General features: G+C 68.1%; 44 protein-coding genes and 2 tRNA genes (1 of these 46 running past the window's edge). 19 read left to right on the forward strand and 27 right to left on the reverse strand.

Annotated elements, in window-relative coordinates; all coding sequences use genetic code 11:
* The 9 genes from bamA to rpsB form a co-directional block, all read right to left on the reverse strand.
* Positions 1-1,740, reverse strand: partial view of an outer membrane protein assembly factor BamA gene (bamA, locus tag ABEA07_RS14805; protein WP_345538759.1) — the 5' portion only. Its footprint begins 678 nt before the window's first position; only the first 1,740 of its 2,418 coding nucleotides appear in the window; its start codon is at positions 1,738-1,740; the stop codon falls past the left edge of the window.
* Positions 1,741-1,778: 38 nt separating this feature from the next.
* The gene (gene rseP / locus ABEA07_RS14810) at positions 1,779-3,149 is read right to left on the reverse strand and encodes an RIP metalloprotease RseP (RefSeq protein WP_345538761.1); all 1,371 of its coding nucleotides are present in this window, start codon (positions 3,147-3,149) and stop codon (positions 1,779-1,781) included.
* A 21-nt stretch (positions 3,150-3,170) separates the two neighbouring features.
* On the reverse strand, positions 3,171-4,352 hold the full coding sequence (gene ispC / locus ABEA07_RS14815; protein ID WP_345538762.1) for a 1-deoxy-D-xylulose-5-phosphate reductoisomerase: 1,182 nt from the start codon (positions 4,350-4,352) through the stop codon (positions 3,171-3,173).
* Positions 4,353-4,357: 5 nt separating this feature from the next.
* Complete coding sequence (locus ABEA07_RS14820; protein WP_345538763.1) at positions 4,358-5,203, reverse strand: phosphatidate cytidylyltransferase; 846 nt, start codon at positions 5,201-5,203, stop codon at positions 4,358-4,360.
* A gap of 5 nt (positions 5,204-5,208) precedes the next feature.
* On the reverse strand, positions 5,209-5,946 hold the full coding sequence (uppS, locus tag ABEA07_RS14825) for a polyprenyl diphosphate synthase (RefSeq protein ID WP_345538764.1): 738 nt from the start codon (positions 5,944-5,946) through the stop codon (positions 5,209-5,211).
* Between the two features lies 1 nt (position 5,947).
* Complete coding sequence (frr, locus tag ABEA07_RS14830) at positions 5,948-6,508, reverse strand: ribosome recycling factor (protein ID WP_345538766.1); 561 nt, start codon at positions 6,506-6,508, stop codon at positions 5,948-5,950.
* A gap of 14 nt (positions 6,509-6,522) precedes the next feature.
* Positions 6,523-7,245 carry a UMP kinase gene (pyrH, locus tag ABEA07_RS14835; protein WP_345538767.1) on the reverse strand — a complete coding sequence of 241 codons (723 nt, stop codon included), beginning with the start codon at positions 7,243-7,245 and terminating at the stop codon, positions 6,523-6,525.
* 84 nt (positions 7,246-7,329) lie between these two features.
* Entirely contained in the window at positions 7,330-8,256 is a 927-nt protein-coding gene (gene tsf, locus ABEA07_RS14840) for a translation elongation factor Ts (protein ID WP_345538768.1), read from the reverse strand.
* Positions 8,257-8,368: 112 nt separating this feature from the next.
* Positions 8,369-9,124, reverse strand: coding sequence for a 30S ribosomal protein S2 (gene rpsB, locus ABEA07_RS14845; protein WP_345538769.1), 756 nt, complete (start codon positions 9,122-9,124; stop codon positions 8,369-8,371).
* A gap of 182 nt (positions 9,125-9,306) precedes the next feature.
* Between rpsB and ABEA07_RS14850 the strand changes: the two genes are divergently transcribed.
* From ABEA07_RS14850 to ABEA07_RS14860, 3 genes are all read left to right on the forward strand, one after another.
* Entirely contained in the window at positions 9,307-10,638 is a 1,332-nt protein-coding gene (locus tag ABEA07_RS14850) for an amidase (RefSeq protein WP_345538770.1), read from the forward strand.
* Positions 10,639-10,861: 223 nt separating this feature from the next.
* Complete coding sequence (locus ABEA07_RS14855; RefSeq protein ID WP_345538772.1) at positions 10,862-12,118, forward strand: D-amino acid dehydrogenase; 1,257 nt, start codon at positions 10,862-10,864, stop codon at positions 12,116-12,118.
* A 34-nt stretch (positions 12,119-12,152) separates the two neighbouring features.
* The gene (locus ABEA07_RS14860) at positions 12,153-13,607 is read left to right on the forward strand and encodes an NAD(P)H-hydrate dehydratase (RefSeq protein WP_345538773.1); all 1,455 of its coding nucleotides are present in this window, start codon (positions 12,153-12,155) and stop codon (positions 13,605-13,607) included.
* A gap of 6 nt (positions 13,608-13,613) precedes the next feature.
* Here ABEA07_RS14860 and ABEA07_RS14865 read toward each other — a convergent pair whose 3' ends face one another.
* Positions 13,614-14,375, reverse strand: a complete 762-nt coding sequence (locus ABEA07_RS14865; protein ID WP_345538774.1) for an SDR family oxidoreductase — start codon at positions 14,373-14,375, stop codon at positions 13,614-13,616.
* Positions 14,376-14,394: 19 nt separating this feature from the next.
* Positions 14,395-16,662 (reverse strand): ribonuclease R, encoded by a 2,268-nt coding sequence (rnr, locus tag ABEA07_RS14870; protein ID WP_345538775.1) that lies wholly within the window; start codon positions 16,660-16,662, stop codon positions 14,395-14,397.
* Between the two features lie 76 nt (positions 16,663-16,738).
* On the opposite strand from rnr, the gene ABEA07_RS14875 reads away from it, so the two are divergent.
* A tRNA-Leu gene (locus tag ABEA07_RS14875) sits at positions 16,739-16,823 on the forward strand.
* An 81-nt stretch (positions 16,824-16,904) separates the two neighbouring features.
* Here ABEA07_RS14875 and rimO read toward each other — a convergent pair.
* The 5 genes from rimO to ABEA07_RS14900 form a co-directional block, all read right to left on the reverse strand.
* Positions 16,905-18,314: a 30S ribosomal protein S12 methylthiotransferase RimO gene (gene rimO / locus ABEA07_RS14880; protein ID WP_345538776.1), complete on the reverse strand. Its 1,410-nt coding sequence runs from the start codon at positions 18,312-18,314 to the stop codon at positions 16,905-16,907.
* 18 nt (positions 18,315-18,332) lie between these two features.
* Positions 18,333-18,863, reverse strand: a complete 531-nt coding sequence (gene phaR, locus ABEA07_RS14885; RefSeq protein WP_345538813.1) for a polyhydroxyalkanoate synthesis repressor PhaR — start codon at positions 18,861-18,863, stop codon at positions 18,333-18,335.
* Positions 18,864-18,987: 124 nt separating this feature from the next.
* Complete coding sequence (locus tag ABEA07_RS14890; RefSeq protein WP_345538777.1) at positions 18,988-19,356, reverse strand: hypothetical protein; 369 nt, start codon at positions 19,354-19,356, stop codon at positions 18,988-18,990.
* A 166-nt stretch (positions 19,357-19,522) separates the two neighbouring features.
* Positions 19,523-19,599: transfer RNA gene (locus ABEA07_RS14895), tRNA-Val, on the reverse strand.
* A gap of 47 nt (positions 19,600-19,646) precedes the next feature.
* Positions 19,647-21,884: a RelA/SpoT family protein gene (locus ABEA07_RS14900; protein ID WP_345538778.1), complete on the reverse strand. Its 2,238-nt coding sequence runs from the start codon at positions 21,882-21,884 to the stop codon at positions 19,647-19,649.
* 115 nt (positions 21,885-21,999) lie between these two features.
* Between ABEA07_RS14900 and ABEA07_RS14905 the strand changes: the two genes are divergently transcribed.
* Positions 22,000-22,770 carry a 3-hydroxybutyrate dehydrogenase gene (locus ABEA07_RS14905; protein ID WP_345538779.1) on the forward strand — a complete coding sequence of 257 codons (771 nt, stop codon included), beginning with the start codon at positions 22,000-22,002 and terminating at the stop codon, positions 22,768-22,770.
* 26 nt (positions 22,771-22,796) lie between these two features.
* On the opposite strand, the gene ABEA07_RS14910 is transcribed toward ABEA07_RS14905, so the two are convergent.
* On the reverse strand, positions 22,797-23,468 hold the full coding sequence (locus ABEA07_RS14910) for an SIMPL domain-containing protein (protein WP_345538780.1): 672 nt from the start codon (positions 23,466-23,468) through the stop codon (positions 22,797-22,799).
* 103 nt (positions 23,469-23,571) lie between these two features.
* Entirely contained in the window at positions 23,572-23,937 is a 366-nt protein-coding gene (locus ABEA07_RS14915) for a hypothetical protein (protein ID WP_345538781.1), read from the reverse strand.
* Positions 23,938-24,111: 174 nt separating this feature from the next.
* Between ABEA07_RS14915 and ompR the strand changes: the two genes are divergently transcribed.
* Positions 24,112-24,843, forward strand: a complete 732-nt coding sequence (gene ompR / locus ABEA07_RS14920) for an osmolarity response regulator transcription factor OmpR (protein WP_076997046.1) — start codon at positions 24,112-24,114, stop codon at positions 24,841-24,843.
* A gap of 83 nt (positions 24,844-24,926) precedes the next feature.
* Complete coding sequence (locus ABEA07_RS14925) at positions 24,927-26,339, forward strand: sensor histidine kinase (protein ID WP_345538815.1); 1,413 nt, start codon at positions 24,927-24,929, stop codon at positions 26,337-26,339.
* Positions 26,340-26,348: 9 nt separating this feature from the next.
* Here ABEA07_RS14925 and ispF read toward each other — a convergent pair whose 3' ends face one another.
* Together ispF and ispD are read right to left on the reverse strand one after the other, a co-directional pair.
* Positions 26,349-26,834, reverse strand: a complete 486-nt coding sequence (gene ispF / locus ABEA07_RS14930; protein WP_345538782.1) for a 2-C-methyl-D-erythritol 2,4-cyclodiphosphate synthase — start codon at positions 26,832-26,834, stop codon at positions 26,349-26,351.
* Positions 26,831-27,547 carry a 2-C-methyl-D-erythritol 4-phosphate cytidylyltransferase gene (gene ispD / locus ABEA07_RS14935; RefSeq protein WP_345538783.1) on the reverse strand — a complete coding sequence of 239 codons (717 nt, stop codon included), beginning with the start codon at positions 27,545-27,547 and terminating at the stop codon, positions 26,831-26,833. The genes ispF and ispD overlap by 4 nt, the downstream gene beginning before the upstream one ends.
* Positions 27,548-27,673: 126 nt before the next feature.
* Between ispD and mfd the strand changes: the two genes are divergently transcribed.
* The 8 genes from mfd to ABEA07_RS14975 all read left to right on the forward strand — a co-directional run bounded on the left by mfd (position 27,674) and on the right by ABEA07_RS14975 (position 36,827).
* Entirely contained in the window at positions 27,674-31,150 is a 3,477-nt protein-coding gene (mfd, locus tag ABEA07_RS14940) for a transcription-repair coupling factor (RefSeq protein WP_345538784.1), read from the forward strand.
* Between the two features lie 80 nt (positions 31,151-31,230).
* Entirely contained in the window at positions 31,231-31,536 is a 306-nt protein-coding gene (locus ABEA07_RS14945) for an antitoxin (protein ID WP_345538785.1), read from the forward strand.
* Positions 31,533-31,949 carry a type II toxin-antitoxin system VapC family toxin gene (locus ABEA07_RS14950; RefSeq protein WP_345538786.1) on the forward strand — a complete coding sequence of 139 codons (417 nt, stop codon included), beginning with the start codon at positions 31,533-31,535 and terminating at the stop codon, positions 31,947-31,949. Before ABEA07_RS14945 ends, ABEA07_RS14950 begins: the two co-directional genes overlap by 4 nt.
* 12 nt (positions 31,950-31,961) lie before the next feature.
* Positions 31,962-32,675: a phosphoserine phosphatase SerB gene (serB, locus tag ABEA07_RS14955; RefSeq protein ID WP_345538787.1), complete on the forward strand. Its 714-nt coding sequence runs from the start codon at positions 31,962-31,964 to the stop codon at positions 32,673-32,675.
* Between the two features lie 123 nt (positions 32,676-32,798).
* Positions 32,799-33,770 (forward strand): tripartite tricarboxylate transporter substrate binding protein, encoded by a 972-nt coding sequence (locus ABEA07_RS14960; RefSeq protein ID WP_425584132.1) that lies wholly within the window; start codon positions 32,799-32,801, stop codon positions 33,768-33,770.
* 4 nt (positions 33,771-33,774) lie between these two features.
* Positions 33,775-34,242: a tripartite tricarboxylate transporter TctB family protein gene (locus ABEA07_RS14965; RefSeq protein WP_345538788.1), complete on the forward strand. Its 468-nt coding sequence runs from the start codon at positions 33,775-33,777 to the stop codon at positions 34,240-34,242.
* A gap of 10 nt (positions 34,243-34,252) precedes the next feature.
* On the forward strand, positions 34,253-35,755 hold the full coding sequence (locus ABEA07_RS14970) for a tripartite tricarboxylate transporter permease (protein ID WP_345538789.1): 1,503 nt from the start codon (positions 34,253-34,255) through the stop codon (positions 35,753-35,755).
* Between the two features lie 4 nt (positions 35,756-35,759).
* Complete coding sequence (locus ABEA07_RS14975; RefSeq protein WP_345538791.1) at positions 35,760-36,827, forward strand: Ldh family oxidoreductase; 1,068 nt, start codon at positions 35,760-35,762, stop codon at positions 36,825-36,827.
* A 7-nt stretch (positions 36,828-36,834) separates the two neighbouring features.
* Here ABEA07_RS14975 and ABEA07_RS14980 read toward each other — a convergent pair whose 3' ends face one another.
* Positions 36,835-38,022, reverse strand: coding sequence for an aminotransferase-like domain-containing protein (locus ABEA07_RS14980; RefSeq protein WP_345538793.1), 1,188 nt, complete (start codon positions 38,020-38,022; stop codon positions 36,835-36,837).
* A 74-nt stretch (positions 38,023-38,096) separates the two neighbouring features.
* On the opposite strand from ABEA07_RS14980, the gene nth reads away from it, so the two are divergent.
* Positions 38,097-38,735 carry an endonuclease III gene (gene nth, locus ABEA07_RS14985; protein ID WP_345538794.1) on the forward strand — a complete coding sequence of 213 codons (639 nt, stop codon included), beginning with the start codon at positions 38,097-38,099 and terminating at the stop codon, positions 38,733-38,735.
* Positions 38,736-38,747: 12 nt separating this feature from the next.
* On the opposite strand, the gene pgi is transcribed toward nth, so the two are convergent.
* Genes pgi through ABEA07_RS15015 form a run of 6 tightly spaced genes read right to left on the reverse strand, consistent with a single transcriptional unit; the run spans position 38,748 to position 47,336 of the window.
* Positions 38,748-40,343 carry a glucose-6-phosphate isomerase gene (gene pgi / locus ABEA07_RS14990; protein ID WP_345538795.1) on the reverse strand — a complete coding sequence of 532 codons (1,596 nt, stop codon included), beginning with the start codon at positions 40,341-40,343 and terminating at the stop codon, positions 38,748-38,750.
* A 45-nt stretch (positions 40,344-40,388) separates the two neighbouring features.
* A complete protein-coding gene (gene zwf / locus ABEA07_RS14995; RefSeq protein WP_345538796.1) occupies positions 40,389-41,852 on the reverse strand; it encodes a glucose-6-phosphate dehydrogenase in 1,464 nt (487 codons plus the stop codon).
* A 25-nt stretch (positions 41,853-41,877) separates the two neighbouring features.
* Positions 41,878-42,510 carry a bifunctional 4-hydroxy-2-oxoglutarate aldolase/2-dehydro-3-deoxy-phosphogluconate aldolase gene (eda, locus tag ABEA07_RS15000; protein ID WP_345538797.1) on the reverse strand — a complete coding sequence of 211 codons (633 nt, stop codon included), beginning with the start codon at positions 42,508-42,510 and terminating at the stop codon, positions 41,878-41,880.
* Positions 42,507-44,411 (reverse strand): phosphogluconate dehydratase, encoded by a 1,905-nt coding sequence (gene edd, locus ABEA07_RS15005; RefSeq protein ID WP_345538798.1) that lies wholly within the window; start codon positions 44,409-44,411, stop codon positions 42,507-42,509. The genes eda and edd overlap by 4 nt, the downstream gene beginning before the upstream one ends.
* Before the next feature lie 28 nt (positions 44,412-44,439).
* Positions 44,440-46,077 (reverse strand): NADP-dependent glyceraldehyde-3-phosphate dehydrogenase, encoded by a 1,638-nt coding sequence (locus ABEA07_RS15010; RefSeq protein ID WP_345538799.1) that lies wholly within the window; start codon positions 46,075-46,077, stop codon positions 44,440-44,442.
* A gap of 20 nt (positions 46,078-46,097) precedes the next feature.
* On the reverse strand, positions 46,098-47,336 hold the full coding sequence (locus tag ABEA07_RS15015; protein WP_345538800.1) for an ROK family transcriptional regulator: 1,239 nt from the start codon (positions 47,334-47,336) through the stop codon (positions 46,098-46,100).
* A 261-nt stretch (positions 47,337-47,597) separates the two neighbouring features.
* Here ABEA07_RS15015 and ABEA07_RS15020 point away from each other — a divergent pair, with 261 nt between their 5' ends.
* The 3 genes from ABEA07_RS15020 to ABEA07_RS15030 form a co-directional block, all read left to right on the forward strand.
* Positions 47,598-48,854, forward strand: a complete 1,257-nt coding sequence (locus ABEA07_RS15020) for an ROK family protein (protein WP_345538801.1) — start codon at positions 47,598-47,600, stop codon at positions 48,852-48,854.
* Entirely contained in the window at positions 48,847-50,388 is a 1,542-nt protein-coding gene (locus ABEA07_RS15025; protein ID WP_345538802.1) for a sugar ABC transporter ATP-binding protein, read from the forward strand. The genes ABEA07_RS15020 and ABEA07_RS15025 overlap by 8 nt, the downstream gene beginning before the upstream one ends.
* A gap of 40 nt (positions 50,389-50,428) precedes the next feature.
* The coding region (locus ABEA07_RS15030; RefSeq protein ID WP_425584133.1) for an ABC transporter permease subunit at positions 50,429-50,921 on the forward strand (493 nt) is incomplete at its 3' end.

Here is a 50,921-nt window from a genome sequence, read left to right on the forward strand (position 1 = left end):
GACGCTGTCGTTCTTGCAGTCGCTGACCACGCCCTGCGCAGTGGTGGTGCAACCGAAGTAAGTGCGGTAGGACTGCGGCGTCACGTAGGCGATGTTGTTGCCCGGATCGAAGCGGAAGCGCTCCAGGCCAATGCCGAAGTAGACCGTGTCGGTCTCGCTGAACGGCACGCCGAAGCGGATGGTGCCGCCCTCGTTGACCAGGCGGTAGTCACCGTCGACGCTGTAGTAGGGCCGCGTCGTGGTGTGGAAAAGGCTGAAGCTGCGGGAGATGCCGTCCTTCGTGAAGTACGGGTCGGTGGTCGTCAGCGACAAGCTGCGGGCGTACTTGCTGGTGTTGACCTGCACGCCCAGGTAGTTGCCGGAGCCGAACACGTTTTCCTGCGCGATGCCGAAGGTGAAGGACACCTTCTCGGCGCTCGAGAAGCCGGCGCCAAGTTGCAGCGTGCCTGTGGGCTTCTCCGTCACGTTGACGGTCAGGTCGACCTGGTCCGGCGAGCCCGGCACCTCCTGCGTTTCCACGTTCACGTCCGTGAAGAAGCCCAACCGGTCCACGCGGTCGCGCGACAGCTTGATCTTGTCGCCGTCGTACCACGAGGCCTCGTACTGGCGGAACTCGCGACGGATCACCTCGTCGCGCGTCTTGTTGTTGCCGCCGATGGACACCCGCCGCACGTACACGCGCCGCGAGGGCTCCGCCTTGAGGGTAAGCGCCACGCGGTTGTTCACGCGGTCGATCTCCGGCTCCGCCTGCACGCGCGCGAACGCATAACCGAAGGTGCCGAAGTAGTCACTGAAGGCCTTGGTGGTCTCCGTCACCTGCTCGCCGTTGTAAGGCTCGCCCGGGCGGATCGTCACCAGCGACTTGAACTCGTCGTCGCGCCCCAGGTAGTTGCCCTCCAGCTTGACACCCGAGACCACGAACTTCTCGCCCTCGGTGATGTTCACCGTGATGCTCAGGTCCTGCCGGTCCGGCGAGATCGCCACCTGGGTGGAGTCGATGCGGAACTCCAGGTAGCCGCGCGTGATGTAGTACGAGCGCAGCGTCTCCAGGTCGGCGTTGAGCTTCGCGCGCGAGTACTGGTTGCTCTTGGTGTACCAGCTCATCCAGCCGCCGGCGTCCTGGTCGAACAGGTCCAGCAGGGTGCCCTCGCTGAAAGCCTTGTTGCCGACGATGTGCACCTCGCGGATGCGTGCGGCCTCGCCCTCGGTGACGGTGAAGGTCAGGTTGACGCGGTTGCGCTCGATGGGAGTGACGGTGGTCACCACCTGAGCGTTGTAGAGGCTGCGGCTGATGTACTGGCGCTTGAGTTCCTGCTCGGCGCGGTCGGCCAGGGCCTTGTCGTAGGGGCGACCGTCGGCCAGGCCCACCTCACGCAGGGCCTTCTGCAGCGCGGCCTTGTCGAATTCCTTGGTGCCGACGAAGTCGACGTCGGCGATGGTGGGCCGCTCCTCGACGATGACCACCAGCACGTCGCCGCTGACGTCGATTCGCACGTCCTTGAACAGACCCAGATCGAACAACGCCCGGATGGCGGCACTGCCGCGCTCGTCGTTGTAGGTGTCGCCCACGCGCAGGGGCAGCGACGCGAAGATGGTGCCGGGCTCCACGCGCTGCAGGCCTTCGACGCGGATGTCGCGTACCGTGAAGGGCTCGACGGCCCAGGCGATCGTGGCCGAGAGCGCACTGGCGACCACCACGGCTACGCTGCGCAGGCGAAAGCGACTGAGTTTATTGTTCATCTGTGATTTGAGCCGGCGCTGAAAGGGCCGACAGAAAGTTAACCGAAGAGTCGAGTCACATCGTTGAAGAGTGCGATCGACATCATGACCAGCAGTAGCGCCACACCGCCGCGCTGGAGCCGTTCCATCCATGCCTCGGAGACGCTCCTACCGGTCAGGCCCTCCCAAAGATAATACATCAGGTGTCCTCCATCGAGGACCGGCAGCGGCATGAGGTTCAGCACGCCGAGACTGACGCTGATGAGGGCGAGAAACACGAGGTACTGGGTCAGGCCCATGCTGGCGGACTTGCCAGCGTAGTCGGCGATCGTGAGCGGCCCGCTCAGGTTCTTGATGGAGGCCTCTCCGATCAGCATCTTGCCAAGCATGCGCACCGTCAGCACCGAGACTTCCCAGGTGCGCACGACGCCGCGCCACACCCCATCCACCACGCCCTGCCGCACCGTGGTCATCTCGGGCGGTGTGCCCACGTAGGCACCGATGCGCCCGATCTTGTTCGCGCCTTCCTCGCGGACCTCCGGCGTCACTTCGAATCGCAGCGGCTGGCCGGCGCGCTCGATCTGCCAGGTCTGCGTACGCGGCCGGCCGTCATCGACCGAAGCCCGGATGGCATCGCGCAGTTGCTGGCCGTCGACGATGGCGGTGCTGCCCACCGCGCGCACCACATCGCCGCTGCGCAGTCCGGACCGTTCGGCTGCGCCGCCCGCCATCACCTCGCCGATCTCGGGGCGCGTGAGCGGCGTGACGATCCCGATCTTGCGGAACATCTGCGCGTCGGCATCCCTGGCGCCGATCCGGCTGAGGGGCAGCACGACCTCGCGCGCGGGGCGCCCGGGTTCGCCCGCGATCTCGAGCGCCAGGTCACGGCCGTCGAGCGCGCCGCGCGTGATGCGCCAACGCAGGTCCTCGAAGGACTGCACCGGCTCGAGTTCGCCATCGAAACCGGCGCGGGCGACGAGCTCGCCGCCACGCAGGCCCGCCTGCTCGGCCAGCGTGGCCGCGGCCGGACGGGCCAGCCGTGCGACCGGCTCGTCCACGCCGATCCAGTTGACCGCTGTGTAGAGCACGACGGCCAACAGCAGGTTGGCGAGCGGGCCCGCCGCCACGATGGCGGCGCGCGAACGCAAGGGCTGCGTGTTGAACGCGCGGTGCCGTTCTGCCGGTTCCACCGGCCCTTCGCGCTCGTCGAGCATCTTGACGTAACCGCCCAGGGGAAAGGCGGCGATGACGAACTCGGTGTCCTGGCCCGGGTGCTGGCGTTTGGGCTTCCAGCGGTAGAGCGTGTGGCCGAAGCCGATGGAGAAGCGCAGCACCCGCACCCCGCAGGCCACCGCGACGCGGTAGTGGCCGTATTCGTGCACGGCGATCAGCAGGCCCAGCGCGACGATGAAGGCAACGACGGTGAGCATGGATGTCCCCTGTTATGGATGTCAGGCCGCAAAGCGCAGCGCCGCCGCGTTGGCCGCCGCCCGCGCACTGGCGTCCAGCGCCAGCAGATCGGCCAGCGAGGCCGGGTTGGAGGGCAGGACCGCCTCCAAAGTTTCCACATTGACCGCGTGGATGCGGTCGAAGCGCAGGCGATGGTGCAGGAAGGCGTCGACCGCCACCTCGTTGGCCGCGTTCAGCACCGCGGTCGTGCCGGGCGCCGCCCGCAGTGCCTGCCAGGCCAGGTCCAGGCCGGGGAAAAGCCGCGCATCGGGTGCATCGAAGGTCAGCGCCGCCAACTGCCGGAAATCCAGAGAAGCTGCGCCGCTCTCGATGCGCTCGGGCCAGGCCAGCCCGACCGCGATAGGCACCCGCATGTCGGGCGTGCCGAGTTGGGCGATCACGGAGGCGTCGGTGAACTGCACCATCGAGTGCACCACGCTTTGCGGATGGATCACAACTTCGATCTGCTGGGGCGTCACGCCGAACAGGTGCCGGGCCTCGATCACCTCGAGCGCCTTGTTCATCATGGTCGCGGAGTCCACGGAGATCTTGCGCCCCATGACCCAGTTCGGGTGGGCGCAGGCCTGCTCCGGCGTGACCGCGGCCAGGGTCTCCGGCGCGTGGGTGCGGAACGGGCCGCCCGAGGCGGTCAGGATGATCTTGTCGATGCGCCTCGGCCAGGTGGCCACATCTTCCGGCAGTGACTGGAAGATGGCCGAGTGTTCGCTGTCGATGGGCAACAGCGTGGCCCCGCCTTCGCGCACCGTCCGCATGAACAGTTCGCCGCCGACCACCAGCGCTTCCTTGTTGGCGAGCAGGAGGCGCTTGCCGGCGCGCGCGGCAGCCAGACAGGGGCCGAGGCCGGCCGCGCCCACGATGGCCGCCATCACGGCATCGCATTCTTCGTGAGAAGCGATGGCCTCGATGGCGTCGGGACCCTGCAGGACCTCGGTGCGCAGCCCGGTGCCCCGCAGCTTGTCGGCCAGCAACCGGGCATGCGGCGCGCTGGCCATCACCGCGAAGCGCGGCGCAAAGCGCAGGCACTGGGCCAGCAATTCATCGACCTTGGTGGAGGCCGACAGCGCGAAAACCTCGAAGCGCCCGGGGTGCCGAGAAATCACGTCCAGCGTGCTCACGCCGACCGAGCCGGTCGATCCAAGCACGGTGATGCGTTGTGGTTTCATGCCATTCATAAAGAGGCCAGCATCATCGCGATGGGCAGCGTCGGCAAGAGCGCATCGACCCGATCGAGCACGCCACCGTGGCCGGGCAGCAGCGCGCTGCTATCCTTGGCGCCGGCGCTGCGCTTGACCAACGATTCGACCAGGTCGCCGACGACGCTCATCGCGGCCAGGAACAGTACACCGAGCAGCAACAGCCACCAGCCCCGCTCGGCCAACCGGGTGTAGAGGCTGGCAACGGCGGGGCGCGCGGCCGCGTCCGCCCAGACCCAGGCCAGCGCCAGCACGACGACACCGAGCATGCCACCCCAGACGCCCTCCCAGCTTTTGCCGGGACTGATGCTGGGCGCCAGCTTGCCCTGGGTGAATCGAAGGCCGAACGTACGGCCGGCGAAATAGGCGAACACGTCGGCCACCCAGACCAGCACGAGGATCGAGAGCAGGAAGTTGATCCCCACCATGCGCGCCTTCACCACCGCCAGCCAGGCCACCCAGAGCACCAGCATGCCGCACACCAGGCGCAGCCCGCATGGCACCCGCGGCCAACCTGGCACGGCTGCACGAAGCAAAGCCGCACCACCCAGCACCCAGGCGCCGCTGGCGATGATCCAGACCATCAGCAGCGGGCGGTCGAGCAGCCCGAGCCACCAGGACAGCAGGCACAGGACAGCCATTTCCGCCCCGAAGAACAGCGACATGCCCGAGCCGTACCCGTTGAGGCGGCCCCACTCCCACGCCCCGGCAACCACCAGGGCCAGCATCACGCAGGCAAAGGGCAGGTGCGAGGGATAGAAGAGCGCGGGCAGCAGGATCGCCAGCAAGACGACCGCGGTGATGATGCGTTGCTTGAGCATCGCGCTCAGGCCGCCTGCGGATCGCGCCGTTCGCCGCCTGCCAGCTGCGCGGAAGTCTGCCCGAAACGGCGCTCGCGCCGCCGGAAGGCCTCGATGGCCTCGTCCAGCGCGGCCTCATCGAACTCGGGCCAGAGCTTGTCGCTGAAGAAGAGTTCGGCGTACGCGCTCTGCCAGAGCAGGAAGTTCGACAAGCGCTGCTCTCCGCCGGTACGGATGAAGAGATCCGGATCGGGCACGTGCGACAGCGCCATGGCAGCATCCAGGTTGGCCTCGGTCGGAGGCTCGCCTCGCGCGGCCAGTTGCGCCGCGGCGCGGGCAATATCCCAGCGCCCGCCATAGTTGAAGCAGACGTTGAGCACCAGGCGCGTGTTGTGCGCGGTGGCGGCTTCGGCCTGCACCAGGCCGGCGGCGATCTTGTCGGACAGGCCGGCACGTTCACCGACGAAATAGAGCCTCACGCCGTCCTGGATCAGCTTCGGAACCTCGCGGCCGAGGGCGACGACCAACAGGTCCATGAGCCCCGACACTTCTTCGACGGGGCGATTCCAGTTCTCGGAAGAAAAGGCGAACACCGTCAGGACCCCTACCCCACGGTCGGCACACGCCTTGACGCAGCGGCGCAGCGACTCGACGCCCTGCTTGTGCCCTGCCACCCGCGGCAGGAAGCGGCGCGTGGCCCAGCGCCCATTGCCATCCATGACGATGGCGATGTGGTGGGGGACGCCGGTGTTCTGGCTGCTCATCTCAGACAGCCATGATCTCCGCTTCCTTGGCCGCCACCAGCCGATCGATCTCCGCGATGTGGCGGTCGGTCACCTTCTGGATCTCGGCCTCGGCACGCTTCTGCTCGTCTTCGGAAGCCAGCTTGTCCTTGACCAGCTTCTTGATCGCATCGTTGGCGTCACGCCGCAGGTTGCGGGTCGCGATTTTCGCGTTCTCACCCTCGGTCCGCACCAGCTTGGTCATTTCCTTGCGGCGCTCTTCGCTCATCGGCGGCATGGGCACGCGGATCAGGTCGCCCATCGAGGCAGGGTTCAAGCCCAGGTCGCTCTCGCGAATGGCCTTCTCGATCTTCGCGCCCATGCTCTTCTCCCAGGGCTGGACGCTGATGGTGCGCGAATCGATCAGCGCCACGTTCGCCACCTGGGACAAGGGCACCGAGGAGCCGTAGTACTCGACGTGGATCGAGTCGAGCAACGCCGGGTTGGCACGCCCGGTGCGGATCTTCGTCAGGTTGTTCTGGAACGCCGCGATCGACTGATTCATCTTGGCGTCGGTCGTGCTGCGGATGTCGGCAATGGTCATCTTCTCTTTACTCCTCAGGCATGCACCAGCGTGCCTTCGTCCTCGCCCATCACGACGCGCTTGAGCGCACCGTGCTTGAAAATCGAGAACACCTTGATCGGCAGCTTCTGGTCCCGACACAGCGCGAATGCCGTGGCGTCCATGATGCCGAGATTGTGCGCAATGGCCTCGTCGAAGCTCAGGCGCGCATAGCGCGTGGCCGCGAGGTCCTTCTTGGGGTCGGCGGTGTAGACGCCGTCAACCTTGGTCGCCTTGAGCACCAGTTCCGCGCCGATCTCGGCGCCACGCAGCGCAGCGGCGGTGTCGGTGGTGAAGAAGGGGTTACCGGTGCCGGCTGCGAAGATCACGACCTTGCCCTCTTCCAGGTACTGCAGGGCCTTCGGCCGCACGTAGGGCTCCACCACCTGTTCGATGGCAATGGCCGACATCACGCGCGCTGTCAGGCCCTGCTTGTTCATGGCATCCGCGAGGGCCAGCGCGTTCATGACGGTGGCCAGCATGCCCATGTAGTCGGCCGTGGCACGGTCCATGCCCACCGAACCGCCGGCCACGCCGCGGAAAATGTTGCCGCCGCCGATCACGACGGCAACTTCCACGCCCATGTTCACCACCTCGGCCACCTCTTCGACCATGCGAACGATGGTCGCACGGTTGATGCCGAAGGCGTCGTCACCCATCAATGCCTCGCCCGACAGCTTCAACAAGATTCGCTTGTGGGCCGGACGGGGTTCGAGCATGAAGGTTTCCTTTGAACTGAGCGAGGCGAGTGTAAAACGTGCAGCGTGGAAGCGGCGGCGCTCCGGCGCCGCCGTTGCCACCGATCAGGCAGCTGCAGCCTTGGCGGCCGCGACCTGTGCCGCCACTTCGGCGGCGAAGTCGTCGACCTTCTTCTCGATGCCTTCGCCAACCACATAGAGCGTGAAGCTCTTGATCGTGGTGTTGGCGGCCTTGAGCATCTGCTCCACGGTCTGCTTGTCGTTCTTCACGAAGGCCTGGTTGTGCAACGAGACCTCCTTGAGGTACTTCTGCACGCCGCCCTCGATGCGTTTGGCGACGATGTCGGCCGGCTGAGGCTGCTTGCCTGCGGCCTCCGCAGCCTTGCGGTCTTCCTCGGCCTTGCCGGCAGCCACGGCGCGCTCCTTCTCGATGAGCTCGGCAGGCACGTCCGACGAGGCGATCGCCACCGGCTTCATGGCGGCGACGTGCATGGCCACATCCTTGGCAGCGGTGTCGTCACCCTCGAACTCGACCATCACGCCGATGCGGGTGCCATGCAGGTAGGAGGCCAGCTTGCCGTTGCCGGCGAAGCGCTTGAAGCGGCGGAAGCTCATGTTCTCGCCGATCTTGCCGATCAGGCCCTTGCGCACGTCTTCCAGCGTGGGGCCGAAGCTGTCCTGCTCGTAGGGCAGCGCGCCCAGCGCCGCCACGTCGGCCGGATCGCGCTCGGCGACCAGCTTCGCGGCGGCGTTGGCAAACGTCAGGAAGCTGTCGTTCTTCGAAACGAAGTCGGTTTCGCAGTTGATCTCGACCATGGCACCGACGCCGTTCTCGACGTACGCCGCCACCACGCCTTCGGCCGTGATGCGGCTGGAAGCCTTGCCGGCCTTGTTCCCCAGCTTGATGCGCAGCAGCTCCTCGGCTTTTTCCATGTTGCCTTCGGCCTCGGTCAGCGCCTTCTTGCACTCCATCATCGGTGCGTCAGTCTTGGCGCGAAGCTCGGCGACCATGCTAGCGGTGATTGTTGCCATGTCGTTTCTCCGTTCGGTTTAGCAGTTGCGACTCCCCTCGCCGGGGATCGCGAAAATCAAGTTAAAAAAAAGGGGCATCGAAGCCCCTTCTTCAGGCGCTCGCGGGCCTGAATCAGGCGGAAGCACCCTCTTCGACCTCGACGAATTCATCGGCATTGCCTTCCGACACGGCCTTCGCGACATCAGCCACGGCACTGGCACGGCCCTCGAGGATCGCGTCCGCGATGCCACGGGCGTACAGCGTGACGGCCTTGGAGGAGTCGTCGTTGCCGGGGATCACGTAGTCGATGCCCTCGGGCGAATGGTTGGAGTCCACCACGCCGATCAGCGGAATGCCCAGCTTCTTGGCTTCGGCCACGGCGATCTTGTGGAAGCCCACGTCAATCACGAAGATGGCGTCGGGCAGCGCGTTCATGTCCTGGATGCCACCGATGTCCTTCTCGAGCTTTTCGATCTCGCGGTTGAAGGTCAGCTGTTCCTTCTTGCTGAGGTTGTCGAGGCCGGCTTCCTGCTGGGCCTTCATGTCCTTCAGGCGCTTGATGGAGGTCTTGACAGTCTTGAAGTTGGTGAGCATGCCGCCGAGCCAACGGGTTTCGACGTAGGGGACACCGGCGCGGCGCGCCTCGGTCGCCACGATCTCACGGGCCTGGCGCTTCGTGCCCACCATCAGGATGGTGCCGCGGTTCGCGGTGAGCTGCTTGGCGTACTTCATCGCTTCCTGGAACATCGGAAGCGTCTTTTCCAGGTTGATGATGTGGATCTTGTTGCGATGGCCAAAGATGTACGGAGCCATCTTGGGGTTCCAGAAGCGGGTCTGGTGACCGAAATGGACACCGGCTTCCAGCATTTCGCGCATGGTCGTCGACATAGGAAATTCTCCAAAGGTTGGGTCTAAAATCCAGCCCGTTTTGCGTCCCTCGAAGAAGGGCTGCAACACCTCGAAGGGGCTGGTTTGCGGATGTGTTTTGCGCCGGGAAAGCACCCAGAGTGAAACCCGTTGAGTATAGCACGCACCACCCTTGGCCCCCTCTTCCCCAGCCACCTCACACCATGCGCCCTGATTTGCACGCCACCCGCCTCGCCCTGATGGCGGGTGCTTCCGATGCGCGCACCGAGATGGAGCATTCCATCTCCGCTGCAGGTTCTCCAGCCTGCAACCACGTCTTCACCCGGTCCCTCTTCGAGGAGGGACGCCTGGCTGCCGCGGCCGCCCGGCCGGCCCAGCCGCTTGCCGGCCTGGCCTTCTCGGTCAAGGACCTGTTCGACCTGGCCGGCCAGCCGACCCCGGCCGGCTCCGCGGTCCTTTCCCATGCCCCCGCGGCCAAGGCGGATGCGACCGCCGTGGCCCGGCTGCGCGCCGCCGGTGGCGCCCTGATCGGTCGCACCAACATGACCGAATTCGCCTTCTCCGGCGTGGGCGTCAACCCGCACCATGGCACGCCGGCCAATCACGCGGACCCATCGACGCCGCGCATCCCCGGCGGCTCGTCTTCGGGCGCCGCGATCTCGGTGGCCAGCGGGGCTGCCTTCATTGGGCTGGGGTCCGACACCGGCGGCTCCATCCGCATCCCGGCGGCGCTCAACGGCATCGTGGGTTTCAAGAACACGGCGCGGCTGGTGCCGGCGGACGGCGCCCTGCCGCTGTCGACGACGCTGGACACGGTCTGCGCGATGACACGCTCGGTACGCGACGCGATCGTCGCCCACGAGATCCTGGCGGCCCGTCGCGTGACACCGGGGACCGCCCCTCTCGCCGCATACCGCCTGGCCGTGGTCAAGGACCTGTTCCTGGACGACATGGAGCCCGCGGTCGCTGCCGCCTTCGAGCGCACCCTGCGCACCCTGCGGGCCGCCGGTGCCCGGATCGACGAGATCGCCCTGCCCGAGCTGGCCGAGCTGCGCACGCTCAACTCGACTGGCGGCTTCTCCGCCGCCGAGTCCTACGCCTGGCACCGCCTGCTGCTGGAACGCAGCGGCGCCGGCTACGACCCGCGGGTGGCCCAGCGCATCCTCAAGGGCGCAACCATGAAGGCACACGAGTACATCGACCTGGTCCACGCGCGGCGCGACTGGATCGCCCGCATGGAATCGGCCCTCGCTCCCTTCGACGCACTGCTCTCGCCGACGGTGCCGATGGTGGCCCCGCCCATCGCCGAGGTCGCGCCGGGCGAAGAGCGCGACGACGCTTTCTTCCGCATCAACGCCTTGCTGCTGCGCAACCCCTCCGTGGTCAACATGCTCGACGGGTGCGCCATCTCGCTGCCCTGCCACGCAGAAGGTGAACTGCCGGTCGGCTTGATGCTGTGGCATGCGGCCCTACACGACGACGCCATCCTGGCCGTCGCACTGCAGGCGGAGCGCGAGTTGCAAGCGCCACACTAGTCCACCGAAACATTGAGATGGATGGTGAGGGCCGCCCGGGACGGGATGCGATGCAAGGCGCAAAGCGCAGCGGTACCCGTGGATATCGCGAGCATTTGCAACGCCGCAGTGCGCCCGTATCGGCTGGACGGCACCAGCCGATTTCAGTGTTTCACCGGACTCGCCACCCGCCAGTCGACGCCCGTCCCCGCGCGGGCGGCCCTTTTCTCACCCGAACCATCGAATGAAGATCGCGATCGTGGGCGCCGGCATCATCGGTGTCACCACAGCCTGGGAGCTGGCCTCGGACGGGCACGAAGTCATGGTCTTCGAACGCCGCGGCGCCGCCGCCGAGGAGTCCAGCTTCGCCAACGCGGGCGTGGTCGCCCCTGGCTACGTCACCCCCTGGGCAGCGCCCGGCATGCGCGGCAAGGTGCTGCGGTCGCTGCTCTCCACACACGGCTCGGTGAAGCTGCGCTGGCCGTTGTCAGGCCGCGACCTCGGATGGATGATGCTCTGGCAGCGTGCATGCAAGCTCGAAACCTACCTGGCGAACCGGGCACGCATGCAGCGGCTCGCCTTCTACAGCCGCACCCGTCTGCACCAGATCACCGAAGCGCGGGAGCTCAGCTACGAGCGCAGCGACGGCTACCTCGTGCTGTTGCGCACCAAGCGGGACAAGAAAATGGTGCAGCCCGGCCTCGAGGTCCTGCGCCAGGCCGGCACCCGCTTCCGCGAGGTGGACGCCGACGAGGCCCGCCGGATCGAGCCCGCGCTGAGCACCGAGCCCGCGCTGGCCGGCGCCATCCACCTTCCGGACGACGAGGTCGCCAACTGCCGCCAGTTCGCGCTGCTGCTCAAGTGGGAGGCCGAAGCGCTGGGTGCGCAGTTCCACTTCAACTGCGACCTCGCGCCCTTCAACCGTGCGGCGCCGACGGAACTTCGGCTGGCCAGCGGTTCCGATGGACTTCGCTTCGACGCGGTGGTGGTGTGCGCCGGCGTGGCCTCGGCCGAACTTCTCAGGCCCTTGGGCCTGCGCATCCCGCTCGCGCCGGTCTACGGCCACTCGATCAGTGCCCAGATCCGCGAGCCGCTCAACGCACCGCGCAGCGCGGTGATGGACGAACGCTTCAAGGTGGCGATCTCGCGCCTCGGCTTGCGCGTGCGCGTGGCCGGCAGCGCCGAGATCGGCGGCTCCCTGGGCACCATGCACCCGGATGCGCTGCGAACCCTCTACAAGGTGCTGCAGGACTGGTTCCCCGGTGCCGTCACGCTGCAGGCTGGCGTCCAGCAGTGGAAAGGCGCGCGGCCGATGCTGCCGGACGGCCCGCCGATCATCGGCCCGAGCGGCGTGCCCGGCGTGTGGCTCAACCTGGGGCATGGCTCCAGCGGCTGGGCACTGTCTTGCGGCAGTGCGCGGGTGCTGGCGGACCAGATGGCCGGCCACGATCCTGGCATCGACCTCGAGGGCTTGGGGATCGAGCGTTTGCTGCAACACTAGCAGTTCCCCTATTTCACCGGCCTGGAGCGCCCGCATGCAACGCATTACCGCGGCCACTGCCGCCCCGCTATTCGGCACGGACGCATCGCGACGGATCGAACAGGCCGCCGCGGCCACCCTGCCGCCCCACGCGCTGATGCAGCGCGCCGGCCTGGCGGTGGCCCGCCTGGCGATGGCTGTGGCCCCGAACGCCCGCACGATCTGGATCGCCTGCGGGCCCGGCAACAACGGCGGCGACGGCTTGGAGGCAGCCGCTCAGCTCCAAGGCCGCGGCTTTGCGCCGGTCGTTACGCGAATCGGAGACGATACTCGCCTGCCGCCCGATGCACGCGCGTCGCTGCAACGGGCGCGGGATGCCGGCGTGCGTTTCGCCGATGCGCCGCCGGCGCACGCCGATCTGGTGCTCGATGCCCTGCTCGGCCTCGGCGCCGCCCGCGCCCCTGGAGGGCTCATGGCCGATTGGCTGCGGCGCATGCACGCGGGCCCCGCGCCGGTCTTGAGCATCGACCTTCCGTCCGGTTTGAATGCCGACACCGGCGCCCTGTCGCTGAACTTCCTGGCGCCCGCGGCCCACCGCACGCAGGACGCCCGCCGCCTTTGCCTGAGCCTGCTGACACTCAAGCCGGGCCTCTTCACCGGACAAGGGCGCGACGCCGCCGGCGAACTCTGGTTCGATGATCTGGCGGCTTCGCCAGGCGATGTGCCTCTCACCGCTCGCCTGCCCGGCGCACCGGTCCCGATGAACCGGCGCCATGCCACCCACAAGGGCAGCTATGGCGACGTGGCCGTGGTCGGCGGGGCGCCCGGGATGGCCGGAGCCGCGTTGCTGGCGGCCACGGCCGCGCTCCATGGCGGCGCAGGCCGGGTGTACCTGGCGCCTCTCGATGCGGCCCTGCCTGCGCTGGCACCCACGCAGCCCGAGCTGATGTTCCGGCGGCCCGCAGCGCTGCCGTTGGAGGATCTGACAGTGGTCTGCGGTTGCGGCGGCGGCGAGGCCATCCGCGACCTGCTGCCCCAGGTCCTCGGCGGCTCGCGGGCGCTGGTGCTCGACGCCGACGCGCTCAATGCCGTTGCCGCCGACGAGGCCCTCCAACGCCAACTGGCCGGCCGCGCCGGCCGGCCCACGGTGCTGACGCCGCACCCGCTGGAAGCCGCGCGCCTGCTGGGCACCGGCACGGCCGAGGTGCAGGCCGATCGGCTGCGCGCCGCGACCGAACTCGCGCAACGTTTCGGCGCCACCGTCGTGCTCAAGGGCTCGGGCACCATCGTCGCCGCACCGAACCAGACGCCATGGATCAATCCGACCGGCAACGCCCGCCTCGCCACTGCCGGCACAGGCGACGTGCTGGCCGGCATGATCGGCGCGGCGCTCGCGGCCGGACACGAGCCGATGACAGCCGCTTGGCAAGCCGTGTGGACCCATGGCGAGCGCGCCGAGCGCTGGCCGGCGCACCGGCCGCTCACCGCCGGCGCCTTGGCAAGGTGCTGAAGCCGCCTAGCCGCGCCCGACGAAGGGCATCTTCGTCGCCATCACCGTGTGGAACAGAACATTGGCCTCCAGCGGCAGGTTCGCCATGTAGAGCACCGACTGGCCGACGATGGACACGTCCATCACGGCTTCGACCGCGATCTCACCGTTGGCCTGGGGCACGCCCTTGGTCATGCGCGCGGCCAGTTCGGTCAGCGCGTTGCCCACGTCGATCTGGCCGACAGCGATATCGTGCTTGCGGCCGTCGAGCGAGGCTGTCTTGGTCAGCCCCTTCACTGCATGCTTGGTCGCCGTGTAGGCCATCGAATTGGGTCGCGGCGCGCTGGCGGAGATCGATCCGTTGTTGATGATGCGGCCGCCGCGTGGCGTCTGCGCCTGCATCGTGCGGAAGGCCTGCTGGATGCAATAGAACATCCCGTTGAGGTTGATGTCGACGACCCCGCGCCATTGCTCGGGCGTCCATTCCTCGAAGGGCCCGGGCGGGTTGCCGACGCCGGCATTGTTGAACAGCAGATCGACCCGGCCGAAGCGCTCCACCGCCGCTGCGAACAGGGCCCGGACCGATTCAGGATTCGCCACGTCGGTCGGCACGGCGAATGCGCGTGCGCCTGCTCCGGACTCGTCGGCCACCTGCGCCAAGGGCTCCAGCCGGCGACCGGCAAGCACCACGCTCCAGCCGTCGCCCAGCAGGGCCAGCGCGGCGGCGCGGCCGATGCCGGTGCCGGCGCCCGTCACGATCGCGATGCGACTCTTCTTGTCTGTGCTCATTCCTTTTTCTCCTTCATTCTTAGCGACGCGTCTTGCGCCCTTTCATCTTGCTGGCAGCCTTCTTGACGGCGGAGCGGAACGCCTGCATCGCGGACTGGGGCGCGCCCCCCGGCGCGCGCTCCACCGCGGCAACCGCTTCGGGCTTCTTGCGCGCGCTGCGCTTGGTCGACGCCTTGGTCGGCACGCCGGCAGTGGCCACGCCCTTGTCCTTCATGGCGCGCGCGGCCAGCTCCTCGCCTTCGCGAACCAGACGGAAGTCGATCTTCCGGCCGTCGAGGTCGACGCGGCTGACCTGCACCCTCACGCGGGTGCCGATCGCGTAGCGGATGCCGGTGCGCTCGCCGCGCAGTTCCTGCCGCTGCTCGTCGAACTTGAAGTACTCGCCCCCGAGCTCGGTGATGTGCACCAGCCCCTCCACGTACATCGCGTCGAGCGTGACGAAGATGCCGAAGGTGGTCGCGGCCGTGACCACGCCGCCGTATTCCTCGCCCAGGTGCTCGCGCATGTACTTGCACTTGAGCCAGGCCTCCACATCGCGGCTGGCCTCGTCGGCGCGGCGTTCGTTGGCGCTGCAATGCAGGCCGGCCGCCTCCCAGGCCAGCACCTCCTTGCTCGGCGCCACGGTCGCCTTCTGCGGCTTGGCGGTGGGCGACTTCACGCGCGAGGCCAGGCGCTTGGCAAGCTTGGCGTGGGCCTCGCCCGGGGTCGGCAGCATCGGCAACTGGTACTTGGTGCGGCTCAGGATGGCCTTGATGACACGGTGCACCAGCAAGTCCGGGTAACGTCGGATCGGACTGGTGAAATGGGTGTACGCCTCGTAGGCCAGTCCGAAATGCCCGCTGTTGATCGGCGTGTAGATCGCCTGCTGCATCGAGCGCAGCAGCATGGTGTGGATCTGCTGCGCATCGGGCCGCTCCTTGGTCGCCTCGGCGATCGCCTGGAACTCGCCGGGCCGGGGATCGTCCGTGATCGACAAGCCCACGCCCATGGCTTTGAGATAGCCCCGCAGGACCTCTTTCTTTTCGGGGGTCGGCCCTTCGTGAACACGGAAGAGTCCGGGGTGCTTGCCCTCGGCGATGAAGTCCGCGCTGCAGACGTTGGCCGCGAGCATGGCCTCCTCGATCAGGCGGTGCGCCTCGTTGCGCACGCGCGGCACGATTTTCTCGATGCGCCCGGCTTCGTCGCAAATGATCTGGGTCTCGGTGGTCTCGAAGTCCACCGCGCCACGCTTGCCGCGCTGCTGCAGGAGTGCGCGATAGACATCGTGCAGGTTCAGAAGATCCTTCACGCGCTCCTTGCGCTTGGCCGCTTCCGGGCCACGCGTGTTGGCCAGGATCGCCGCCACCTCGGTGTAGGTAAAGCGGGCATGGCTGTACATCACCGCCGGGTAGAACTGGTAGGCGTAGATCTCGCCGTCGGCCGCCACCAGCATGTCGCACACCATGCACAGGCGCTCCACCTCCGGGTTGAGCGAGCACAGGCCGTTCGACAGCTTTTCCGGCAGCATGGGGATCACGCGGCGCGGAAAGTAGACGCTGGTCGCGCGGTCGTAGGCGTCGATGTCGATGGCCGATCCGGTATGCACATAGGCACTCACGTCGGCGATCGCGACCAGCAGTCGCCAGCCCTTGCCGCGGCCGACCTTGGCCGGCTCGCAATAGACGGCATCGTCGAAGTCGCGCGCATCCTCGCCGTCGATGGTGACCAGCGGAACGTCCGTAAGGTCGACGCGGCCCTTCTTGTCGACAGGCCGCACCTTGTCGGGCAAGGCCTTCGCCTCGGCCATGCAAGCTTCGGAAAACTCGTGCGGCACCCCGTACTTGCGCACCGCGATCTCGATCTCCATGCCCGGGTCGTCGATCTCGCCCAGCACCTCCTTCACACGCCCGACAGGCTGGCCGAAAAGCGCGGGCGGCTCTGTCAGTTGCACGACGACCACCTGGCCGACCTTGGCCGTGCCCGTCGCGCCCTTGGGAATCATCACGTCCTGACCGTAGCGCTTGTCCTCCGGCGCGACCAGCCAGATGCCGCCCTCGTGCAACAGGCGGCCGATGATCGGCTGCTCGGGCCGCTCGATGATCTCGACCACGCGGCCCTCGGGACGGCCGCGCCGGTCCAGGCGCACGACGCGCGCCTTGACGCGGTCTTTGTGCAGCACCGCGCGCATTTCGTTAGGGGGCAGATAGATGTCGGCTTCGCCGTCGTCACGCTGAACAAAACCGTGCCCATCGCGATGACCTTGCACCGTGCCTTCAACTTCGTCCAGCAGTCCGCCGGAGTGGCTCATATTTTTGATATATACTCTCTTTCTTTCCTGAAATTCAAAACCTGTTGCGAAGGGTCAGACCCCAAGCAGCAAGTGGGCCCAGATGGCGGAATTGGTAGACGCACTAGTTTCAGGTACTAGCGAGTAACATCGTGGAGGTTCGAGTCCTCTTCTGGGCACCAAGTTTAGACAACCCTTCTCCAGGGTTTTTGATTCAAGCCACCGGTCTCCGGTGGCTTTTTTCTTGCCTGCGACGATCCGCATCAGATGGGTAGCGCGACCAGGTCGTGCCCCTCGGCACCGACGATGCGCGCACGCGTGAACTCCCCGACCTTCAGCGTCTTGCTGATCTTCTCCGGCGGCAGCAGGCGCACCGTGCCGTCGATCTCGGGTGCATCGGCGTACGTCCGCCCGACGCCGCCCTTGCGGCCCAGGCCCGGGGCCGAATCGACCAGCACCTGCATGGTGGCGCCGATGCGCCGCCGCAGCCTGGCGATGGACACCGCTTCGGCCACTTCCATGAAACGTGCACGCCGCGCCTCGCGCTCGGCCTCCGGCAGCATGCCCGGCAATTCGTTCGCCGCCGCACCCTGGACCGGGCTATAGGCGAAGCAGCCGGCCCGATCGATCTCGGCCTCGCGGATGAAGTCCAGCAAGTGCTCGAACTCGGTCTCCGTCTCGCCGGGGAAGCCAGCGATGAAGGTGCTGCGGATCACCAACTCAGGGCAGATCTCGCGCCAGCGCGCGATGCGCTCCAGGTTCTTCTCGCCGCTGGCCGGACGCTTCATGCGCCGCAGCACGTCCGGATGGCTGTGCTGCAGCGGCACGTCGAGGTAAGGCAGCACCTGGCCGCTTGCCATCAGCGGGACCACCTCGTCCACGCTCGGGTAGGGATAAACATAGTGCAGGCGGACCCACGCCCCATAGGGCTCGGCCAGTTCGCCCAATGTGCGCACCAGCTCCAGCATGCGCGTCTTGACCGGCTTGCCGTCCCAGAAGCCGGTGCGGTACTTCACGTCGACACCAAAGGCCGAGGTGTCCTGGCTGATCACCAACAGTTCCTTGACCCCGCCTTCGAAGAGCGCCCTGGCTTCCTTCAGCACGTCGCCCACGGGCCGCGACACCAGGTCGCCGCGCATCGAGGGGATGATGCAGAAGGTGCAGCGGTGATTGCAGCCCTCGCTGATCTTGAGATAGGCGTAGTGCCGCGGGGTCAGCTTGAGCCCGGCGACACCGAAGGCCTGCGGCACCAGGTCGATGAATGGATCGTGCGGCTTGGGCAAGTTGGCGTGGACGGCGTCCATCACCTCCTGCGTGGCATGCGGACCGGTGACGGCCAGGACGCTCGGATGCATCTGCTGCACCAGATTGCCGCCGGCCTCGCCGGTCTTGGCGCCCAGGCAGCCGGTCACGATGACGCGGCCGTTCTCGGCCAGCGCCTCGCCGATGGTGTCCAGACTCTCCTTGACGGCGTCGTCGATGAAGCCGCAGGTGTTGACGATCACCAGGTCGGCGCCTTCGAAAGTCTTCGAGGTCTGGTAGCCCTCCGCGCTCAACTGGGTCAGGATCAATTCGGAATCGGTCAATGCCTTGGGGCAGCCCAGGCTGACAAAGCCCACCTTGGGCGCGGGGCCCGACAGGGTCGTGGGTTCAGGGGAAGCTAATTCGCTCATAGCCCCCTATTGTCCCCGCTAACGGTCGGCCTGCCCGCCCGGGGGGCGCTTGATGCCGAAAGCACCCAGCACCTGCTCGGTGTTCTTCTGCATCTGCTCCTGCATCTGCAGAAAGACATTTTTGGATTGCTCGACGTAGTTGCCCATCAGTCCTTGAAGCACCGGCGACTGCAGGGACATGAAACGCGACCACATCTCGGGCGTGAGGGCCTGCGCCTTCTCGGCCAGTTGCGCCTGCACCTCGGCCATGGCCTGGATGTTCTTTTCCAGGTAAGGGCCCATGTAACTCTGCATCGCGTGGCCATAGAAGCGGATGATGTTCGCCAGCACCGGCTCGGTGAACATCGGCGCGCCGCCGGCCTCCTCTTCGAGGATGATCTGCAGCAGGATGCTGCGCGTCAGGTCGTCTCCGGTCTTGGCGTCGCGCACCACGAATGGCGACTTGTCCATCACCAGTTGCCGGACCTCGGCGAGCGTGATGTAGGCGGAGGTTTCGGTGTCGTAGAGCCTGCGGTTCGGATATTTCTTGATGACCCGCTGCGCCGGCATGTCGCCAGCGGACTTCTTGCTCTGCACTACGGACTCCTTGTGGTTTGGCGCGTGGAAGCGCAAACCATTCTAGGGAGCGGGTTTGCTGCACCGCGCCAAGGTTTACCCTGACCGGGCCGAGCCGTCAATCGAGCGTCGTGGCGTACTCGGCGCCACACACTTTGCAGACCGCCGACTCGGGGCGCTCTTCGGTCATTTCGCGGAAATGCAGCGGGCTCTTGATGCCGTTGAAAACCCAGCAACGCGGGCAATGCTCGTGGCCCGCCACCGGCAGGTAGCCACGCGCCCGCTGCTCTGCACGTTCACGCGTGACAGGAGAGCCCTGCCGCACCGTTCGCGCCACGTCCTCGGCGGCCATGGTGCCGGCGCGACCGTTGGCCCGGTCATTGAGACCATAGACCACGCGCGCGAACTCCAGCGGTGCCTGGCGCAGCAGCGCTGCCAGGCGAAGTTCCTCGAGTGCCGGACCTGTCTCAGTCTCTGGCGTGGCCATTGTTTCTCCCGAATCGCGTGATGTGCCGATGAAGTCAAGGTACCACAACTGCCCACGGATTCGCCAGTCGACGAAGGCGCTAGGCCAAGTGGAGGAAGAGAGGGGGACAGCACCGTCGCGGAGGGCAGCCGCTGGTTCCGGCTGCTTCGCTTCGGGCAAGAAAGATTGGTAGGCGCGATTGGACTCGAACCAACGACCCCCACCATGTCAAGGTGGTGCTCTAACCAGCTGAGCTACGCGCCTGAGTTCGTTCGAGAAGCGAGAGTATAGCAGGCAGCGAGAGGCACTTTTCAGCGCCGCCGTGCCGAACGCACGCCCGGCACCGCCGCCACCACACCCAGCACCTGCGCGAGCCGTGCTGCATTGCCGGTCTCGACGGTGAATGTCATCCAGGCGGTACCCTTGACCGACTGCGTCTGCACGCCGATCACGTTCATCTTCTCGCGAGCGAACACGTCGGAGATGTCGCGCAACAGGCCCTGACGATCCGCCGCCTCGACGGCGACGTCCACCGCGTACACCGGCGCTTCGGCGCCCGCACGCGGCTGTCCCCACTCCACATCGATCACGCGCTCGGCATCGCGGGCCGCCATCATGCGGAAGCTGGTGCAGTTGGCGCGGTGGATGCTGACGCCGTGGCCGCGCGTCACGAAGCCCCGGATCGGGTCGGGCGGCGCCGGCTTGCAACACTTGGCCAGCTGGGTCATCAGCGAGGAGACGCCGACCACCAGCACGCCGCCCTTGCCGGTGCTGGCGCCCGCCCTCGCCTTCTTGATGACCAACCCGTCTTCCGGTGCCTGCACCGGCTCCGGCGGCGGACGCAGCAGCATCTCGATGTTGCGCAGCGAGAACTCGTCCTTGCCCACCACCTCGAAGAGTTGATCGGCCGACTTGAAGCCCAGTTGCGACGCGAGGTCGTCGAGCTTCACTGCGGTCTTGCCCTCGCGCTGCAGCACCTTCTCGACCAGCTCGCGTCCGCGCGCGACGGTCTCGTGCGTGATCTGAGCGTTGAACCAGGCGCGCACCTTGGCGCGCGCCCGGTGGCTGACCAAATAGCCCAGTTCCGCGTTGAGCCAGTCACGCGAGGGGCCGCCTTCCTTGGCAGCGATGATCTCGACCGTCTGCCCGTTCTGCAGCGGCGTGTTCAAGGGCACCATGGCGCCGTCGACGCGCGCACCGCGGCAACGGTGTCCGAGGCTGGTGTGCACCGAGTAGGCGAAGTCGACCGCCGTGGCGCCCTGCGGCAACTCGACGATGGCCGCATCCGGGGTCAGCACGTAGATCCGGTCGTCGAACAGGCCCTGCCCCTGCGAGCCGCCGGACAGGTCGCGTTCCCAGGCCAACAGTTGCCGCAGCACGGCGATCTTGGCATCGTATTCGCCGCTCGCCCACACGCCCGCATAGCCCTTGGTGCCCGCTTCCTTGTAGGCCCAGTGCGCCGCCACGCCGTGCTCGGCATGATCGTGCATCTCCTGCGTGCGGATCTGGATCTCGATCGGCTTGCCCACGCGGCCGTCGACCACCTCGCGCACGACCGTGTGCAGCGACTGGTAGCCGTTCGGCTTGGGCCGCGCGATGTAGTCGTCGAACTCCTCGGTGATCGGCTGGAAGTGCGAATGCACCCAGGCCAGGGCGGCGTAGCAATCCTTCACGTCCGCCACCACGACGCGCAGCGCCAGGATGTCGAAGACCTGCGCGAAGTCCAGCGACTTGCCGCGCATCTTCTTGACGATGCTGTAGATGTTCTTGGGGCGCCCCTGCACGGTGGCCTTGACCCCCTCCGCGGCCAGTTCGCGCTCCAGGCGCGCGCGCAACTTGTTCACGTAGCCCTCGCGCTCGATGCGCTTTTCGTCGAGGAGGCGCGCGATCAGCTTGTAGGTTTCAGGCTCCAGGAAGCGAAAGGACAGGTCCTCGATCTCCCACTTGACCTGCCAGATGCCGAGGCGGTTCGCCAGCGGCGCGAACACCTGCAGCGATTCGCGCGCGACGCCCTCGGGCACCGGCTGCTTGCTCGCCGCGGCATAGCGCAAGGTCTGGAGCCGCGAAGCGAGCCGCAGCATCACGACGCGCAGGTCGCGCGAGAAGGCCAGCAGCATCTTGCGCACGTTCTCGGTTTGCGAGCTGGCACCGTCGGCCAGGTGCGCGCTGGCCGTGGCCGAGCGCGCCTGCTTCTGCACATGCACGAGCTTGGTCGTCTCCACCGCCAGCGCGGCGAAGTTGTCGCCGAAAACCTTGGCGATCACCTCCTGCGGCCGGTTCAGGTGCTGGCAGGAGTAGACCAGGTAGCTGGCCGCCTGCATCGCTTCCGACCCGCCCATCGCAGCCACGATGGCAGCCACCGCATCGGCATGGGCCAGCGTGTTCTCGCCAGTGTCCAGCGTCTCGTCGGCGATCAGCGGCTCCGCAAAGGCACGGGCTCGGGCGAGCATGTTCGCCTGCACGGGCGTGCGCTCGGCGGTCGCGGCGGACAGCGGATAGTCGACCACGGAAGCGCCGGTCATCGAGAGGCCGGGTTGATCGCGCTTCATTCGATCGCTCCCTCCCGGGCGGCGTGACGGACGACGGGCTCGATCATGAAACGGAGCAAAACGCGATGAAGATAATGGGTTCGTTGCATCCTAATTCATCCGGAGATTGATCATCATGCTCAAAGGCAAAACCGCGCTTGTCACGGGGTCCACCAGCGGCATCGGCCTCGGTATCGCGAAGGCACTGGCGCAACAGGGCGCCGACATCCTGCTCAACGGCTTCGGCGACGCCGAGGCGCCGAAGGCCGAGATCGCCGCACTCGGCGTGCGGGTCGAGTACCACGGCGCCGACATGAGCAAACCCTCGGACATCGAGGACATGATGAAGTTCGGCGCATCGAAGTTCGGCCGCATCGACGTCCTCGTCAACAACGCCGGCATCCAGCACGTCGCCATGATCGAGGACTTCCCCGTCGAACGCTGGGACGCGGTGATCGCGATCAACCTCAGCAGCGCCTTCCACACCACCCGCCTGGCGATACCGGCAATGCGCGAAGCCAACTGGGGACGCGTCATCAACATTGCCTCGGCCCATGGGCTCGTGGCCTCGGCGCAGAAGTCGGCCTACGTGGCGGCCAAGCACGGCATCGTCGGGCTCACGAAGGCGGTGGCGCTGGAAACCGCCACCACCGGCGTGACGTGCAATGCGATCTGCCCCGGCTGGGTGCTGACGCCGCTGGTCCAGAAGCAGATCGACGACCGCTCTGCGCGCGAAGGCATATCCGTCGCGCAGGCCCAGAAGGATCTGCTGGGAGAAAAGCAGCCGTCGCTGCAGTTCACCACGGTCGAGCAGCTGGGCGGGCTCGCCGTCTTCCTGTGCACGCCCGCGGCGGACCAGGTGCGCGGCGTGGCATGGCAGGTCGACGGCGGCTGGACCGCGCAGTAAGACGCCCCGGCAGGGGCGACGTCGGCCTACTTCAGCTGCACCGAGCCCGAGACATTGACCACGACACTGGTCTTGCCGGCCTCGACCGGCACCGCCGAGTCGAAGGCCATCTTCGACGAGGCGGCCTCCGCGGCCATCATGCGGGGCCGGATCGGCCCGCTCTGATTGGCGTTGACCGACACCTCGCGCAAGGTGTAGCCGCCGAAGCCGAAGCCCTTGGCGAGTTCGGCCGCCTTCTGCTTGAAGTTTTCGATCGCGATGGTCTGCGCCTCGGTCTCGACCTTGGCGCGCTGCTCACGGCTCAGACCGAAGCCGATGCCGCCCACGGTGAGCGTGGAGATGCGGCCGGCCGTCTGCGTGATGCGCGGAAAGTCCTTGCCTTCGAGCACCAGTTCGGCCGTGCCCGACCAGCCGGTGATCTTGCCGTCGCGCGTGTAGCGCGGCACGAGGCTGAAGTTGCCGGTGTGGACGTCGAGCAGCCCCGGCTGGGCATTCTTCTTCGCCTCCGCCAGCGCCGAGTCCAGCGCGGTCTTCAACTGGGTCTGAACCGTGGCCGCGTCCGCCGCATCGCGCGTGGTGCTGAGTGTCATGGACAGCAGGTCCTGCTGCACCTCCACCGTGCCGTTGGCCGACAGCTGCAGCACGTTCTGAGGGGGCGTCCAGGGCATGGTCTGGGCCATCGCAGGGCCGGCGCCCATCACAAACATCCATGCGGCGCACGCCGCGATCTTCTCGATTTTTTTCAAGTTGGTTCTTTCCCGATGAATGAAAAGAGAGGGCAGGCCCTTCCCGGGCCCACGCTCACGGCCGCGGGCTGATGGCCGGCGTCAGCAGGCTGCCGGGCACCGGCATCATGCGCTCGGCCGGCTGAGATTCTGCCGAGCGGATCAGTTCCTGCCGCGGGTCCTGCCGCGGCACCCATTGCTCCCGCACCTGCTGGCGCAGTTCGGCGAGTTCGGCCGGCGTCAGCCGTCGACCCGCGAAGGCTTCGACCCGCTGGACTTCTTCCCGCTTCGCCGCCCGATGGGCATCGACCGCTACGCGGGCCTCGGCGCGTACTTCGCCGCGCCGCTGGTCTCCGACGCGGATGAAGCCCCACGGTTCTGCCTGCGCGGACAGGGAGCAGCACAGCAGCATGAGGGCGGAACGGAGAAATGCGGTTTTCATGAACAGGAATTGGCAGGCTTCGGACGACTGTGCCACTGCTGAATATGTGGCAAGTGTCAAGAGGGCTAGCGGCCGCAAGTTTTGTAACTTAGTGTCAAAGCATTACAAAAAGAGTCCTCAGTGGCCGCATATCCGCCTCAAAATCGGCACTGTTACAAATTCAGCGTTGTAGAAATGAATCAATCACCTGCTCGCACGGACAAGATCGTGATCGTCGACGACGACGCACGCATCCGCGACCTGCTGCGTCGCTACCTGACGCAGGAAGGCTTCGAGGTCATCGTGGCGGAAGACGGCAAGGCGCTCAACCGCATCCTGCTGCGCGACACGGTCGACCTCATCGTCCTGGATTTGATGATGCCCGGCGAGGACGGCCTCTCGGTCTGCCGGCGCCTTCGTGCCGCCAACGACCGCACGCCCATCATCATGCTGACCGCCAAGGGGGAAGACGTGGACCGTATCGTCGGCCTGGAGGTCGGCGCCGACGACTACCTGGGCAAGCCCTTCAACCCGCGCGAGTTGCTGGCCCGGGTGCACGCCGTCCTCCGGCGCCGCCCGCCGCTGGAAGCGCCGGGAGCGCCCTCCACCGACAACGAGACCGTCAACTTCGGCCCCTTCAGCTTCGACCTGGGATCGCGCACCCTGAAGAAGGACGGCGAAGAGCTGTCCCTGACCACCGGCGAGTTCGCGATGCTGAAGGCCCTGGTGCGGCACCCGCGCCAGCCGCTGTCGCGCGAAAAGCTCGCCCAGTTGGCGCGCGGGCGCGAATTCGAGCCCTTCGACCGCAGCCTGGACGTGCAGATCTCGCGCCTGCGCAAGCTGGTCGAATCCGACGCTGCGCAGCCGCGCTACATCCAGACGGTCTGGGGCGTCGGCTACGTGTTCGTGCCGGACGGCACGACCTGAGGCGCCGAGTTTCCGTGGCCGCAACCCTCGGCCCCAAGACCACATCGCCCACGCCCTTCGGCGAAGAAGGCCCGCAAGTCACCTTGCCGAGCCCGCTGGAGAGCCTCGGCCAGCCGAAGCGCAAGCCGCGGCTGCAGCTCGGGCTGAGCCTGTTCTGGCGCACCTTCTTCCTGCTGGTGCTCCTGCTGATCGGCTGCACGGTCGCCTGGCTGCAGACCTTCCGCGCGCTCGAGTACGAACCACGCGCCATCCAGACCGCGCACCAGATCGCCTCGCTCGTCAACCTCACGCGCGCGGCGCTGGTCTATTCCGACGCGATCACGCGGGTGTCGCTGATCAAGACCCTGGCCGACCAGGAAGGCGTGCGCATTCTCCCGCGCGAGCCCAACGATCGCTTCACGCCCTACACCACCGGCGCCCTGGACCAGCGCGTGACCGAGGAGCTGATCAACCGGCTCGGCGAAGGCACGACGGTCGCGAGCCGGGTGAACGACGAGCCCGGTCTGTGGATCGGCTTCACCATCGAGAGCGATGCCTACTGGCTGCTGCTGGACCCGACCCGCTTCACCCGCCTGGGCAGCCGCACCTGGCTGGTGTGGCTGATGACGACCATGGCGCTGTCGCTGGCAGGCGCGGCGCTGATCACGCGGCTGATCAACCTGCCGCTCAAGCAACTGTCGCGCGCCACCATGCAGGTGCGCGAAGGTGAGTACGAGGCCCACCGGCTGGACGAACGCGCCCGCACCAACGAGATCCGCGCGGTGAATGTCGGTTTCAACCGCATGGCCGACCAGTTGGCCAAGATCGAACAGGACCGCGCCGTGATGCTGGCCGGCATCTCGCACGATCTGCGCACCCCGCTGGCGCGCCTGCGACTGGAAACCGAGATGAGCGTGACCGACGAGGACGCGCGCGAGCACATGGCGGCCGACATCGCCCAGCTCGACGCCATCATCGACAAGTTCCTCGACTACGCGCGGCCCGACCATGTCGAGTTCAAGCCGGTGCTGCTGCGCGACGTGGTCGATGCCTGCGTCTACGCGGTGCAGGACCACGAGGACATCAAGATCACGGTCGACGTGCCGGCCGACCTGCGGGTGATGGCCGACGAGGTGGAGCTGCAGCGCGTCATCTCGAACCTGGTCGAGAACGCGCGGCGCTACGGCAAGACGCCTTCCACCGGCGTGGCCGACATCACGATCCAGGCGCAGGCCCACAACGACGCCGTGCTGATCAAGGTGCGCGACCACGGCGCCGGCGTCGCACCCGCCCTGCTGTCCCAGCTCAGCAAGCCCTTCTTCCGCGGCGACACGGCGCGCACTTCGGCGGCCGGTGCCGGGCTGGGCCTGTCGATCGTGACCAAGAACATCGAGCGCATGGGCGGGACCTTCGCCCTCACCAGCACCCCCGGCCGCGGCCTCGCCGCGCACATCCGGATGCCGCGCGCCGCTTCGGCCAAGCAGGAGGGACCGGCGGCCACGGCCACCAACAAGTAGGCGTGCCGGTCAGCGATGCAGCAGCGCCACCGCGCGTGCTTCCATCGCCCGGCCCTCGCCCACCGGGCCCAGCTTCTCGGCGGTCTTGGCCTTGACGTTGACCTGGCCGGCCTCGACGCCGAGCGCGGCCGCGATCCGCGCGCACATGGCCGGGATGTGCGGCGCCAGCTTCGGCGCCTGCGCGATCACGGTGCTGTCCACGTTGCCGATCTGCCACCCGGCCTCGCGCACGCGCCGCGCCGCTTCGGCCAGCAGCACCGCCGAATCCGCGCCATGGAACTGCGCGTCGGTGTCCGGAAAATGGCGCCCGATGTCGCCCAGCCCGGCCGCACCCAGCAGTGCGTCGGTGATCGCATGCAGCAGCACGTCGGCGTCCGAGTGGCCGAGCAGGCCGGTGGTGTGCGGGATCTCGACCCCGCCCAGGATCAGCTTGCGTCCGGCGACCAGCTGGTGCACGTCCCAGCCCTCGCCCACGCGGATGTCGAAAGAAGTCATGGCGATGGGCCGCGCCTGGACTGAAGAACCGCCTCGGCCAGCGCGAAGTCCTCGGGATAGGTCACTTTGAAATTCTGGGCGCTGCCCGGTACCAGCAGCGGCGCCAGGCCGACGGACTCGATCGCGCTGGCCTCGTCGGTCACCGTGTCGCCGGTGCGTTCGAGTGCATCGAGCAGCATGCCGATGCGGAACATCTGAGGGGTCTGGGCCAGCCACTTGTCGGCGCGGGTCAGCGTGTGCGCCACGCGGCCATCCGGCGACGCGGTCTTGAGCGTGTCCGCCAGGCGCTGGGCCAGCAGCCCGCCGACCGCATCGTGCTCGCAGGCGGCGATCAGGGCCTCGATCTGGGTCGGCGTGACGAGGCAGCGCGCCGCGTCGTGCACCAGCACCCAATCGTGCGGGCCGGCCCCGGCCGCCTGCTTCAAGGCCTGCAGGCCGTTGCGCACGCTGGCCGCCCGCGTCGCGCCCCCGACCTGCAGCAGGTGTTCGCCCGCCGCCGGAAACAGCGGCAACGCGGCCGAGATGTCGCGGTCATGCGGCGAGACCACCACGGCGATGCCGGCAAAGCGCCCGGCCAGGGCGCGGAAGGCCTCCAGGGTATGCCGCACCATCGGCCGCCCCGCGAGGCGCTGATACTGCTTGGGCCCCACCCCGCCCGCGCGGCTGCCCGAGCCGGCGCAGGGAATCAACACGAAAAGACGGGAAGCATTCATTCGATCGGTCGGCTGCGGCGACGACTACCGCCGCGGCCCACAGCGGAAAAAGGGCAGCCATTCTAGAATCGCCGCTCACACCCCTCGCCCGCCGGCGCGGGGTGTTCTTCATTTCCCCGGCATCCCATGCACCTTCCCCAACTCACGCCAGGCAAGCGCTTCACGCTGCCCCGCCCCGCCCTCTCCGCCGATGCGCTGCTGCTGGCCCAGTTGGCCTGCCGCGAGACCGCCGCCGGCCGCGCGACCGCCGTCTTCACGGCCGATGCCAACGATGCGCAGCGGCTGATCGACGAACTCGCCTTCTTCGCGCCCACGCTGCGCTGCGCCCTCTTCCCCGACTGGGAGACGCTGCCCTACGACAGCTTCTCGCCGCACCAGGACCTGATCAGCGAGCGCCTGGCCACGCTCTGGCGCATCAGCCAGAAGGAGGCCGACGTGGTGCTGGTGCCGGCCACCACCGCGCTCTACCGCCTCGCGCCGCCGTCCTTCATGGCCGGCTACACCTTCCACTTCAAGACCCGGCAGAAGCTGGAGGAATCGAAGCTCAAGGCGCAGCTCACGCTGGCCGGCTACAGCCACGTCACGCAGGTCGTGAGCCCGGGTGAATACGCGGTGCGCGGCGGCCTGATCGACCTGTTCCCGATGGGTTCGCAAGTGCCGTTCCGGGTCGACCTGTTCGACGACGAGATCGACTCCATCCGCACCTTCGATCCCGACACCCAGCGCAGCCTCTACCCCGTGCCCGAGGTGCGCCTGCTGCCCGGCCGCGAGTTCCCGATGGACGACGAGGCCCGCGCGCGCTTCCGCAACCGCTGGCGCGAGCTGCTGGAAGGCGACCCCACGCGCAGCCGCCTCTACAAGGACATGGGCAACGGCGTCGCGACCGCCGGCATCGAGTACTACCTGCCGCTCTTCTTCGAAGAGACAGCCACCGTCTTCGACTACCTGGGCACCGATACCACCCTGGTGCTGCACGGCGACCTCGAGCCGGCCTTCCAGCATTTCTGGCAGGACGCCGGCGAACGCTACCGGCTGGTGCGCGGGGACCCGGAGCGGCCGGCCCTGCCGCCGGAGGCCTTGTTCCTCAACGGCGAGCAGTTCTACCAGCGGGCCAAGCCGCATGCGCAGCTGGCGATCCGCTCCACCGAGGGCGCGCCCTACGCGGAGTTCGAGGCCCTGCCCCCCTTCGCGGTGACGCGCGGCGCCGACGACCCGCTGGTCAGGCTCAAGGCCCACATCGCCGCCACGCCCCACCGGGTGCTCTTCATCGCCGAAAGCGACGGCCGCCGCGAAAGCCTGCTCGACTTCCTCCGCGCCAGCGGCCTGAACCCGCCGGCCTTCGACTCGCTGGCCGAATTCGAGGACGCGGCCGGCGAGAAGACCGGCATCGCCACCGCCGCGCTGGCCGCCGGCTTCGCGTGGACCGAGCAGGGCATCGACTTCGTCACCGAGACCGAGCTCTTCGCCACCGCGCCCACCACGCGCCGGCGCAACCGCAAGCAGGAGCAGGTCAGCGACGTCGAGGCGCTGATCAAGGACCTGAGCGAACTGGCCGTCGGCGACCCGGTGGTGCATTCGGCGCACGGCATCGGCCGTTACCGGGGCCTGGTCCACATGGACCTGGGCCAGGGCACCGGCCCCGACGGCAAGCCCCTGATGCAGGAGATGCTGCACCTGGAGTACGCCGACAAGGCCACGCTGTACGTGCCGGTCGCGCAGTTGCACCTGATCAGCCGCTACACCGGCGTCAGCGCCGACGAGGCCCCGCTGCACAAGCTGGGCTCGGGCCAGTGGGAGAAGGCCAAGCGCAAGGCCGCCGAGCAGGTGCGCGACGCCGCCGCCGAGTTGCTCAACATCTACGCCCGCCGCGCCGCGCGCGAGGGCCATGCCTTCCGCTTCTCGGCCGCCGACTACGAAGTCTTCGCCAACGACTTCGGCTTCGACGAGACCGCCGACCAGAAGGCGGCGATCCACGCCGTCATCCAGGACATGATCTCGCCGCGCCCGATGGACCGCCTGGTCTGCGGCGACGTCGGCTTCGGCAAGACCGAGGTCGCGCTGCGCGCCGCCTTCGTCGCCGTCACCGGCGGCAAGCAGGTCGCCTTCCTGGCGCCGACCACGCTGCTGGCCGAGCAGCATTACCAGACACTGGTGGACCGCTTCGCCAAGTGGCCGATCCGGGTGGCGGAGATGAGCCGCTTCCGCTCCGCCAAGGAGATCGCCAACGCCGCCAAAGGCCTGGCCGACGGCAGCGTCGACATCGTGGTCGGCACGCACAAGCTGCTGTCTGCCAGCGTGAAGTTCAAGAACCTGGGCCTGCTCATCATCGACGAAGAGCACCGCTTCGGGGTGCGCCACAAGGAGGCCATGAAGGCCCTGCGCGCCGAGGTGGACGTGCTCACCCTCACCGCCACGCCCATTCCCCGCACCCTTGGCATGGCGCTCGAAGGCCTGCGCGACCTGAGCGTGATCGCCACCGCGCCGCAGCGCCGCCTGGCCATCAAGACCTTCGTTCGCAACGAAGGCACCGGCGTGATCCGCGAGGCCGTGCTGCGCGAGCTCAAGCGCGGCGGCCAGGTCTACTTCCTGCACAACGAGGTCGAGACCATCGAGAACCGGCGCCAGAAGCTGGAGCAGATCCTGCCCGAGGCCCGCATCGCCGTCGCCCACGGCCAGATGCCCGAGCGCGAGCTGGAGCGCGTCATGCGCGACTTCGTGGCCCAGCGCTACAACCTGCTGCTGTGCTCGACCATCATCGAGACCGGCATCGACGTGCCGAGCGCCAACACCATAGTGATGAGCCGTGCCGACAAGTTCGGCCTGGCCCAGCTGCACCAGCTGCGCGGCCGCGTCGGCCGCAGCCATCACCAGGCCTACGCGTACCTCATGGTGCCCGACATCGAGGGCCTGACCAAGCAGGCCGCCCAGCGCCTGGACGCCATCCAGCAAATGGAGGAACTGGGTTCCGGCTTCTACCTCGCCATGCACGACCTCGAGATCCGCGGCGCCGGCGAGGTGCTGGGCGAGAACCAGAGCGGCAACATGATGGAGATCGGCTTCCAGCTCTACAACGAGATGCTGGCCGAGGCCGTGCGATCGCTCAAGGCGGGTCGGGAGCCCGACCTGCTGGCGCCCCTGTCCGTCACCACCGAGATCAACCTGCACGCACCCGCCCTTCTGCCCGAGGACTACTGCGGCGACGTGCACCTGCGCCTGTCCTTCTACAAGAAGCTGGCCACCGCACGCACCTCCGACCAGATCGACACCCTCCTCGAAGAAATCGTCGACCGCTTCGGCAAGCTGCCGGCGCAGGCGCAGACCCTGATCGACATGCACCGCCTGCGCGTGCTGGCGCGGCCCTACGGCGTGGTCAAGGTCGATGCGGCGCCGGGCGTGATCAACATCAGCTTCAAGAAGGACCCGCCGATCGACTCCATGGCCATCATCCAGCTCATCCAGAAGAACCGGCACATCAAGCTGGCCGGAAACGAAAAGCTGCGCATCGAGCGCGAGCTCAAGGAGCCGAAGGACCGGGCGCAGATGGTGAGGGATGTGCTGCGCAGCCTGGGGCAGCCGAAGGTGCCGGAAGACTTCACTGTCTAGGTGCACGCCTGGCAGTTCGGTCACATGAGCATATGCTGATAACATATGCCGAGAGCTCGCCTTCACGCAGGAGAGGATCAATGTCAGCACCCATGCCCCGTAGTACTTCAAGCAACGCTCCCGAGCGCCGCACGACCGAGCCGTCACGCACGAAGCGCTTGCCCGTGCGCCTGTTCCGCAATGGCGCCAACCAGGCGGTGCGAATCCCGCGCGAGTTCGAACTTCCAGGCAACGATGCCACCATCAGGCGCGAGGGCAACAAGCTCATCATCGAGCCCGCGCACCGGCATCCGCTCCTCGACACATTGGCCCGGCTCAAGCCGCTGGACATCGAATGGCCGGACGTAGACGAAGGCCTGCTGCCGCTGGACGACGTCAAGCTGTGACGACGGGCTACCTGCTCGACACCAACATCGTGTCCGCCCTGATGCGAGATCCGCAAGGCATGGTGGCCGCTATCCTGGCCGATCGGCTGGAGCGCCAACCCCAGAGCCGTCTTTGCACCAGCATCGTGGCAGCCTGCGAACTGCGTTATGGCGTCGCGCGCCACCGGTCCCGAAAGCTGCCCCTGCAACTGGAAGCCGTGCTGAAGGATCTCGAAGTGTTGCCGCTGGACGAACCGGCCGACCGTCACTACGGGAAGCTTCGGGCGGACCTGGAAAGGCTGGGAACGCCCATCGGCCCCAATGACCTCTTCATTGCGGCGCAAGCTCTGGCACACAAGCTCACTCTGGTCACGGACAACTTGCGCGAATTCGAGCGTGTCGCACACCTCAAGATCGAAAACTGGCTCCGCTGAGCGCCCCACTTCATGAACCCATTGCGCGAAACCTCGACCGGCCTCGCCGTGCGCGGCTTCACCCCCCCCCTCGCCCTCGCCGACTTCAAGCTGATCGCCTTCGACATGGACTCGACGCTGATCAACATCGAGTGCATCGACGAGATCGCCGACGCGGTCGGCAAGAAAGCCGAGGTCGCGGCCATCACCGAGGCCACGATGCGCGGCGAGATCCAGAACTTCAAGGACAGCCTGCGCCGCCGCGTCGCGCTGCTGCAGGGCGTGCCGGTGACGGCGCTGCAGGAGGTCTACGACGAACGTCTGCGCCTCAACCCCGGCGCCGAGACACTGGTGGCGGCCTGCAAGGCGGCCGGCCTCAAGGTGCTGCTGGTCTCGGGCGGCTTCACCTTCTTCGCGAACCGCGTCAAGGACCGCCTGGGCATCGACTTCGCGCGCGCCAACCTGCTCGACGAGGCCGCAGGCCACCTGACCGGCCGCGTGGTCGAGCAGGTCTGGGGCGACATCTGCGACGGCGCCGAGAAGCGCCGCACGCTGCTCGAGGTCGCCTCGCTGATGGGCATCTCGCCCGCCGAAGCCATCGCGGTGGGCGACGGCGCCAACGACCTGCCCATGATGAGCGAGGCCGGCCTGTCCGTCGCCTTCCACGCCAAGCCCAAGGTGCGCGAGCAGGCCATGGTGTCCATCGACGAGGGCGGCCTCGACCGGCTGCTCGAGCTGCTGCGCTGAGCTCGCGGACAGAAACCGGTTTCCCCCTACGGCAAAAGCCGATCCGGCTGAACTAGGGATATCTTCAGTTTCGCCCCGCGCGATTTGGGCGCCGAATGCCGTTCCGACAACGAAGGAGACGACATGAAGCGCCGCCAGTCGATCGCTGCACTGGGTGCAGCCGCCACCGCCATGGTCCTGCCCCGGCTCACCCACGCGGCCTATCCGGAACGCCCCATCACCATGATCGTGCCCTGGGGCGCCGGCGGCGGCACCGATGCCGTGGCCCGCATCGTCGCGGCGGAGCTGGAAAAGGAGCTCAAGCAGCCCATCAACGTCGTCAACCGCACCGGCGGCAGCGGCGTGGTCGGGCACCAGGCCATCGCCTCCGCCGCGCCCGACGGCTACACGCTGGGCATCATCACCGTCGAGATCGGCATGATGCGCCACGCCGGCCTGACCCAGCTCTCCGGCGCCGACTACACGCCGCTGGCGCTGATGAACTTCGACGCCAACGCGATCTTCGTGCGCACCGATTCCCCGATCAAAAGCGCCAAGGAACTGCTGGACGCGGCCAAGGCCGCGCCCGGAAAGCTCAAGGCCAGCGGCACCGGCCAGGGCGGTATCTGGCACCTGGGCCTGGCGCAATGGCTGGTCGACAACAAGCTGCCCGGCAACGCCATTGCCTGGGTCCCGAGCCAGGGCGCCGCGCCGGGCCTGCAGGACCTGCTGGCGGGCGGGGTGGACGTGGTGTCCTGCTCGCTGCCGGAGGCGCGCTCGCTGATCGAGGCGGACAAGGCGCGGCCCTTGCTCCTGCTGAGCTCCAGGCCCGACGGCATCTTCCCGAAGGTGCCGCTCTACACCGACGCCAGCGGCAAGATGTGGAACGCCGGTGCCTGGCGCGGCTTCGCCGCGCCCAAGGGTCTGCCCAATGACATGACCGACAGGCTGGCCGCCACGCTGAAGAAGATCTACGACGGCAAGGCCTACCAGGACTTCCTGGCCTCGCGCGGCTTCGGTGCGCTCTACGCCGACCGCGCGGACTTCGGCAAGTTCATGGCCGAGAAGGACGCCAGCTTCCAGGTCGCGATGAAAGCCGTGGGCATCGCCAAGTAAGGCGATGCGCATCCATGACAGTCTGATCGGCGCCGTCCTGCTGGCGCTGTCGCTGGCGGTGCTCTTTCATATCCAGGGCTTCCCGCCGGCACCCGGCCAGAACTTCGGGCCTGCCCTGTTCCCGGGACTCGCCGCCGGCGGGCTCGCGCTGTGTTCGCTCGCGCTGGTCTGGCAGGGGCTGCGCGGCCGGCAGCCCTGGCTCGCACTGGACGCCGGCCTGCGCTCGCCCCGGCGCCTGGCGGCCTTCGCCATCGTCATCCTGAGCATGGTGTTCTACATCCTGCTGTCCGAGCGCCTGGGCTTCCTGCTGTGCAGCCTCGCCATCCTGGTGCTGCTGCAATGGGCCTGCGGCGTGCGCCTTCCTGTTGCGCTGGCCGTCGGCACCGTGGTGACGCTGCTGATCCACACCTGCTTCTACAAGCTGCTGAAGGTGCCCTTGCCCTGGGGCGTGCTGAAGGGCGTCGCATGGTGAGGGCGCGCTGATGGATTCGGTGCTGCTCGCGCTGCAGGCCGTCGCCACGCCGACGGTGCTGCTGGTCATGCTGCTGTCCGGCGTGTTCGGCATGTTCGTGGGCGCGGTGCCCGGGCTGACCGCCACCATGGCCACCGCGCTGCTGGTGCCCATCACCTTCTTCCTGCCGCCGGTCCCGGCGGTCGCGGCCATCGTCACGGCCACTGCGATGGCGATCTTCGCGGGCGACATTCCCGGCGCCCTGCTGCGCATCCCCGGCACGCCGGCCTCCGCGGCCTACACCGACGAGTCCTACGCGATGACGCGCAACGGCCAGGGCGAGACGGCGCTCGGCATCGGGCTGGTGTTCTCCTGCATCGGCGGACTGTTCGGCACCGCGGTGCTGATCGTGGCGGCGCCGGCGCTGGCCGAGGTGGCCATCAAGTTCAGTTCCTTCGAGTACTTCTGGCTGGTGCTGCTGGGCCTGAGCTGCGCGGTGTTCATCACCAGCGACACCCCCCTCAAGGGCCTGATCACCTTGTTCCTGGGCCTGCTGCTGGGCTGCGTCGGGCTGGAGAACCCTGCCGGCCATCCGCGCTTCACCTTCGGCAACGCCGACCTGCTGGGCGGCCTGAGCCTGATCCCCGCGATGATCGGCATGTTCGCCATCTCCGAGATCCTGCGCTTCACCGTCAGCGCCGAAGCGCTGAGGCGCTTCAAGCCGCAGCTCGGCTCGGTCTTCACCGGCATGGGCCGCCTGATCCGCAAGTACCCCCTGCAGACCCTGCGCGGCAGTGCGCTGGGCACCGCGGTCGGCATCCTGCCCGGCGCGGGCGCCGACATCGCGGCCTGGATGTCGTACGCGATGAGCAAGAAGTTGTCGAAGGAGCCCGGGAAATTCGGCACCGGCCACCCGGAGGGCCTGGTCGAAGCCGGCGCCGCCAACAACAGCGCGCTCGCCGGCGCCTGGGTGCCGGCGCTGGTGTTCGGCATCCCGGGCGACTCGATCACGGCCATCGTGATCGGCGTGCTCTACATGAAGAACATGAATCCGGGTCCGATGATCTTCATGAACAACCCGCACGACGTCTATGCGGTGTTTATCGTCTTCATCCTCGCCAACCTGCTGATGCTGCCCCTGGGCTGGGCCTGCATCAAGGCATCCGCCCGCATCCTGCGCATGCCGCGCAACATGCTGATGCCCACCATCCTGGTGTTCTGCCTGGTCGGCGCCTTCGCCATCAACAACGCGCTGTTCGACTTGTGGATCCTGCTCGGCTTCGGCGTCGCCGCCTGGCTGCTGGAGGAGAACGGCTTCCCGGTGGCACCGGCCATCCTCGGCATGCTGCTGGGCAAGATGCTCGAAGAGAATTTCATCACCTCCATGATCAAGTCCGACGGCAGCTTGCTGGCCTTCGTCGAGCGGCCGATCGCCGCCGGACTGGCCCTGGTCACCTTGCTGGTCTGGGCCGGCTCCGGCGCCATGGCCTGGCGGCGCCAGCGCCGACGCCTGCGCCTGGCCGGAGCACACTGACACCATGAACGACACCTCGCCGCGCTACGACGCCACCGCCCTCACCCGCTACGCCACCGGGCTGCTGCAGGCCACCGGCCTCGCAGGGCCGCTCGCCGACACCGTCGCGGACACGCTCGTGCAGGGCGACCTGCTCGGCCACGACACGCACGGCCTCGCCCTGCTGGCCGGCTACCTCAAGGAACTCGAAGGCGGTCGCATGACGCGCGTGGGCGCGCCCCAGGTCGTCTCCGACCGGCCTGCCGCCGTGCTGTGGGACGGGCAGCGCCTGCCGGGCCCGTGGCTGGTCCACCAGGGGCTGGACCTGCTGCTGCCCCGGGCGCGCGAACTGGGCACCGCCTCCCTGGTGATCCGGCGCAGCCACCACATCGCCTGCCTGGCCGTCTACCTGCTGCGCGCGCTCGAGGAGGACATGCTGCTGCTGCTGGCCTGCTCCGACCCCAACACCGCGAGCGTGGCGCCCTTCGGCGGCACGCGCGCGGTGTTCACGCCCAATCCGCTGGCGCTGGGCTTCCCGCTCGGCGATGGCGGGGGCGTGATGGTCGACATCTCGGCCTCCATCACCACCAACGGCATGAGCAACCGCAAGCACAAGGCGGGCGAAGTATTCGACGAGGAATGCCTGATCGATGCGCAGGGCCGGCCCGGCAAGGACCCGGCCGTGCTGTTCGCCGAGCCGCCCGGCACGCTGCTGCCGGTGGGTGGCCTGAGCCATGGCCACAAAGGCTACGGCATGGCCCTGCTCGTGGAGGCATTGACGGCGGGACTGGCGGGCCACGGCCGCGCGGACGCGCCCGAAGGCTGGGGTGCGACGGTCCACCTCACCCTGCACGACCTCGACGCTTTCGGCGGCAAGGCCGCCTTCCTGCGGCAGATGGACCATCTGGCCGCGCAATGCCGCACCAATCCGCCCTCCGACGCCGGCAGGCCGGTTCGCCTGCCCGGCGAACGCGCCTTGCAGCGGCGCGCCGAACAACACGACCAAGGCGTCCGCCTGCACCCTTCGATCGCGCCCTCGCTGCAGGAGGCCGAGCAGCGCTACGGCCTGCGCCTGGCCGACGCGCTGCGCTGAGGCGTCCTCAGAGCGCCGCGCCCAGGCGCTGAATGCCCTCTTCGATCTTCTCTATGTTGGCCGTCGCGAAGCTCAGCCGCAGCGTCGCCAAGTCGGGCTTCTCTGCGTAGAAAGGCGCGCCCGGCACGAAGGCCACCCCTTTCTCGATGGCGCGCTGCGCGAACACATTCGCATCGGCCAGCTTGCCGCCGGCGCCGGTCAGGCGGGCCCAGAAGAACAGCCCGCCGCCGGGCTGCGTGAACGCGATCGCGTCGCCCAGTTCCCGCTTCAGCGCCGCGCCCATGGCCGCCGCGCGCTCCGCATAGACCTTGCGCACGTGCGCCAGCGTGTCGGGCATGCGGCCGCTCTTGAGGTACTGCGCGGCGGTGGCCTGCGCGAAGGTGCTGGTGTGGGCATCGCTGAACTGCTTGCACATGGTGGCCTTCGCCAGCAGCTCGGCCGGCGCGATCATCCAGCCGATGCGCAGGCCCGGGCTCAGCACCTTGCTGAGGCTGCCGCAATGCACCACCAGCTCGCGGCTGCCCGGCACCTCCGGCGTCAGCGCCATCAGCGAGGGCGGCGGCGCCTTGCCGAAGTAGAGGTCGCCATAGGGGTCGTCCTCGACGATCACGGTGCCATGCTTGACGGCCAGCTCCAGCACCTTGCGGCGGCGTTCCAGGCTGAGCGTGGCGCCGCTGGGATTGCCGAAGGTCGGAATCAGGTAGACGAACTTGGGTTGGTGTTCGGCGATGAGCGCTTCCAGCCGGTCCACCTGCACGCCCTCGGCATCGACGGGCGCGCTGATCAGGTGGGCGCCGTAGAGGCGGAAGCACTGGATGGTCGCGAGAAATGTCGGCCCCTCGACGATCACCTTGTCGCCGCGCGAGACGAGGGTCTTGCCCAGCAGGTCCAGCGCCTGCTGGCTGCCGGTGGTGACGATCAGGCCGGCGGGGTCGACCTCCACCCCCTTGCCCTTCATGAAGGCCGAGAGCTGCGCGCGCAGCGGGTCGTAGCCTTCCGTCGCGCCATACTGGAGCGCGCCCCCCGGCTCTTCCGCGAGCGCCTTGCTGCTGGCCTCGCGCAGTCCCTCGACGTCGAACATCGCGCTGTCCGGAAAGCCGCCCGCGAAGCTGATGATGCCGGGCTTGCCCAGCAGCTTGAAGAGTTCTCGGATGGCGGAGGTTTCGACGTTGTCGAGGCGGGTGGCGAATTGCATGGGAACCTGCTGCGGATGACCTGAGGACCGCCATTGTCGCAATTTTGGATGTCGGCCCTACACTGCCGCCCACGATGAAAAAGACAGCGATCGAGCCCTTCTTCGCCACCCTGCAGGCGGCCAACCCGGCGCCCGAGACCGAGCTCGAGTACAGCACGCCCTTCGAGCTGCTGGCGGCCGTGCTTCTGTCGGCGCAAGCCACCGATGTGGGCGTGAACAAGGCCACGCGCAAGCTGTTCCCGGTCGCGAATACGCCCCAGGCCATCCTCGACCTCGGGCTCGAAGGACTGGAGGGCTACATCAAGACCATCGGCCTCTACCGCAGCAAGGCCAAGCACCTGATGGAAGCCTGCCGCATGCTGGTCGAGCGCCACGGCGGCGAAGTGCCGCGCACGCGCGCCGAGCTGGAGGCCCTGCCCGGCGTGGGCCGCAAGACCGCCAACGTGGTGCTCAACGTGGCCTTCGGCGAGCCCACCATGGCGGTCGACACGCACATCTTCCGCGTCAGCAACCGCACCGGCCTGGCACCGGGCAAGACGCCGCTGGAGGTCGAGCTCAAGCTGGAAAAGCGCGTGCCGCCGGCCTACCGCCTGCATGCGCACCACTGGCTCATCCTGCACGGCCGCTACGTCTGCGTGGCGCGCAAGCCGATGTGCTGGAAGTGCGCGGTCGCGCCCTACTGCGACTACAAGCCGAAGACGCCGGCGCCATGAAGGCGCAGCTGCTCAAGCCAGCAAGCGCCGCATCAAGCCCGCCGTCGAGGCATCGAGTCCCTCGGTGTTGCCGCTGGCGAGCCGCGGCAGCAGGTCGTTGCAGAGTGCCTTGCCCAGCTCGACGCCCCACTGGTCGAAGCTGTTGATCCCCCAGAGCGCACCGCTGGTGAAGACCCGGTGCTCGTACATCGCGACCAGCGCGCCGAGGCTGTAGGGCGTCAGCCGGTCCAGCAGCAGCGTGGTGCTGGGCCGGTTGCCGGGAAAGGTCCGATGCCTGGCCAGGATCTCCGGCGCCAGCGACTTGGCGGCGGTCGGCGCGCGTTCGGCCATCGCCTCGCTCGTGTGCTTGCCCAGCATCAAGGCCTGCGCCTGCGCCAGGCCGTTGGCGAGCAGCTTCGCATGCTGGTCGGCCAGCTCGTGCGTCGGATGCTTGACCAGCAGGAACTCGACCGGTATCACGTCGGTCCCCTGGTGCAACATCTGGAAGTAGGCATGTTGTCCGTTGGTGCCGGGCTCGCCCCATACCACCGGGCTGGTCGCGAACGGCAAGGGCTCGCCATCCAGGTCGACGCATTTGCCGTTCGATTCCATCTCCAGCTGCTGCAGGTAGGCCGGCAGCCGCTCGAGCCCCTGGTGGTACGGCGCCACGCTGCGGCTCGTGAACCCGTGGAAGTTGCGGTACCACACGTCGATCAGCCCCAGCAGAACCGGCAGGTTCTTGGCCAGCGGCGCAGTCGCGAAGTGCCTGTCCATGTCGTGGGCCCCGGCCAGCAGGGCGCGGAAGTTGTCCGCGCCGATCGCGAGGGCAATGGGCAGGCCGATCGCCGACCACAGCGAGTAGCGGCCGCCCACCCAGTCCCAGAAGCCGAAGGTCTTGTCGATGCCGAAGCCGGCCGCCGCCGCGACGTTGGTGGTCGTCGCCACGAAGTGCTTCGCCACGTCGGTGCCGCCCTTGGCGAGGAACCAGGCTCGTGCCGCCTGCGCGTTGGCCATGGTCTCCTGCGTCGTGAACGTCTTGCTGGCGACGACGAAGAGCGTCTCGGCCGGAGGCAGATGGCGCAGCACCGCGCTGATGTCATGGCCGTCGACGTTGGAAACGAAGTGGAAGACGAGCTCCGGGTGCGCGAAGGCCTCCAGTGCCGGCACCGCCATCTGCGGCCCGAGGTCGCTGCCGCCGATGCCGATGTTCACGATGTGCCGGATGCCGCTGGCCCGCGTGTCGCGCACCGACTCGACATAGGCGAGCATCGCCTCCAGCACGTTGTGCACATCGTCGCTGTACGGACCCAGCCCCCGCGGCGCGCGCAGGGCGGTGTGCAGCACGGCGCGGTCCTCCGTGGTGTTGATCGCGGCGCCCGCCAGCATCGCATCCCGCCGCTGCGCGAGCCGGCACTCGCTCGCCAGGTCGAGCAAGCGCTTCATCGTCGCGGCGTCGACGCGGTTCTTCGACAGGTCGGCGAACAGGCCGGGGGCCTCGATCCCGAACGCGTCGAAGCGGCCCGGGTCGCCGGCGAAGGCCTCGCGCAGGTCGAAGCGGCGACCGTGCGTCTCGTAGTGGTCGCGCAGGCCAGCCCAGGCGTGGGTTCGATCGCAGCGAAGTGTGTTCATGGTGTCTCTCGTGAAGTGATTGCGCAATGACGGTCGCGCACGGATTCAGGACTCCTCGCGCCAGGCCGCACCATCGCGCCCGACCAGCGCGCTGGAGGCTGCAGGCCCCCATGAGCCGGCGCTGTACGGCCTGGGCATGTCGCCCGACGCCTGCCATGCGTCCAGGATCGGTTCGCACCAGCGCCAGGCGGCGTCCAGTTCGTCCCTGCGCATGAAGAGCGTGAGGTTGCCGCGGATGGCATCCAGCAGCAGCCGCTCGTAGGCCTCCATCGGACGTTGCCTGAACTGTTCGGCGAAGTCGAGGTTCAGGCCGACCGGCCGCAGGTTCATGGTGTCGCCCGGCACTTTGGCCATCATGAAGAGCTTGAGCCCTTCCTCCGGCTGCAGCTGGATCACCAGCCGGTTGCCGAGCGTCTCCCTGCCTGCCGACGGAAAGATCGAATGCGGCACGCTGCGGAAGTTGACGACGATCTCGGCCGCGCGCTCGGCCATCCGCTTGCCGGTGCGCAGGTAGAACGGAACACCCGACCAGCGCCAGCTTTGGAGCTCGGCCCGGATGGCGACGTAGGTTTCCGTCGCGCTGTCGGCCGGAATGCCGGCTTCCTCCAGGTAGCCTGGCACGGCGGCGCCGTTGACCGTGCCCGCACGGTACTGGCCGCGCACGGTGCACGTGCCGACGTCGGCCCGGGTGATGGGCGCCAGCGCACGCAGCACTTTCAGCTTTTCGTCGCGCACCGCATCGGGGTGGATCGAGGTCGGCGGCTCCATCGCCACGATGCACAGCAATTGCAAGAGGTGGTTCTGCACCATGTCGCGCAGCGCTCCGGTGCGATCGTAGAAATCGCCACGGGTCTCCACGCCGACCTGTTCGGCGATGGTGATCTGCACGTTGCGCACCCAGGTGCGGTTCCACAGCGGCTCCAGCAGCGCGTTGGCGAATCGCAAGGCCAGCAGGTTCTGGACCGGCTCCTTGCCGAGGTAATGGTCGATGCGGAAGATCTGCGGCTCGGCGAAGACGCTGCCCACGTCCTCGTTGATCTTCTGCGCGGAGGCGAGGTCGTGTCCCAGCGGCTTTTCCAGCACGACGCGCGAATGCGCGTCGACCAGCCCGGCCGCCGCCAGGTTCTTGCAGATCGGGGCGAAGAAGTCCGGTGCGGTCGACAGGAAGAAGACGCGCACCTGCGCCGGCGAGTCCTTCAGCGCATGGGCCAGGACGCCGAAATCCTGCGGGGTGTTCGCCTCGACCTTGATGTAGTCCAGCCGCTGCGCGAAGGTCGCGAAGGTCGCCCGGTCGATGTCCGCGGCAGGAACGAACTTGTCGAAGCTTGCTTCCACCTTGGCGATGAACTCGTCCCGGCTCAGCGACTCGCGCGCCAGGCCCAGGACCCGGCCATGCGGCGGCAGGTCGCCATCGCGGTGGCGGAAGTACAGGGCGGGAAGCAGCTTGCGCATGGCCAGGTCGCCGGTACCGCCGAACAGGAGCAGATCGAATGGATGGACTTTGGGCATGGGGTTCCTCGTGTGAATGCGTCCGTCAGCGCTTGGCCGCCTGAAGCTGCGCCGTCTCGCGCGCGAGCGTGGTGATGCGGCCCCAGTCGCGGGCAGCGACCGAGCCGGCCGGCGTGAGCCACGAACCGCCGACGCAGGCCACGTTCGGCAGGGCCAGGAAATCCGGCGCCGTCGGGGCGCCGATCCCGCCGGTCGGGCAGAAGTTCAGCTCGGGAAAAGGGCCTGCCAAGGCCTTCAGCATGCCCACGCCCCCGGCCTGCTGTGCCGGAAAGAGCTTGAGCTCCCTGAAGCCGGCCGTGCGCGCCCCGATCACGTCGGAAGGCGTCATCACGCCGGGCAGCAGCGGCAACGCACTGTCGCGGGCCGCGGCGACCAGCTCCGGCGTCAGGCCCGGACTCACGCCGAACAGCGCACCGGCCTTGAGCGCCGCATCGAAGTCCTGCGCCCGCGTGATGGTCCCCACGCCGGTGATGGCGCCTTCGACCTCGTCGGCAATGGCCTCGATCGCCTGGAGCGCCATCGGCGTGCGCAAGGTGATCTCCAGCACCCGGATGCCGCCCGCCACCAGCGCGCGCGCCAGGGGCACGGCGTCTTCCAGCCTGTCGATGACGATGACCGGGATCACCGGTCCCATGCGCATGATGCTCAGGATGTTCATGCCGTGACTCCTCGTGTGAATGCAAAGTGGTCGTGAACGGGCGCGACGTGCGCCGCAGTGGCCGGCGCCGCGGGCTCGGCGGCCAGGAAGGTGATCGCGCCCTGCTCCGCCCCGAGCGCGTTGGCGCGGAAGGCCGCGAACAGCTCACGGCCCATGCCCTGGCGCGCGTCCTCCAGCGCCGCATCCGCGGGCCGGCGGGCCTGCCATTCGGCCGCGTCGACGCGGGCCTCCAGCACGCCATGCTCCGCGTCGAACACGATCAGGTCGCCGTCGCGAACCCGCGCCAGCGGCCCACCGGCCAGGCATTCGGGCGTGACGTGGATGGCCGCCGGCACCTTGCCGGAGGCGCCGGACATGCGGCCGTCGGTCACCAGCGCCACATGGAAGCCCTGGTCCTGCAGCACGCCCAGGATGGGCGTGAGCTTGTGCAGCTCCGGCATGCCGTTGGCACGCGGCCCCTGGTAGCGCACCACCGCCACGAAGTCGCGCTGCAGTTCGCCGAGATCGAAGGCGGCCATCACCGCCTCTTGCGTGTCGAACACGCGCGCCCGCGCCTCGACCCGGCGGTGCTCGGGCTTCACGGCCGAGGTCTTGACCACGGCGCGGCCCAGGTTGCCGGCCAGCAGCTTCAGCCCGCCATCGGTGCTGAACGGGGCGGCGGCGGGTGCCAGCACGCTCGCATCGCCGCTCTCGCGCGGTGCATCGCGCCAGGCCAGCCGGCCGGCTTCGTCCAGGCACGGCTGCTGGCGATAGCGCGCGAGGCCGCCCTCGCCCGCCACCGTCAGCGTGTCTCCGTGCAGCAGGCCAGGGTCCAGCAGCTCGCCGATCACGTAGCCCATGCCGCCGGCCGCATGGAACTGGTTGACGTCGGCCCTGCCGTTGGGATAGACGCGGGCCAGCAGCGGCACCACGTCCGAGAGATCGCGGAAGTCGTCCCAGTCGATGACGATGCCGGCGGCACGCGCGATCGCCACCAGGTGGATGGTGTGGTTGGTCGAGCCGCCCGTCGCCAGCAGGCCGACGATCGCGTTGGCGATGGCCCGCTCGTCGACCACCCGGCCGACGGGCGTGTACTCGGCGCCCTCGGCACCGATCTCGGCGGCCCGCTTCGCCGCCGCCGCGGTGAGCGCGTCGCGCAGCGGCGTGTTCGGCGGGACGAAGGCCGCGCCCGGCAGATGCAGGCCCATCACCTCCATCAGCATCTGGTTGCTGTTGGCCGTGCCGTAGAAGGTGCAGGTGCCCGCCGAGTGGTAGGACTTCTCTTCGGACGCCAGCAGCGCCTCGTGCCCCACTTCGCCCTTGGCGAAGCGTTGGCGCACCCGCGCCTTCTCGTCGTTGGAGATGCCCGAGGGCATCGGCCCGCCGGGCACGAAGATCGTCGGCAGGTGACCGAAGTGCAGGGCGCCGATCAGCAGGCCGGGAACGATCTTGTCGCAGATGCCCAGGCACAGCGCGGCATCGAACATGTTGTGCGACAGCGCGACCGCGGTGGCCATCGCGATCACGTCGCGGCTGAAAAGCGACAGCTCCATGCCGGGCTCCCCCTGCGTGACGCCGTCGCACATCGCCGGCACGCCGCCGGCGAACTGCGCCGTGGCGCCCGCTTCGCGCGCGGCGCGCTTGAGGATCTCGGGGTAGCGCTCGTAGGGCTGGTGTGCCGAGAGCATGTCGTTGTACGACGAGACGATCGCCAGGTTGGGGCGCCGCATCTCGCGCAGCATGATCTTGTCGCCGGCGGGCGCCGCGGCATAGGCATGTGCCAGGTTCGTGCAGCCGAGCGCCTGCCGGACCGGGCCCTTCGTCCGGGCACGTTCGAGCCCGGCGAGGTAGAGGGAGCGCGATGCCGCACTGCGGCTGCGGATGCGGTCGGTGACCGCGGCAAGGACGGGATGGAGGCTCATCTTGAAAACGGACGGGTGTGAGGCCTCATCAGAGGATGAAGCCGGTGTTGATGAAGCTGGACCGGTGGTCCGTGACGATGGCGTTGAGCAGCCGCTTGCTCGGTTCGGTCTGCCTGGCCGCCACCATCGAGCGGATCGAGAAGGCGCGCAGCGCATCGGTCACCGACAACGTGCCCTCGGCCGAGTCCTTGCGCCCGGCGAAGGGGAACACGTCGGGCCCGCGCTGGCATTGGCAGTTGATGTTCACCCGGCACACCTGGTTCACCAGCGGATCGACCAGCGCGCCGATGCGGGCGGGGTCGGAGCCGAAGATGCTGACCTGCTGGCCGTGGTCGGCGCTGATGACGTACTCGAGTGCGGTCTCCACGTCGTCGTAGGGCATGACCGGGACCAGCGGGCCGAACTGCTCCTCGCGATAGAGCTTCATGCCCTCGGCCACCGGATAGACGACGGCGGGATGGAAGAGCGTCTGGCTGAAGGCGCCGCCGCCTTCGTTGACGATCCGGGCGCCCTTGGCCCGCGCGTCGTCCAGCGCCTCGGTCATGTAGGCCGTGCGGTGCAGGCCCGGCAGCGGGGTGATGCCGACGCCGCTCTCCCACGGCATGCCCAGCTTGAGCTTGCCCAGCTCTTCGGTGAAGCGCGCGAGGAAGCGATCGGCGATCGAGCGGTGGACGATCAGCATCTTCAGCGCGGTACAGCGCTGGCCGTTGAAGGACAGCGCGCCCAGCAGGCATTCCTTGACGGTGAGTTCGATGTCGGCGTCGGGCAGGACGATCGCGGCGTTCTTGGCATCCAGTCCGAGGATGGCCCGCAGCCGGTGCGACTTGGGGTGCTGCTTCTTGAGGTGATCGGCCACCTTGCTCGAGCCGATCAGCGCCAGCACGTCGACCTTGCCCGAGGCCAGCAGGCGCGGCACGACCACCGCGCCCGGCGCGTAAATGGTGTTGATCACGCCCGGCGGGAAGGCCGATCGGAAGGCATCGAGCAGCGGCTGGAACAGCAGCGTGCCGTACTGCGGCGGCTTGAACACCACCGTGTTGCCCATCAGCAGGGCCGGGATCAGCGTGGCGAAGGTCTCGTTGAGCGGGTAGTTGTACGGCCCCATGCACAGCACCACGCCCAGCGGCGTGCGCCGGATCTGGCCGATGGTGCCTTCGGCGACGACGAAGCGCGAGCTGCCGTTGTCCAGATCCTTCAGCGCCTCGATCGTGGCCTGGGTGTATTCGACGGTGCGGTCGAACTCCTTGCGCGAGTCGGCCAGGCTCTTGCCGATCTCCCACATGATGAGCTTCACCACCCCCTCGCGCTGCTGCGCCATGCGCCGCACGAACGCTTCCATGCAGCCGATGCGCTCGGCCACGGCCATCGTGGGCCAGGCGCCGCGGCCGTTGGCGTAGGCGGCGACGGCGGCGTCGAGTGCCGCGTCGCTCTCGGCCTCGCCCATCACGGGGTAGCTGCCGATCTCCACCTGGCGCGGCTCGCCGCCGGCGGCGTCGCGGGTGCAGACCGGCGACAGCACCGTCTTGCACGGGCCGCTCCAGGGCCGCATCTGGCCGCCGACCAGCGACAGGCGCTGGTGCACCGGGGCATCGAGGCGGTGCTCGGCGGGGATGTCCTCGAGCAGGGGGAAGTGCTGGGCAAGTTGGGCGCTGCGGTCGTGGGTCATGGGGTCTCCGGGGGGTGTGATCAGCGATCGAGCTTGAGGAACAGGTCGCGATCGGGGGCGAAGTTCGCGTACAGCGGCAAGATGGCGCCGCCGATCGCGCGTGCATCGGCGCCGATGGTGCCGGCCAGCAGCTCGGGCCGGGCGATGCCCTCCCAGCTGAATCGGTCCAGCGCGCCGCCGACCTGCGCCAGCACCTGCGCGAGCAGGTCGCGGCTGAACGATCCGTCGACGATGACGCCGTCGAGTTCGAGCAGCGCCGTCGCGCCGTGGATGGCCATGGCGATCGCCGGACAGGCCTGGCGCATCCATTCGTTCGTGACGGGCAGCCATGGCGCTTCGACCGCCCGCGCGTCCGCGACGGCGCGGGCATCGAGTCCGGCCTGCGCGTACATCTTCTCCAGCGTGACCAGGGAGGCCACGCTCAGCAGCTGCGGAGGCGGTGCGCCGTCGGCGCCGCCGAGCCCCAGCGGCATCGACCCCAGGGCACCGGCGTTGCCCGTGGCACCCGGGCGCAGGTGGCTGTCGATCACCAGCCCGCCGCCGATGAAGGTATCGATGAAGACGTACAGGAAGCTGCGGACGCTGCGCCCGCGCCCGGCCACCAGCTCGGCCACGCAGGCGGCCGCCGTGTCCTTGACCAGTTCGACCGGCAGCGTCGTCATGGCCGCCACCCGCGCGCGGATGTCGATGTCGTTCCACTTCGCGGCCTGCTCCGGCGCCACGCCGAGCAGCGACTGCCAGCCGCCGAGCGACAGGGGCGCGGCGATGCCGATGCCGCTGAGCAGCTGTGCCCGTCTCGGCCCGAGCGAGCGGCGCAAGCGCTTCAGGCGCGCGCGGATTTCGTCGAACAGCGTGTCGGGATCGGGGAACTCGTAGGCCAGCGTGAGGCGCTCGCGCACCTGCGCCGTGAAGTCGAGCAGCAGCACATCGAGGCTGCGCCGGCCGATCTTGATGCCGATCGAATAGGCGCCGTCCGGGTTCAGCGCCATCGGCACCGACGGCTGCCCGATCTTGCCGCGCACCGGCGCACGCTTGAGCACCAGCGCATCGGCTTCGAGGCGCGAAGTGATGATCTGCACCGTCTGGGGCGTGAGGTGCGTCAGGCGCGCGATCTCCGCCTTCGGCAGCTCTCCGTGCAGGCGGATGGCCTGCAGCACCACGCGTTCGTTGAACTGGCGCAGCCCCCCCTGGTTGGAACCGCGCGGGCGCATCCCGTCCTGGGCCGGGGTGCCATTCAGGGTGTCGGTGTTCTTGGGCAAGTGTTCGTCTCCGGCTGCGGGCCGGTGCACCGGCCGCGGGTCCTGGTGATTCGCTCCGTGGCAGGCGGATTGTCGAGCCTCTTATTTAATAAATCAACTGTATTTACTTATTGCCACGCCCTGCTTTCGGCGGCGAAGAGCCGGCTCCGCTGGCTGTTCGAGAGCCTCGTTCTCACATATCGGGGAAATCCCTGACCTCGTTTCAGCCACCCCGTCCTAAACTTTCTTCAACTTGAATTAATTAATAGACCGGAGACACCCGTGCGACCACGCCACCCCGGACGGGGGACGAATTCGATCAACCTGCGCCTCTACAACGAGCGCAGCCTGCTGCAGCGGCTGCGCCGCGCCGGCGAAGCGTCGAAGGCGGATCTCGCGCGCTGGGCCGAGCTCACCAACACCGCGGTGGGCAGCATCGTTCAGTCGCTGGAAGAGTCCCGGCTGATCGAGCCCGCGGGACGCCGCCAGGAAGGCCAGCGCGGCCAGCCCGCCGGGCTGTACCGCATCAATCCGGAAGGCGCCTTCGGCATCGGCGTGCGCGTGGACCGCGCGAGCATCGAGACCGTGCTGCTCGACCTTGGCGGCAAGATCCTGGCGCGCGAGGCGCACGGCCTGCCGCTCCCCCATCCGGACGAAGCCCTGCTGCTGGTGCGCAAGGGCGTGGGCCGCATGCTGGACGTGCTCGACGGCGCCCAGCGCCGCCGCCTCATGGGCGTCGGCCTGGCGCAGCCCTACGACCTGGGCAGTTGGCTGCGCGAACTCGACCTGAAGGCCGACTTCCGCATCTGGAACGGCGTCGATTTCGGCACCATGCTCTCGCAGGCGGTGCAGCAACCCGTGTTCAAGGAAAACGACGGCAACGCGGCCGCGATCGCCGAGCTCTTCTTCGGCGTCGGCCGCGAGGAAAGCGACTTCCTCTATGTCTTCATCGGCGCGGCACTCGGCGCAGGTGCCGTGGTCGGCGGCGAGAGCCTGCGCGGCAGCACCGGCAATGCGGCCGACCTCGGCCTGGTGCCGGTGCCGCCCAGCGCCCTGGCATCGGCGCCGCCGTCGCAGCGCCGCTGGGACATCCTGCTGTCACGCGCCTCGCTCAATTCGCTCACGCGTCATCTGCGCCACCACGGCGTGATGGTGCGCAACCACGACGACCTCGAAAGCTGCATCGAGGCCGGCCGGCCCGAGGTGCGCGAATGGCTGGACGACTGCGTCGACGCGCTGGTGCCCTCGCTGCGCGCCGCTCTCGCCGTGCTCGACCTGCCCGCGGTCGTGATCGATTGCGACATCGACAGCGGGCTGATCGACGAACTCATCCGCCGCGTCGATGCAGGCCTCAGGCAGATCGCACCCGAAGCGCGGCAGACCCCGCGGCTCGTGCGCGGCAGCTTCCGCGCCAACGCCGGCGCGGTCGGCGCCGCCAGCCTGCCCATGTTCTTCAGTTTCTCGCCCCGCGCCGACGTGCTGCGCGGACAGCCCACCGCCGCCTTCTCCCATACCGCCAAGGAGACCCTCCATGCCTGAACCCACCGCGCATCTTCTGGAGTTGCGCAACATTTCCAAGACCTTCCCCGGCGTGAAGGCCTTGCAGAACGTTCAATTGCACGCCAACAAAGGCCTCGTGCATGCCTTGATGGGCGAGAACGGCGCCGGCAAGTCCACGCTCATGAAGATTCTCTCGGGCGCCTACATGCCGGACCCCGGCGCCGAGATCCGCATCGACGGCAAGCAGGTGAGCATCGACGGCCCGCTGGCGGCCAAGGCGCTCGGCGTGTCGGTGATCTACCAGGAGCTGAGCCTCGCCCCCAACCTCACGGTGGCGGAGAACATCTACATGGGCCGCCCGATGGTCAAGGGCGCATTGGTCGACCGTGCCGGCATGGCCGAATCGTGCGCGGCCACGCTGGAGCGCCTGGGTGCGGACTTCGGGCCGGGCACGATCGTCGACACCCTGTCGATCGCGAAGCGCCAACTGGTGGAAATCGCCCGCGCGGTGCATTTCGACTGCCGCATCCTGGTGATGGACGAGCCGACCACGCCTTTGTCCACGCACGAGACCGACCGCCTCTTCGCGCTGATCAAGCGCTTGCGCGCCGAGGGCATGGCCATCCTGTACATCAGTCATCGCATGGACGAGATCGACGAGCTCGCCGACGAAGTGACGGTACTGCGCGACGGCACTTACGTCGGCACGCTCGGGCGTGCAGAACTCTCGCGCGACAAGCTGGTGAAGATGATGGTGGGCCGCGATCTGTCGGGCTTCTACCGCAAGGAACACCACGGCCTGCACACCGGGGCGCGCGCACTGGCGGTGAGGCACATGTCCGACGGCCGGCGCGTGCGCGACTGCAGCCTGGAGCTGTTCGCCGGCGAGGTGCTGGGCCTGGCGGGCCTGGTCGGGGCCGGCCGCACGGAACTGGCGCGCCTGATCTTCGGCGCCGATGCGCGCACCGGCGGCGACGTGCAGATGGGCGAGCGCACGCTCAGGATCGAGCAGCCGCTCGACGCCATCCGCTCGGGCATCCTCTACCTGACGGAAGACCGCAAGGGCGAGGGCCTGTTCCTCGACCTGAGCGTGCGCGACAACATCAACGTGATGGTGTGCCCGAAGGATGCCCATGGCGCGGGCGTGATGGACGGCCGGCGCGCCTTCGAGCGGGCCCGGGACGCCATCCGGCAGCTCTCGATCCGCGTCGCCTCGCCGCGCGTCAACGTCGGCTCGCTGTCGGGCGGCAACCAGCAGAAGGTACTGCTGGCGCGCCTGCTGGAGCTCAAGCCCAAGGTGCTGATCCTCGACGAGCCGACACGCGGCGTCGACATCGGCGCCAAGAGCGAGATCTACCGGCTGATCGACGAGCTGGCACGCAGCGGCGTCGCCGTGCTGGTGATCTCGAGCGAGTTGGCCGAAGTCGTCGGCGTGTGCGACCGGGTGATCGTGATGCGCGAAGGCCGCCTGGTCGGGGAGGTCGGCGGCGACACCGGCATCCCGATCACCCAGGAAAACATCGTGGCCCTGGCGACCGGCGCGACCACGGGTACGGCCCCGACCGTCCACTGACGAGCCCACCCTCGCCCACCGAGCCCTCCGGAGACAGACCATGAACCCCACCCATCCGGCCGATCAGGCCCTGCCCGAGCCTTTCCCCGCCGCCGCACCCATCGCAGACGGCAGCGGCGCACCCGGCGCCTCCGCCCACGTCAAACCGCCGGTGCCGGCGTCGCGCGGCAAGGACTTCCTGCGCGCCATCGGCATGCTGCCGGTGCTCATCCTGCTGTGCATCGGCTTCACGGTGTCGAGCGAGAACTTCGCCAGCTGGCAGAACTTCTCGATCATCACCCAGCAGGCCTCCATCAACATCGTGCTGGCCGCCGGCATGACCTTCGTCATCCTCACCGCGGGCATCGACCTGTCGGTGGGCTCGATCCTCGCGGCCTCCGCGGTGTCGGCGATGCTGGTGTCCACCATTCCCGGCCTGGGCATGCTGGGCATCGCCGCGGGCCTGGGCTGCGGGCTGCTCTTCGGGCTGATCAACGGCGTGCTGATCGCCTTCCTCAAGCTGCCGCCCTTCATCGTGACCCTGGGCTCGCTCA

This window comes from Variovorax defluvii (assembly GCF_039541515.1).
Lineage (GTDB): Bacteria > Pseudomonadota > Gammaproteobacteria > Burkholderiales > Burkholderiaceae_C > Variovorax > Variovorax defluvii.

What these genes read in the sequence shown, in the direction of transcription:
- rseP (WP_345538761.1), bottom strand. Translation starts at nt 3,149, where the DNA reads ATGCTCACCGTCGTTGCCTTCATCGTCGCGCTGGGCCTGCTGATCGCC.
- ispC (WP_345538762.1), bottom strand. Translation starts at nt 4,352, where the DNA reads ATGAAACCACAACGCATCACCGTGCTTGGATCGACCGGCTCGGTCGGC.
- ABEA07_RS14820 (WP_345538763.1), bottom strand. Translation starts at nt 5,203, where the DNA reads ATGCTCAAGCAACGCATCATCACCGCGGTCGTCTTGCTGGCGATCCTG.
- uppS (WP_345538764.1), bottom strand. Translation starts at nt 5,946, where the DNA reads ATGAGCAGCCAGAACACCGGCGTCCCCCACCACATCGCCATCGTCATG.
- frr (WP_345538766.1), bottom strand. Translation starts at nt 6,508, where the DNA reads ATGACCATTGCCGACATCCGCAGCACGACCGACGCCAAGATGAATCAG.
- pyrH (WP_345538767.1), bottom strand. Translation starts at nt 7,245, where the DNA reads ATGCTCGAACCCCGTCCGGCCCACAAGCGAATCTTGTTGAAGCTGTCG.
- tsf (WP_345538768.1), bottom strand. Translation starts at nt 8,256, where the DNA reads ATGGCAACAATCACCGCTAGCATGGTCGCCGAGCTTCGCGCCAAGACT.
- rpsB (WP_345538769.1), bottom strand. Translation starts at nt 9,124, where the DNA reads ATGTCGACGACCATGCGCGAAATGCTGGAAGCCGGTGTCCATTTCGGT.
- ABEA07_RS14850 (WP_345538770.1), top strand. Translation starts at nt 9,307, where the DNA reads ATGCGCCCTGATTTGCACGCCACCCGCCTCGCCCTGATGGCGGGTGCT.
- ABEA07_RS14855 (WP_345538772.1), top strand. Translation starts at nt 10,862, where the DNA reads ATGAAGATCGCGATCGTGGGCGCCGGCATCATCGGTGTCACCACAGCC.
- ABEA07_RS14860 (WP_345538773.1), top strand. Translation starts at nt 12,153, where the DNA reads ATGCAACGCATTACCGCGGCCACTGCCGCCCCGCTATTCGGCACGGAC.
- ABEA07_RS14865 (WP_345538774.1), bottom strand. Translation starts at nt 14,375, where the DNA reads ATGAGCACAGACAAGAAGAGTCGCATCGCGATCGTGACGGGCGCCGGC.
- rnr (WP_345538775.1), bottom strand. Translation starts at nt 16,662, where the DNA reads ATGAGCCACTCCGGCGGACTGCTGGACGAAGTTGAAGGCACGGTGCAA.
- rimO (WP_345538776.1), bottom strand. Translation starts at nt 18,314, where the DNA reads ATGAGCGAATTAGCTTCCCCTGAACCCACGACCCTGTCGGGCCCCGCG.
- phaR (WP_345538813.1), bottom strand. Translation starts at nt 18,863, where the DNA reads ATGCCGGCGCAGCGGGTCATCAAGAAATATCCGAACCGCAGGCTCTAC.
- ABEA07_RS14890 (WP_345538777.1), bottom strand. Translation starts at nt 19,356, where the DNA reads ATGGCCACGCCAGAGACTGAGACAGGTCCGGCACTCGAGGAACTTCGC.
- ABEA07_RS14900 (WP_345538778.1), bottom strand. Translation starts at nt 21,884, where the DNA reads ATGAAGCGCGATCAACCCGGCCTCTCGATGACCGGCGCTTCCGTGGTC.
- ABEA07_RS14905 (WP_345538779.1), top strand. Translation starts at nt 22,000, where the DNA reads ATGCTCAAAGGCAAAACCGCGCTTGTCACGGGGTCCACCAGCGGCATC.
- ABEA07_RS14910 (WP_345538780.1), bottom strand. Translation starts at nt 23,468, where the DNA reads ATGGGCGCCGGCCCTGCGATGGCCCAGACCATGCCCTGGACGCCCCCT.
- ABEA07_RS14915 (WP_345538781.1), bottom strand. Translation starts at nt 23,937, where the DNA reads ATGAAAACCGCATTTCTCCGTTCCGCCCTCATGCTGCTGTGCTGCTCC.
- ompR (WP_076997046.1), top strand. Translation starts at nt 24,112, where the DNA reads ATGAATCAATCACCTGCTCGCACGGACAAGATCGTGATCGTCGACGAC.
- ispF (WP_345538782.1), bottom strand. Translation starts at nt 26,834, where the DNA reads ATGACTTCTTTCGACATCCGCGTGGGCGAGGGCTGGGACGTGCACCAG.
- ispD (WP_345538783.1), bottom strand. Translation starts at nt 27,547, where the DNA reads ATGAATGCTTCCCGTCTTTTCGTGTTGATTCCCTGCGCCGGCTCGGGC.
- mfd (WP_345538784.1), top strand. Translation starts at nt 27,674, where the DNA reads ATGCACCTTCCCCAACTCACGCCAGGCAAGCGCTTCACGCTGCCCCGC.
- ABEA07_RS14945 (WP_345538785.1), top strand. Translation starts at nt 31,231, where the DNA reads ATGTCAGCACCCATGCCCCGTAGTACTTCAAGCAACGCTCCCGAGCGC.
- serB (WP_345538787.1), top strand. Translation starts at nt 31,962, where the DNA reads ATGAACCCATTGCGCGAAACCTCGACCGGCCTCGCCGTGCGCGGCTTC.
- ABEA07_RS14960 (WP_425584132.1), top strand. Translation starts at nt 32,799, where the DNA reads ATGAAGCGCCGCCAGTCGATCGCTGCACTGGGTGCAGCCGCCACCGCC.
- ABEA07_RS14965 (WP_345538788.1), top strand. Translation starts at nt 33,775, where the DNA reads ATGCGCATCCATGACAGTCTGATCGGCGCCGTCCTGCTGGCGCTGTCG.
- ABEA07_RS14970 (WP_345538789.1), top strand. Translation starts at nt 34,253, where the DNA reads ATGGATTCGGTGCTGCTCGCGCTGCAGGCCGTCGCCACGCCGACGGTG.
- ABEA07_RS14975 (WP_345538791.1), top strand. Translation starts at nt 35,760, where the DNA reads ATGAACGACACCTCGCCGCGCTACGACGCCACCGCCCTCACCCGCTAC.
- ABEA07_RS14980 (WP_345538793.1), bottom strand. Translation starts at nt 38,022, where the DNA reads ATGCAATTCGCCACCCGCCTCGACAACGTCGAAACCTCCGCCATCCGA.
- nth (WP_345538794.1), top strand. Translation starts at nt 38,097, where the DNA reads ATGAAAAAGACAGCGATCGAGCCCTTCTTCGCCACCCTGCAGGCGGCC.
- pgi (WP_345538795.1), bottom strand. Translation starts at nt 40,343, where the DNA reads ATGAACACACTTCGCTGCGATCGAACCCACGCCTGGGCTGGCCTGCGC.
- zwf (WP_345538796.1), bottom strand. Translation starts at nt 41,852, where the DNA reads ATGCCCAAAGTCCATCCATTCGATCTGCTCCTGTTCGGCGGTACCGGC.
- eda (WP_345538797.1), bottom strand. Translation starts at nt 42,510, where the DNA reads ATGAACATCCTGAGCATCATGCGCATGGGACCGGTGATCCCGGTCATC.
- edd (WP_345538798.1), bottom strand. Translation starts at nt 44,411, where the DNA reads ATGAGCCTCCATCCCGTCCTTGCCGCGGTCACCGACCGCATCCGCAGC.
- ABEA07_RS15010 (WP_345538799.1), bottom strand. Translation starts at nt 46,077, where the DNA reads ATGACCCACGACCGCAGCGCCCAACTTGCCCAGCACTTCCCCCTGCTC.
- ABEA07_RS15025 (WP_345538802.1), top strand. Translation starts at nt 48,847, where the DNA reads ATGCCTGAACCCACCGCGCATCTTCTGGAGTTGCGCAACATTTCCAAG.